The organism is Vibrio sp. Vb0888 (assembly GCF_033338835.1).
In the GTDB taxonomy this organism is placed as follows: Bacteria; Pseudomonadota; Gammaproteobacteria; order Enterobacterales; family Vibrionaceae; genus Vibrio; species Vibrio alginolyticus.
Window position 1 is genome coordinate 401,478 of the sequence record NZ_JAWOTL010000001.1, and the last position, 57,671, is coordinate 459,148.

At 45.1% G+C, this 57,671-nt stretch carries 54 protein-coding genes (2 of these 54 cut by a window edge); 20 read left to right on the forward strand and 34 right to left on the reverse strand.

Features of this window, described 5'->3' with window-relative positions; genetic code table 11:
• The 5 genes from R7P72_RS01775 to R7P72_RS01795 form a co-directional block, all read right to left on the reverse strand.
• Positions 1–67 carry the 5' end (the start) of an enoyl-CoA hydratase/isomerase family protein gene (locus tag R7P72_RS01775; RefSeq protein ID WP_005373222.1) on the reverse strand. The gene continues 1,064 nt to the left of window position 1, outside the view, so the window shows 67 of its 1,131 coding nt (coding positions 1–67); the start codon lies at positions 65–67; the stop codon falls past the left edge of the window.
• A gap of 10 nt (positions 68–77) precedes the next feature.
• Positions 78–854, reverse strand: a complete 777-nt coding sequence (locus R7P72_RS01780; RefSeq protein WP_005373224.1) for an enoyl-CoA hydratase — start codon at positions 852–854, stop codon at positions 78–80.
• Positions 855–903: 49 nt separating this feature from the next.
• Entirely contained in the window at positions 904–2,058 is a 1,155-nt protein-coding gene (locus tag R7P72_RS01785; RefSeq protein WP_005373226.1) for an acyl-CoA dehydrogenase family protein, read from the reverse strand.
• Positions 2,059–2,151: 93 nt separating this feature from the next.
• A complete protein-coding gene (locus R7P72_RS01790; RefSeq protein WP_005373229.1) occupies positions 2,152–3,645 on the reverse strand; it encodes a CoA-acylating methylmalonate-semialdehyde dehydrogenase in 1,494 nt (497 codons plus the stop codon).
• A 70-nt stretch (positions 3,646–3,715) separates the two neighbouring features.
• Positions 3,716–4,894, reverse strand: coding sequence for a thiolase family protein (locus R7P72_RS01795; RefSeq protein WP_005373232.1), 1,179 nt, complete (start codon positions 4,892–4,894; stop codon positions 3,716–3,718).
• 209 nt (positions 4,895–5,103) lie between these two features.
• Between R7P72_RS01795 and R7P72_RS01800 the strand changes: the two genes are divergently transcribed.
• From R7P72_RS01800 to R7P72_RS01830, 7 genes are all read left to right on the forward strand, one after another.
• Positions 5,104–5,490: a MerR family transcriptional regulator gene (locus tag R7P72_RS01800; protein WP_005373242.1), complete on the forward strand. Its 387-nt coding sequence runs from the start codon at positions 5,104–5,106 to the stop codon at positions 5,488–5,490.
• 45 nt (positions 5,491–5,535) lie between these two features.
• A complete protein-coding gene (locus R7P72_RS01805) occupies positions 5,536–6,705 on the forward strand; it encodes an isovaleryl-CoA dehydrogenase (RefSeq protein WP_005373245.1) in 1,170 nt (389 codons plus the stop codon).
• A gap of 115 nt (positions 6,706–6,820) precedes the next feature.
• On the forward strand, positions 6,821–8,428 hold the full coding sequence (locus tag R7P72_RS01810; protein ID WP_005373247.1) for a carboxyl transferase domain-containing protein: 1,608 nt from the start codon (positions 6,821–6,823) through the stop codon (positions 8,426–8,428).
• Between the two features lie 104 nt (positions 8,429–8,532).
• The gene (locus R7P72_RS01815) at positions 8,533–9,315 is read left to right on the forward strand and encodes an enoyl-CoA hydratase-related protein (protein ID WP_005373249.1); all 783 of its coding nucleotides are present in this window, start codon (positions 8,533–8,535) and stop codon (positions 9,313–9,315) included.
• Positions 9,308–11,356, forward strand: coding sequence for an acetyl/propionyl/methylcrotonyl-CoA carboxylase subunit alpha (locus R7P72_RS01820; protein WP_005373251.1), 2,049 nt, complete (start codon positions 9,308–9,310; stop codon positions 11,354–11,356). The genes R7P72_RS01815 and R7P72_RS01820 overlap by 8 nt, the downstream gene beginning before the upstream one ends.
• Complete coding sequence (locus R7P72_RS01825; protein ID WP_005373253.1) at positions 11,337–12,239, forward strand: hydroxymethylglutaryl-CoA lyase; 903 nt, start codon at positions 11,337–11,339, stop codon at positions 12,237–12,239. Before R7P72_RS01820 ends, R7P72_RS01825 begins: the two co-directional genes overlap by 20 nt.
• 173 nt (positions 12,240–12,412) lie before the next feature.
• Positions 12,413–12,733, forward strand: coding sequence for a DUF1840 domain-containing protein (locus R7P72_RS01830; RefSeq protein ID WP_005373256.1), 321 nt, complete (start codon positions 12,413–12,415; stop codon positions 12,731–12,733).
• Positions 12,734–12,831: 98 nt separating this feature from the next.
• Here R7P72_RS01830 and R7P72_RS01835 read toward each other — a convergent pair whose 3' ends face one another.
• Positions 12,832–13,698: a mechanosensitive ion channel family protein gene (locus R7P72_RS01835; protein ID WP_005373258.1), complete on the reverse strand. Its 867-nt coding sequence runs from the start codon at positions 13,696–13,698 to the stop codon at positions 12,832–12,834.
• Between the two features lie 337 nt (positions 13,699–14,035).
• Here R7P72_RS01835 and R7P72_RS01840 point away from each other — a divergent pair, with 337 nt between their 5' ends.
• Entirely contained in the window at positions 14,036–14,584 is a 549-nt protein-coding gene (locus R7P72_RS01840) for a sugar O-acetyltransferase (RefSeq protein WP_005373259.1), read from the forward strand.
• A 9-nt stretch (positions 14,585–14,593) separates the two neighbouring features.
• On the opposite strand, the gene R7P72_RS01845 is transcribed toward R7P72_RS01840, so the two are convergent.
• A complete protein-coding gene (locus R7P72_RS01845) occupies positions 14,594–16,027 on the reverse strand; it encodes a PLP-dependent aminotransferase family protein (protein ID WP_005373261.1) in 1,434 nt (477 codons plus the stop codon).
• A gap of 136 nt (positions 16,028–16,163) precedes the next feature.
• On the opposite strand from R7P72_RS01845, the gene R7P72_RS01850 reads away from it, so the two are divergent.
• The 3 genes from R7P72_RS01850 to R7P72_RS01860 are packed head-to-tail and all read left to right on the forward strand — an operon-like array spanning position 16,164 to position 18,713.
• The gene (locus tag R7P72_RS01850; protein WP_005373264.1) at positions 16,164–17,528 is read left to right on the forward strand and encodes a cytochrome ubiquinol oxidase subunit I; all 1,365 of its coding nucleotides are present in this window, start codon (positions 16,164–16,166) and stop codon (positions 17,526–17,528) included.
• Positions 17,529–17,556: 28 nt separating this feature from the next.
• Positions 17,557–18,564 (forward strand): cytochrome d ubiquinol oxidase subunit II, encoded by a 1,008-nt coding sequence (gene cydB / locus R7P72_RS01855; protein WP_005373265.1) that lies wholly within the window; start codon positions 17,557–17,559, stop codon positions 18,562–18,564.
• Between the two features lie 20 nt (positions 18,565–18,584).
• Positions 18,585–18,713 (forward strand): DUF2474 domain-containing protein, encoded by a 129-nt coding sequence (locus R7P72_RS01860; RefSeq protein WP_005373267.1) that lies wholly within the window; start codon positions 18,585–18,587, stop codon positions 18,711–18,713.
• Positions 18,714–18,782: 69 nt separating this feature from the next.
• On the opposite strand, the gene R7P72_RS01865 is transcribed toward R7P72_RS01860, so the two are convergent.
• Both R7P72_RS01865 and R7P72_RS01870 read right to left on the reverse strand, forming a co-directional pair.
• On the reverse strand, positions 18,783–19,538 hold the full coding sequence (locus R7P72_RS01865; protein ID WP_213907004.1) for a PhzF family phenazine biosynthesis protein: 756 nt from the start codon (positions 19,536–19,538) through the stop codon (positions 18,783–18,785).
• A gap of 178 nt (positions 19,539–19,716) precedes the next feature.
• Entirely contained in the window at positions 19,717–20,598 is an 882-nt protein-coding gene (locus R7P72_RS01870; RefSeq protein WP_005373271.1) for a LysR family transcriptional regulator, read from the reverse strand.
• 97 nt (positions 20,599–20,695) lie between these two features.
• Here R7P72_RS01870 and budA point away from each other — a divergent pair, with 97 nt between their 5' ends.
• The 3 genes from budA to R7P72_RS01885 are packed head-to-tail and all read left to right on the forward strand — an operon-like array spanning position 20,696 to position 23,969.
• The gene (budA, locus tag R7P72_RS01875) at positions 20,696–21,481 is read left to right on the forward strand and encodes an acetolactate decarboxylase (protein WP_005373273.1); all 786 of its coding nucleotides are present in this window, start codon (positions 20,696–20,698) and stop codon (positions 21,479–21,481) included.
• Between the two features lie 29 nt (positions 21,482–21,510).
• Entirely contained in the window at positions 21,511–23,214 is a 1,704-nt protein-coding gene (alsS, locus tag R7P72_RS01880; protein ID WP_005373275.1) for an acetolactate synthase AlsS, read from the forward strand.
• Entirely contained in the window at positions 23,211–23,969 is a 759-nt protein-coding gene (locus tag R7P72_RS01885) for an SDR family NAD(P)-dependent oxidoreductase (RefSeq protein ID WP_054574665.1), read from the forward strand. The genes alsS and R7P72_RS01885 overlap by 4 nt, the downstream gene beginning before the upstream one ends.
• Positions 23,970–24,257: 288 nt before the next feature.
• On the opposite strand, the gene R7P72_RS01890 is transcribed toward R7P72_RS01885, so the two are convergent.
• The 9 genes from R7P72_RS01890 to R7P72_RS01930 form a co-directional block, all read right to left on the reverse strand.
• On the reverse strand, positions 24,258–24,854 hold the full coding sequence (locus R7P72_RS01890) for a methyltransferase domain-containing protein (RefSeq protein ID WP_213907003.1): 597 nt from the start codon (positions 24,852–24,854) through the stop codon (positions 24,258–24,260).
• A gap of 137 nt (positions 24,855–24,991) precedes the next feature.
• On the reverse strand, positions 24,992–26,194 hold the full coding sequence (locus R7P72_RS01895; RefSeq protein WP_213907002.1) for a phenylacetate--CoA ligase family protein: 1,203 nt from the start codon (positions 26,192–26,194) through the stop codon (positions 24,992–24,994).
• Between the two features lie 9 nt (positions 26,195–26,203).
• Complete coding sequence (locus tag R7P72_RS01900; RefSeq protein ID WP_005373283.1) at positions 26,204–27,025, reverse strand: ABC transporter ATP-binding protein; 822 nt, start codon at positions 27,023–27,025, stop codon at positions 26,204–26,206.
• Positions 27,026–27,105: 80 nt separating this feature from the next.
• A complete protein-coding gene (locus R7P72_RS01905; RefSeq protein ID WP_005373285.1) occupies positions 27,106–28,350 on the reverse strand; it encodes an ABC transporter substrate-binding protein in 1,245 nt (414 codons plus the stop codon).
• Between the two features lie 35 nt (positions 28,351–28,385).
• Entirely contained in the window at positions 28,386–29,453 is a 1,068-nt protein-coding gene (locus tag R7P72_RS01910) for a branched-chain amino acid ABC transporter permease (protein WP_005382737.1), read from the reverse strand.
• Between the two features lie 11 nt (positions 29,454–29,464).
• On the reverse strand, positions 29,465–30,358 hold the full coding sequence (locus R7P72_RS01915) for a branched-chain amino acid ABC transporter permease (protein WP_005373295.1): 894 nt from the start codon (positions 30,356–30,358) through the stop codon (positions 29,465–29,467).
• The gene (locus R7P72_RS01920; RefSeq protein WP_054576076.1) at positions 30,358–32,310 is read right to left on the reverse strand and encodes a long-chain fatty acid--CoA ligase; all 1,953 of its coding nucleotides are present in this window, start codon (positions 32,308–32,310) and stop codon (positions 30,358–30,360) included. The genes R7P72_RS01915 and R7P72_RS01920 overlap by 1 nt, the downstream gene beginning before the upstream one ends.
• Positions 32,310–33,110, reverse strand: a complete 801-nt coding sequence (locus R7P72_RS01925; protein WP_005373297.1) for an ABC transporter ATP-binding protein — start codon at positions 33,108–33,110, stop codon at positions 32,310–32,312. Before R7P72_RS01925 ends, R7P72_RS01920 begins: the two co-directional genes overlap by 1 nt.
• A 242-nt stretch (positions 33,111–33,352) precedes the next feature.
• On the reverse strand, positions 33,353–34,990 hold the full coding sequence (locus R7P72_RS01930; protein ID WP_005373299.1) for an electron transfer flavoprotein-ubiquinone oxidoreductase: 1,638 nt from the start codon (positions 34,988–34,990) through the stop codon (positions 33,353–33,355).
• A gap of 155 nt (positions 34,991–35,145) precedes the next feature.
• Between R7P72_RS01930 and R7P72_RS01935 the strand changes: the two genes are divergently transcribed.
• The 3 genes from R7P72_RS01935 (at position 35,146) to R7P72_RS01945 (ending at position 38,939) form a co-directional block, all read left to right on the forward strand.
• A complete protein-coding gene (locus tag R7P72_RS01935) occupies positions 35,146–35,898 on the forward strand; it encodes an electron transfer flavoprotein subunit beta/FixA family protein (protein WP_005373300.1) in 753 nt (250 codons plus the stop codon).
• Positions 35,895–36,821, forward strand: a complete 927-nt coding sequence (locus R7P72_RS01940; protein ID WP_005373301.1) for an electron transfer flavoprotein subunit alpha/FixB family protein — start codon at positions 35,895–35,897, stop codon at positions 36,819–36,821. The genes R7P72_RS01935 and R7P72_RS01940 overlap by 4 nt, the downstream gene beginning before the upstream one ends.
• A gap of 87 nt (positions 36,822–36,908) precedes the next feature.
• Positions 36,909–38,939, forward strand: a complete 2,031-nt coding sequence (locus tag R7P72_RS01945; RefSeq protein ID WP_005373303.1) for an acetoacetate--CoA ligase — start codon at positions 36,909–36,911, stop codon at positions 38,937–38,939.
• 178 nt (positions 38,940–39,117) lie between these two features.
• Here the strand turns inward: R7P72_RS01945 and R7P72_RS01950 are convergent, their stop codons facing one another.
• Both R7P72_RS01950 and R7P72_RS01955 read right to left on the reverse strand, forming a co-directional pair.
• A complete protein-coding gene (locus tag R7P72_RS01950; protein WP_017633701.1) occupies positions 39,118–40,668 on the reverse strand; it encodes an alpha-glucoside-specific PTS transporter subunit IIBC in 1,551 nt (516 codons plus the stop codon).
• A 55-nt stretch (positions 40,669–40,723) separates the two neighbouring features.
• Positions 40,724–42,052, reverse strand: a complete 1,329-nt coding sequence (locus R7P72_RS01955; RefSeq protein ID WP_005373308.1) for a 6-phospho-alpha-glucosidase — start codon at positions 42,050–42,052, stop codon at positions 40,724–40,726.
• Between the two features lie 180 nt (positions 42,053–42,232).
• On the opposite strand from R7P72_RS01955, the gene R7P72_RS01960 reads away from it, so the two are divergent.
• The gene (locus R7P72_RS01960; protein ID WP_005373312.1) at positions 42,233–42,940 is read left to right on the forward strand and encodes a GntR family transcriptional regulator; all 708 of its coding nucleotides are present in this window, start codon (positions 42,233–42,235) and stop codon (positions 42,938–42,940) included.
• A gap of 19 nt (positions 42,941–42,959) precedes the next feature.
• On the opposite strand, the gene mnhG is transcribed toward R7P72_RS01960, so the two are convergent.
• The 9 genes from mnhG to R7P72_RS02005 all read right to left on the reverse strand — a co-directional run bounded on the left by mnhG (position 42,960) and on the right by R7P72_RS02005 (position 51,026).
• A complete protein-coding gene (mnhG, locus tag R7P72_RS01965) occupies positions 42,960–43,253 on the reverse strand; it encodes a monovalent cation/H(+) antiporter subunit G (protein ID WP_005373314.1) in 294 nt (97 codons plus the stop codon).
• On the reverse strand, positions 43,253–43,531 hold the full coding sequence (locus R7P72_RS01970) for a cation:proton antiporter (RefSeq protein WP_005373317.1): 279 nt from the start codon (positions 43,529–43,531) through the stop codon (positions 43,253–43,255). Before R7P72_RS01970 ends, mnhG begins: the two co-directional genes overlap by 1 nt.
• Positions 43,524–44,000, reverse strand: coding sequence for a Na+/H+ antiporter subunit E (locus tag R7P72_RS01975; RefSeq protein WP_005373320.1), 477 nt, complete (start codon positions 43,998–44,000; stop codon positions 43,524–43,526). Before R7P72_RS01975 ends, R7P72_RS01970 begins: the two co-directional genes overlap by 8 nt.
• Positions 43,997–45,493: a Na+/H+ antiporter subunit D gene (locus tag R7P72_RS01980; RefSeq protein ID WP_005373322.1), complete on the reverse strand. Its 1,497-nt coding sequence runs from the start codon at positions 45,491–45,493 to the stop codon at positions 43,997–43,999. The genes R7P72_RS01975 and R7P72_RS01980 overlap by 4 nt, the downstream gene beginning before the upstream one ends.
• The gene (locus R7P72_RS01985) at positions 45,490–45,843 is read right to left on the reverse strand and encodes a Na+/H+ antiporter subunit C (RefSeq protein ID WP_169572761.1); all 354 of its coding nucleotides are present in this window, start codon (positions 45,841–45,843) and stop codon (positions 45,490–45,492) included. Before R7P72_RS01985 ends, R7P72_RS01980 begins: the two co-directional genes overlap by 4 nt.
• A complete protein-coding gene (mbhE, locus tag R7P72_RS01990; protein ID WP_213907001.1) occupies positions 45,843–48,512 on the reverse strand; it encodes a hydrogen gas-evolving membrane-bound hydrogenase subunit E in 2,670 nt (889 codons plus the stop codon). The genes R7P72_RS01985 and mbhE overlap by 1 nt, the downstream gene beginning before the upstream one ends.
• Before the next feature lie 164 nt (positions 48,513–48,676).
• On the reverse strand, positions 48,677–48,868 hold the full coding sequence (locus R7P72_RS01995) for a hypothetical protein (protein ID WP_005373328.1): 192 nt from the start codon (positions 48,866–48,868) through the stop codon (positions 48,677–48,679).
• A gap of 109 nt (positions 48,869–48,977) precedes the next feature.
• The gene (locus R7P72_RS02000) at positions 48,978–49,913 is read right to left on the reverse strand and encodes a universal stress protein (RefSeq protein ID WP_258654890.1); all 936 of its coding nucleotides are present in this window, start codon (positions 49,911–49,913) and stop codon (positions 48,978–48,980) included.
• A 393-nt stretch (positions 49,914–50,306) separates the two neighbouring features.
• Positions 50,307–51,026: an SDR family oxidoreductase gene (locus R7P72_RS02005; RefSeq protein WP_005373333.1), complete on the reverse strand. Its 720-nt coding sequence runs from the start codon at positions 51,024–51,026 to the stop codon at positions 50,307–50,309.
• Between the two features lie 135 nt (positions 51,027–51,161).
• On the opposite strand from R7P72_RS02005, the gene R7P72_RS02010 reads away from it, so the two are divergent.
• The gene (locus R7P72_RS02010; protein WP_213906999.1) at positions 51,162–52,070 is read left to right on the forward strand and encodes a LysR family transcriptional regulator; all 909 of its coding nucleotides are present in this window, start codon (positions 51,162–51,164) and stop codon (positions 52,068–52,070) included.
• 90 nt (positions 52,071–52,160) lie between these two features.
• Here R7P72_RS02010 and R7P72_RS02015 read toward each other — a convergent pair whose 3' ends face one another.
• The gene (locus tag R7P72_RS02015; RefSeq protein WP_213906998.1) at positions 52,161–52,934 is read right to left on the reverse strand and encodes an AraC family transcriptional regulator; all 774 of its coding nucleotides are present in this window, start codon (positions 52,932–52,934) and stop codon (positions 52,161–52,163) included.
• A gap of 99 nt (positions 52,935–53,033) precedes the next feature.
• Here R7P72_RS02015 and R7P72_RS02020 point away from each other — a divergent pair, with 99 nt between their 5' ends.
• Complete coding sequence (locus R7P72_RS02020) at positions 53,034–54,170, forward strand: multidrug effflux MFS transporter (RefSeq protein WP_213906997.1); 1,137 nt, start codon at positions 53,034–53,036, stop codon at positions 54,168–54,170.
• Positions 54,171–54,284: 114 nt separating this feature from the next.
• On the opposite strand, the gene R7P72_RS02025 is transcribed toward R7P72_RS02020, so the two are convergent.
• The 4 genes from R7P72_RS02025 to R7P72_RS02040 form a co-directional block, all read right to left on the reverse strand.
• Positions 54,285–54,695, reverse strand: coding sequence for a hypothetical protein (locus R7P72_RS02025; protein ID WP_005373341.1), 411 nt, complete (start codon positions 54,693–54,695; stop codon positions 54,285–54,287).
• A 203-nt stretch (positions 54,696–54,898) separates the two neighbouring features.
• Positions 54,899–55,402, reverse strand: a complete 504-nt coding sequence (locus tag R7P72_RS02030; RefSeq protein ID WP_005373343.1) for a hypothetical protein — start codon at positions 55,400–55,402, stop codon at positions 54,899–54,901.
• Between the two features lie 31 nt (positions 55,403–55,433).
• The gene (locus R7P72_RS02035; protein ID WP_005373345.1) at positions 55,434–56,192 is read right to left on the reverse strand and encodes a hypothetical protein; all 759 of its coding nucleotides are present in this window, start codon (positions 56,190–56,192) and stop codon (positions 55,434–55,436) included.
• Positions 56,185–57,671, reverse strand: the 3' portion of a protein-coding gene (locus R7P72_RS02040) for a hypothetical protein (protein ID WP_213906996.1). It continues 670 nt past the right edge of the window; the window shows 1,487 of its 2,157 coding nt (coding positions 671–2,157); its start codon lies off the right edge, out of view; the stop codon is at positions 56,185–56,187. The genes R7P72_RS02035 and R7P72_RS02040 overlap by 8 nt, the downstream gene beginning before the upstream one ends.

Consider the following 57,671-nt stretch of genomic DNA (forward strand, 5'->3'; position numbering starts at 1 on the left):
GCTCTAGCACACCAATAATAGAGCCATCAGCGCACTTAAGTTTTGAAACATTTACTGTACCTGTCATTTGGCCTCCGCTAGCTGTTTGTCCATTGTGGCTTGCGCTTTTGCAAGAACGCATTCACACCCTCAGTCTGATCGTGTGTATTGAACAGCTGTAAAAACAGTTCACGCTCTAAAACCAATCCAGCTGCGTGAGTTTGGCTGCGTCGACCTTGAATTAGCGTTTTGCACGCAGACACAGATTTCGGTGATTGACCTGCAACACGCTGTGCTAGCTCCATAGCCGCTTCGAGTGCTTGACCTTTCGCCACCACCTCTTCGACTAACCCAATTTTTTCCGCTCGCTCGGCCGTCACACGCTCGCCACACAGGATCATACGCTTCGCCCAACCTTCACCTACCAACGCGGTCAGGTTTTGCGTCCCGCCCGCACACGGCAACAAGCCTACCGATGCTTCAGGAAGTGCCATTTGTACTTGTTCTTCTGCGATGCGAATGTCACACGCCATCGCCACTTCCAGACCGCCGCCCATCGCGTAACCATTAATCGCTGCGATAGAAACCCCATCGAATGCAGAAAGCGCTTCAAACGCTTCACCAAATGCGAACGCCATGTTTGCTGCTTGTGATTTATCACCCGATGCAAAGTTATTAAGATCTGCTCCAGCAGAAAAGAATTTCTCGCCTTCGCCTGTTAAAACCAACGCATAAATAGAGCGATCATTACTAAGTTCAATTGCCAACTCTTTTAGCTGATTCAAAGATTCAAGCGTCCAGGTGTTTGCTGGCGGGTTACTAATCGTGAGCTTGGCAATATGCGCTTCGCGCTCTAATTTGATTTGTGCCGTCATAATCTTTCAGTCCTTTTTAATTTCTTTAGGTAAGGCTGTGTCTCGCTGACTAAAGCAGCTCAACGCCTTCCGTTAGTAATCGTCTTGCGACGATCAGACGCATGATTTCGTTGGTACCTTCAAGAATTTGGTGAACACGAACGTCTCGGAAATGGCGCTCGACTGGATATTCTTTTATGTAGCCATAGCCACCGTGAATTTGCAGCGCCTGATCGCAGACTTTAAAGCCCACATCAGTAGCAAAGCGTTTTGCCATGGCACAGTACGCACTTTTTTCTGCGTGCTGGGCATCGAGTTTAGCGGCAGCGAGTCGCACCATTTGACGCGCAGCGACCAGCTCAGTCGCCATATCAGCAAGCTTGAACTGCAACGCTTGAAATTGCGCCAGTGAACGGCCGAACTGTTTGCGTTCGTTCATATATTGCTTGGCTTCGTTCAGTGCTTGTTGCGCAGTACCGACGGAACAAGTAGCGATATTGATTCGACCACCATCAAGGCCAAGCATGGCGAACTTAAAGCCTTCTCCCTCTTCACCCAACAGATAGTCAGCCGGAATGCGGACATTTTCGAAGGTAATCATGCGAGTTGGCTGGCAGTTCCAACCCATTTTGGCTTCTTTTTTACCGTAGCTAATGCCTTCGCAATCAGCAGGAACAACGAATGCAGAAACGCCACCCGCTCCTTCACCACACGAACGCGCCATCACGACCAATACATCTGTATCACCGGCACCCGAGATAAACACTTTTGCGCCATTGAGGACAAACTCATCGCCATCACGCACTGCGCTAGTCGTTAGAGAAGCGGCGTCAGAGCCGGCATTAGGTTCGGTTAAACAGTAGGAAGCGAGCTTTTCACCCGAAATTAGATCCGCGCTAAATTGCTGCGCCACTTCGGCTTTGGCAAAGCTGGTGATCATCCACGTCGCCATGTTGTGAATGGTCATAAACGCAGTAGTCGCGGTACAACCCATAGCCAACTGCTCGAAAATGATCGCCGCATCCAAACGAGATAACCCTAAGCCACCATGCTCTGGCGGCGTATAGATGCTCAGAAAACCAAGTTCACCTGCTTGACGCAGTACGTCTTTAGGGAAATGATGGTTTTCATCCCACTCGGCCGCATGAGGCGCTAACATTTGGTCTGCAAACTGCTTTGCTACTTCGGCAAACGCGAGTTGATCTTCGTTTAATTCAAAATCCATCTTGAAGTCCTAAGGTCTAATTCGTTGCATTTGTATCCGAGCCAAGCCCACTTAAACGGTGGCGCTTGGCTAGAGGTGTCGCTAATCCAGTAATTAGCTAAGTTGAATGGTCATGTTTGGACCGCTTGGAATGTCATCTTCAAACCAACGCGCGGTGACAGTTTTCGTCTCGGTGTAGAAGCGAACCGCTTGTTTACCGTAAGCATGCAGGTCGCCGTAGAAGCTGCCTTTCCACCCAGTAAACGAGAAGAACGGCAATGGCACCGGAATCGGTACGTTGATGCCTACGTTACCTACTTCGATATTGTGTTGATACTTTCTCGCGGCAGCGCCGTTCGCCGTGAAAATAGACGTACCATTACCAAAGCGGTTTGCATTGATCAGTTCAATCGCTTCATCTAGGTCATCCACTTCCATAGTTAACAGTACAGGCCCGAAAATTTCTTCCTGATAAATCGACATGTCTGTGGTCACGTTGGTAAACAGTGTTGGCCCCACCCAGTTACCGTTCGGGAAGCCAGGTACTTGGCAATCTGTCCCGTCCAGAACACAATTCGCGCCTGACGCTTTGCCTTCATTAATCAGATTCACCACTCGCTGCTTCGCTTGAGGGCTAATCAGTGGACCATAACCGGCGGTTTCATCATCCCACGCGCCAGGCTGAACCTGAGCTAACGCCTCTTTAAGCTCTGGAATCCATTCTTTGGTTTCGCCGACAAATACGGCAACCGAAATCGCCATACAGCGTTGGCCTGCAGCACCAACTGACGCGCCAACTAGGTTATTGATGACTTGCTGTTTGTTTGCATCCGGCATGATGACCATGTGGTTCTTAGCACCTGCAAATGACTGCACGCGTTTCAGGTTGTCTGTACCTGTTTTGTAGATGTACTCACCAACGGGCACAGAGCCAACAAAAGAGATCGCACGAACAACTGGATCAGTCAGAATGCGGTCGACTTGCTCTTTGGTCCCGTGAACAACTTGCAATACGCCTTTTGGTGCGCCAGCTTGTTCAAACAGCTCCGCCAGTTTCATTGCCGTTAGTGGCACTTGCTCTGACGGCTTCAAAATAAAGGTGTTGCCACAAGCGATCGCCATCGGGAACATCCACAATGGGATCATCGCAGGGAAGTTAAACGGTGTAATGCCAGCACAAACGCCGAGCGGTTGAATGTAAGAGTAACCATCAATATTGGTCGCGACGTTCTCAACCGTTTCGCCCATCATTGAGCTACAAATGTTTGCAGCTTGCTCTACCACTTCAATTCCGCGCCAAATGTCACCCTTTGCATCCGCGAGGGTTTTGCCTGTCTCACTTGAAAGCAGTATCGCCAACTCATCGTGTTGCTCTTTTAGCAGATGTTGGTAACGCAACATCAATCTAGCACGCTCCGGCGCTGCAACTTCTTTCCAGCGTTTGAACGTTTCTGTTGCGCTGGTAATCGCCGCATTCATTTCCGATTCCGTGGCACAAGGTACTTGTGCAATCACTTCGTTGGTTGCCGGGTTAGTTACATCTAGCCATTGTTTTGAATCGGAGATGGCAAATTCACCACCGATATACTGCTTTACTTGTTCTGTCATGATGACATCCTTGTATTTTTCAGCTTGTTACTGACTACTGTTATGTAAGTGAAACTTTGTTGAGAGTGATTTAGCAGATTTCAATCGCGATAGCGGTAGCTTCGCCGCCGCCAATACAAAGCGATGCAACGCCACGCTTACCACCAGTTTGTTTTAGCGCATGAATCAAAGTGACAAGGATTCGATTGCCACTTGCGCCTATTGGATGCCCCAGCGCACAAGCCCCTCCTCGAGGGTTCACTTTGCTCTCGTCCAGTTCGAGAGCTTTCACCGCGTATTGAGTCACGACAGCAAAAGCTTCATTGATTTCCCAAAGTTCCACGTCTGATTTGTCCCAGCCCGTTTTTTCCAGCAGCGATTCAATCGCGAAGACTGGTGCGATGGTGAACTCATCAGGCTGTCTTGCATGCGTGCTGTACGCGACAATTTTGGCTAGAGGCTGAAGGTTTTCCTGACGACCAAACTCACTATCGACTAAGATCATTGCCGACGCACCATCCGAAATGGAACTAGAGTTTGCTGCGGTTACGCCGCCATCTTTGGCAAACGCAGGGCGTAAGGTAGGAATTTTAGTGACGTCGAGTTTGCTCGGTTGCTCATCATCTACAACCAAGGTTTCGCCGCGCCGACTTTTTACGTTAACAGGCACGATCTCTTCTTTGAACAAACCTTGTTCGATTGCTTGCTGCGCACGAGTCACCGACTGCTGCGCCCAGGCATCCATACTTTCACGGCTAAACTGATACTTTTGCGCCGTCTGTTCTGCAAAGACACCCATCAGCTCGCCTTGGTAGGCATCCTGCAACCCGTCATAAAACATGTGATCAAGCACTTGCTCGTGACCTAAACGGAAACCATCACGCGCTTTCTTTAATAGATAAGGAGAAGACGACATGTTTTCCATGCCACCAGCGATGACAGCATGCGCATTGCCAGATTGAATAAGGTCATATGCCAGCATGACGGTTTTCATACCCGAACCACAAACTTTGTTCAGTGTCGTACAACCAATCGATTGTGGCATTTCAGCTTTAAGACTTGCTTGTCTTGCAGGCGCTTGCCCCACACCGGCGGTTAAAACGCATCCCATCAACACTTCGTCTATTTTGTGCACATCGAGTTGGCTTTCGGCTAGCGCCCCTTGAATGGCTTTCGCACCGAGTTCCGTGACATCTGTTGAAGCTAATGCACCTTGAAAAGAGCCGATAGGCGTTCGCTTAGCGGCAACAATCCATGTTTCATTTTTCATTCCATTAACCTTTTGTTGACGTTTACGTCATAACTATACTAACATTTACGTTAACGTCAAGTTTGAGATTATTGTTTGTTCGAGTGATTCTTTGATTTCGAGTAAATGCGAGTGATATCAAGGCTCAAGAGTGGATGTTGTTTGTTTACTTTAACGTTAACGAATTGTATATTCATGTGAATGTTATACGAAAGTCGTAAGGTTAAGGAATGAACACATTTAAGATCAGCGAGCTCGCGAAAGAGTTCGACATTACTACTCGAAGCATTCGCTTCTACGAAGATTTAGGTCTCCTAACTCCAGAACGTAAAGGCAACACTCGAATCTACAATGGTCGCGATCGAATTCGACTAAAACTGATTTTGCGAGGTAAGCGATTGGGCTTTTCTCTTGCAGATATCAAAGAGTTATTTGAACTCTACGATACCGATCAAAGTACTGAGCAGTTGAACTATATGATTCGGTTGATCGAAGAGAAGAAGGCAGCATTGCAACAGCAAGCAAACGACATTCAAGCGGTAATGATGGAGTTAAATGCTGCGCAGTTGCGATGCCAAAACACACTGAGATCCATGAAAGGCGAAAAAGTCACCTAACACCTCAACTCTGGGATGTAGGTGACGTAAAGGCAAGGACACGCAATGAAATCTACCTACTCTTCCCTGAACTTTGTTTATGACGAAAATACCGATTTGCTTCGCGAGCAAATCAATAGTTTTGCTGCAAGAGAAATTGCGCCGCTAGCGCAATCTATCGACCAAACTAACGACTTTCCAAACCATCTTTGGTCCAAATTAGGTGACATGGGTCTTTTAGGTGTGACCACCAGCGAAGAGTTTGGTGGTGCAGGCATGGGCTATCTCGCCCACGTTATCGCTATGGAAGAAATAAGCCGAGCATCCGCTTCGGTTGCGTTAAGTTACGGCGCTCACTCCAACCTTTGCGTCAACCAAATCCACCGTAACGGCACACAAGCGCAAAAAGAGAAATACCTACCTAAGCTCATCTCCGGTGAACATATCGGCGCCCTTGCTATGAGTGAACCCGGCGCCGGCTCTGATGTGGTCTCTATGCAGCTTAAAGCCGAACGTAAAGGCGATATTTTCCTATTAAATGGCAACAAAATGTGGATCACCAACGGCCCTGATGCACACACCTATGTTGTCTACGCAAAAACCGACCCAAGCCAGCACTCCAAAGGCATCACGGCGTTTATTGTGGAACGCGGATTCCCTGGATTTACTCAAGCACAAAAACTCGACAAGTTGGGCATGCGCGGCTCGAATACGTGTGAGCTGGTCTTCCAAAACTGCGAGGTCCCTGCGGAGAATATTCTCGGCGAAGAAAACCAAGGCGTGAAAGTATTGATGAGCGGCCTCGACTACGAACGTGTGGTGCTTGCAGGCGGCCCACTTGGCATCATGCAGGCGTGTATGGATATCGTTGTGCCTTACATTCACGACCGTAAACAGTTCGGTAAATCCATCGGTGAATTCCAGCTAGTTCAAGCAAAAATCGCGGATATGTACACACAAATGAATGCCGCTAAAGCGTATGTTTACGCCGTCGCTGCCGCTTGTGATCGCGGTGAAACCACACGTAAAGATTCTGCTGGCGCGATCCTCTACAGCGCAGAGCTGGCAACCAAGATGGCACTGGATGCGATTCAACTACTTGGCGGTAACGGCTACATCAACGAGTTTGATACGGGCCGTTTGTTGCGAGATGCCAAGCTGTATGAAATCGGTGCGGGCACGTCAGAAATTCGCCGCATGCTTATTGGTCGCGAATTGTTTAACGAAAGCGCCTAATCATCATACCTAGGCGGTTCGAACTCGAAACAACTTCCTTATTCAATCTAAATCTTATTCAACCTAAATAAAGACGGGTGGTGACACCCGTCTACCGAATGGAGATCGGCTATTTATGGCTTGTTTGACGACCAATATTAATACCCATTCAGAGCAGTATCAGGAAAACTACCGCTCTATGGCTTCACTTGTAGATCAACTTTATACCGTGACTGCCCAAATAGAAGATGGTGGCGGTGAGAAAGCCCGCGAGCATCAGCAGAAGAAAGGCAAACTTCCGGTACGTGAGCGCATTCTTGCCCTACTCGACCCTGGTTCGTCCTTTCTAGAAATTGGTCAATTTGCTGGCTGGGATGTGTATCCAGATTACGTTCCATGTGCTGGAGTGGTTGCAGGTGTGGGTGTGATTGACGGCACTGAGTGCATGATCGTCGCGAACGACGTGACGGTAAAAGGCGGCAGTTACTACCCACTCACCGTGAAAAAGCACTTAAGAGCACAAGAAATTGCAGAAAAATGCCAACTGCCGTGTGTTTACTTAGTCGACTCTGGCGGTGCTAACCTCCCCCGCCAAGATGAAGTCTTCCCAGATAAAGACCATTTTGGCCGTATTTTCTACAACCAAGCCCGTATGTCGGCCAAAGGCATTCCACAAATTGCGGTGGTCATGGGGCTATGTACCGCTGGCGGCGCTTATGTCCCTGCCATGTGCGACGTATCCATCATAGTCAAAGAACAAGGCACGATTTTTTTGGCAGGTCCACCTCTTGTAAAAGCAGCGACAGGTGAAGAAGTCAGTGCGGAAGATCTTGGTGGCGCAGACGTTCATTGTCGCACCTCTGGTGTGGCGGACTATTACGCAGAAAATGATCACCACGCGTTAGAGTTGGCAAGACAAGCCGTTTCTCAAATTAACCACTTGAAACCCGTTCAACTCAAGCAAAAAGCACCACAGGAACCACATTTTCCTGCCCAAGAGCTGTACGGCATCGTCGGGACCGATCTCAAAAAGCCGTTTGATGTTAAAGAGGTCATTGCCCGAATTGTTGATGATTCCCAGTTCGATGAATTTAAAGCCTTGTTCGGCGAAACCTTGGTCTGTGGCTTTGCCCATATTCACGGTATGCCGATTGGCATTGTCGCTAACAACGGCATTCTATTTTCGGAATCAGCACAAAAAGGCGCGCATTTTATTGAGCTGTGCGCACAACGCAAAATTCCTCTGCTCTTCTTGCAGAACATCACGGGCTTTATGGTCGGTCAGAAGTACGAAGCCGAAGGCATCGCCAAACATGGTGCGAAAATGGTAACTGCTGTTGCGTGTGCAGACGTGCCGAAGTTTACCGTGGTTATTGGTGGATCGTATGGCGCAGGAAACTACGGCATGTGTGGCCGCGCTTATGATCCAACCATGATGTGGATGTGGCCAAACGCGCGCATCTCCGTCATGGGTGGAGAGCAAGCGGCTGGCGTGATGGCGCAAGTGACCCGCGATATCAAAACTCGCAAAGGTGAAAGCTGGAGCGTAGAGGAAGAAGAAGCGTTCAAACGTCCAATTGCGGAGCAATATCAGACTCAAAGCCATGCATACTACGCCAGTGCACGCCTGTGGGACGACGGCATTATTGACCCTGCGAAAACCCGTGATGTTGTCGGCATTGCTCTGTCTGCTGCGCTTAATGCGCCAATACCAGACAGTAAATTTGGCATCTTCCGCATGTAGCCGGATGCAAGGCAAACCTTAACTCCTCGCGAATACCGATGTTTAAAAAGTAATGGTTAGCGAGCATTGAAATACAGACTGAAATGTCAGACAAAGGAAGTCACATGACCGGACTACTGCTTGAAAAAGACAGCAATGGCGTTGCTTGGTTGAGCCTCAATCGACCAGAGAAACACAACGCGTTTAATGATGAATTAATTGCTTCACTTATCGACACCTTGGAAAAACTTGAGAGAGACAACTCTCTACGTGCATTGGTACTAACGGCGCAAGGTAAACACTTTTCTGCGGGTGCGGATCTTGGCTGGATGCAGTCAATGGCCACCAAAACCGAGGGGGAAAATCTGCAAGATGCACAGCAGTTAGCGTTGCTCTTGCACAAACTGGATACCTTTAGCAAACCAACCATTGCTATGGTGCATGGCGCTGCATTTGGCGGCGCACTTGGGCTTATCTGCTGCTGCGATATCGCTATCGGTACACCTGAAAGCCGCTTCTGTTTGAGTGAAGTGAAACTCGGTTTGTTACCCGCGACAATCGGACCCTACGTCATTCGAGCGATTGGACAACGACAAAGCCGACGCTACTTTTTAACCGCGGAACTGATTGATGCCGAAACCGCACTATCGATGAGTATTCTTCATCAGATAGACTCTCAACCACGTGAAGCCGTCAATCGCACCATTGATCACCTGCTTAACAACGGTCCACAAGCCATGCAGGCAGCAAAAACGCTCTGCTTACGTTGTGACAATCAACCTATCGAGCATTCATTAATTGAATACACCAGCCAAGCTATTGCAACCGCCCGCGTGTCCGAAGAAGGACAAGAAGGACTGAGTGCATTTTTTGAAAAGCGCGCCGCCAATTGGAGGAATCATGTTTAAAAGAATACTGATCGCAAACCGCGGTGAAATTGCCTGCCGAATCATTAAAACCGCAAAAAGCATGGCTATAGAGACGGTTGCCGTCTATTCCGAAGCGGATCGCAGCAGCTTACATGTTAAACAAGCGGATTTCGCTGAATTCATTGGCCCCGCTCCTGCGAGTGAATCGTATCTCGATATCGATGCAATTATCGGCGCTGCGAAAAAATGGCAAGCCGATGCTATCCACCCTGGGTATGGTTTTCTTTCCGAGAACCCTAAACTGGCGAAAGCGTGCAGCGAAAATGGCATTGTTTTTATTGGCCCTCCCACCAGCGCAATTGAAGCAATGGGTTCGAAGTCGCAAGCCAAAGCCATCATGTCTGAGGCGAACGTGCCCTTGGTTCCCGGCTATCACGGCACAGACAACAGCGTAGAGCACTTATTAGCGGAAGCTGAAAAAATCGGTTACCCAGTGATGCTTAAAGCAACACAAGGTGGCGGCGGCAAAGGCATGCGAGTGGTCAACAGCGCAGCCGAAATGCCGCTGGCTATCGACGGAGCGCAGCGTGAAGCACTTTCAAGCTTTGGCGATAAGCAGCTTCTAATCGAAAAATGCATATTGCAGCCTCGCCACGTGGAAGTTCAGGTATTCGCAGACCAGCGTGGCAACTGTGTCTATCTTTCTGATCGCGATTGTTCCATTCAGCGTCGTCACCAAAAAGTAGTCGAAGAAGCACCAGCTCCCGGTCTTAGTGATGAACTGCGTAAACAAATGGGTGAAGCTGCGGTTCAGGCCGCTCAAGCGATCGACTATGTTGGCGCTGGCACGGTGGAGTTCTTACTCGATAGCCGAGGTCAATTCTACTTCATGGAGATGAATACCCGTCTGCAAGTTGAACACCCTGTCACTGAATTGATCACCGGCGTTGATTTGGTGGAGTGGCAATTCAAAGTCGCAGCTGGCGAGCATTTACCTATTTCGCAATCGGAAATCACCCACAACGGTCATTCAATTGAGCTGCGAATTTACGCAGAAGATACAGACAATGACTTTATGCCGTCGACTGGCCGCATTGATTACTTAAAAGAACCCGTATCAGACAGTAGTGTGCGCCTAGCGTGCGTACGCGTTGATAGTGGTGTTACCCAAGGCGATAGCATCAGCGAATATTACGATCCAATGATCAGCAAGCTGATCGTCTGGGGGCAAACTCGTGATATCGCTCTAAAGCAGATTAAGCAGGCGTTAACTCAATATCACGTACGTGGCGTAACGACAAACATTGGTTATCTGCACAGTATTATTTCGCAGCCAGCCTTTGCCGAGATTGAGCTCGATACAGGTTTCCTCGTAAGACATCAACAAGGCATAAATGAGCAGCAAGACGTCTCGGATTCAATCTGGCTTACATTGGCGGCGGTTGCTCGTTGGAATGATCTCATTTCAAAATCAGACAGCTCAACGTTACCCGCGCCAACCAAACGAGGTTTTAGACTGTCAGTTGACAACGTTTACCGATTTAACTTCACGGATGCCAATGCCAACCATCAGGCACGTTTGCAACAATCATCGCAAGATACAGGATCTCACTTCACTGTCCGATGCGGCGAGGATCTGCATCAGGTCATCCTGCTTGAAAGTGACAACCAGTTTATCGTCGATATTGATAATGTGCGTTACACCTTTAATGCACTTAGCGATGAACAAAGAACAACACTATTTTATCTTGGTCAGCAGCGCACGTTCGCTCATCAACCTAACTTTGACTCTGCAAAAGATGTAGATGATGAACTAAGTCCAACCGCACCACTCAACGGCATAATTTCAGCAGTTATGGTGGCTAAAGGTGACGAAGTGGCGGCGGGCGATCCGCTTTTGGTACTCGAAGCAATGAAAATGGAATACACCATCACGGCTCCGGTAGCAGCAAAAGTCGACGAATTGTTTTATCAGCACGGGGACCAAGTACAGCACGGTTCCATCCTGCTGAATTTGGCTTTGATATCGGATAACGTCAGTGAAGATAAGGAGCGCGAATATGCTACCAGCGAAGGTTAATATCGTCGAAGTCGGCGCTCGTGATGGTCTGCAAAATGAAACGTCAGTGACGCTGGTTGATAAAATCCGTTTGATTAACCAACTAAGCAGCAGTGGCTTAAAGCATATTGAGGCGGGATCTTTCGTCTCTCCAAGGTGGGTGCCTCAAATGGCCGATTCCGATCAGGTGTTTGCTGGTATCTCAAAAAAGCCTGAAGTGGTTTATAGCGCGCTCACACCAAATCTCGCAGGGTTAGAACGTGCGCTGGAAAGCGGTGTAAAGCGAATTGCGGTGTTTGGCTCCGCTTCAGAAACGTTCAGCCAGAAGAACATCAACTGCAGCATTACCGAAAGTCTCGCTCGATTTGAACCCGTTATCGAATTGGCGAACCAGCACAACATTCCTGTACGCGGGTACTTGTCTTGTACCATGGTGTGTCCATATGAGGGAGTAATAAAGCCAGAGCAAACTACCAAGGTCGCCAATACGTTGTTTGATATGGGATGTTATGAGATTTCGCTCGGTGATACTGTCGGTAAAGCAACGCCTAATCGCGTTATCGCCATGCTGGATTCGTTGTTAACGCTACTGCCAAAAGACGCGCTCGCAGTACATTTTCATGACACTTATGGACAAGCATTAGCCAATATCTACCAAGCCTTGTTAATGGGCATCAACACCATTGATAGCGCAGTAGCGGGGCTCGGCGGCTGCCCTTACGCGAAAGGAGCCAGTGGCAATGTTGCAACGGAAGATGTACTTTATCTGTGTGAGCAACTTGGGATTGAAACAGGCGTTGACCTTGGCGTCATCAATGAAGCGGGTTGGCAAATTTGCCGTGCGTTAGGAAAGTCTCCTGCTTCTAGGGTCGCATTAGCTCTGGGCGATCCGTATAGCTTGTAAATCATCAACAACCAATCAGGTAATGTATTTAAACGGGCATGCAGACGTACGTGCCCGTTTTTTATTGTTACTCATAAAAACCTTAACGCTCAACGGTCTTCATCACATTAATTAGTGCCTGATTTCAGCTACAATTTAGTTTCAAAGCGAACATATAAAACAGGATCAGGTAAATGCTCATAACATTTCGTTGTCGAAGCCACTCAAACGTCACAATGTTTGGTGATATTGCATTAGATATGCTCAAAATGATGGGTCACAGCGGCACGGTGCCGGGATCAATTTCCGCTCAAGATGTTCCTGACGCGTTATCAAGATTAACTTCTGCTCTATCTGCGAAAAATGCAGCTGAAGAAAACCTCCCTACTGATGTAGACGAAGAGGAAGAACAAGCAGAGCCCGCGGTAAGCCTAGGACGCAGAGCGTTTCCACTGATTGAGTTGCTAAAATCAGCAATCAAAGAAGAATGCGAAGTCATGTGGGACAACCAATAACGCCTTCAAACTGGTTTCTAGCGAGGTGAATCCGTGTTGTGACCGCCTCGCTATGGTTACTCGACACCAAGATAAGAACACCAATACCGCTTATCGCCCTATCCGTTTCTCTCCCTAGACAACTTGATTTGCCCATCAATGTGCACATCTCGTTGTGGAAACGCGATTTCAATGCCGTGCTTTTCGAAAGCTTCGTAGATTTCAAAACGCATGGCACTTGCGACCGAGCGAATACCGCCCTCAACCGTTGAGTTAATCCAAAAATAAGATTCGAAGATCAAAGCATTGTCACCAAAGTCTTGAAAAAACACATCTGGCGCTGGCGAACTCAGAACTTGCGCTTGCTGCGAAGTCACTTCCGCCATTAAGGCAGCAACCTGTTTGACATCGCTCCCATACGCGACGCCGACGACGACCGAGCCACGAACTAATCTGTCGCATAACGTCCAGTTGATCACCACGTTCTCAATCAACTGACTGTTGGGTATGAGCATATGAACACCATCGGTTCGTCTGATTCTCGTTGAACGTGTATTTATTTGCTCGACAGTGCCTTTGGCGCCCTCAACCTCTAAAAAGTCCCCAATTCGAATTGGCTTTTCACCAATCAAAATCCAGCCACTTATGAAGTTGTTAATGATGTTTTGCGCACCAAAACCGAAGCCGATAGCGATGGCACCAGACAGAAAGGCAAACGCGGTAATTGGCACATTGATCATCGAAAGTGTGGTCATAAAAATAATGGCGAGAGCGATGACAAATAATATCCGTTTAACCAAATGAATCACGTTTGGGTCTTTCCCCGATGAGGACATTCTTGACGTAACGGTTTTGATCAAAATTTTTGATAACCATAAAGCGACAATCACCCATGTCGGCACCATCAATATCGCCCATAACGTGATAGGTTGTTCGTTAAAGGTAAACAGCGTTGTTTCTAAAAATGAAATGACCCGTTCGAACATAAAGTGTTCACTCTTGATTCATCGTTGCCAGCAAGCCAGAGCGCATAAGTCTTAAATTTTTAGGTCAATCGATAGCGCAAGCGGCTCAACTAAGTTCTTCTTATTAACTATATTGTAATCTACGTAAAACGCTTCGAGTGGTTTCCCACTTTGGCTTCAACCGATTAAGCCATTTAGGGAGCACGTCTTTGTGAACTAAACGAGCCAATCAACCAACTGGATACGCAAGGCAAATCAGTGATAACTTTCTGATTTTTAAGCGTAAAATTTTCACTTCGAATCACTCTCACTTATTATTATGCACCTTATTGCAATTTATATTGATGGAATGATTGTTATGTCAGAACTGACTCGGATGCGCTCTGGAGAAACCTATAATTGTCTGGATGAAGAACTAAAGCTAATGCGCGCCAAAACTGCGCAGCTTGTCTTCCAGTTTAACCACGAACCAAACCCAGATATCCGTAGACAGCTATTGGCGGAAATGGGCGTCCAATTAAAAAATAGCGCCTGTATAGAGCCACCGCTACAACTTACCTACGGTTGTCACTTGTCCATCGGAGAAAACACCTACATCAACTGGGATGCCATTATTCTGGACAATGGACAGGTTGAGGTTGGCGCGAACGTCATGATTGGGCCTAGAGTGCAAATTTACACAGCCGCTCATTCACTCGATACGCAAAGACGCTTAGCCGGAGATGAGATCGCCAAACCGGTAAAAATCGGCAATAACGTTTGGATTGGTGGGGGCGCTATCATACTGCCAGGCGTGACCATTGGTGATGAGGCCGTCGTCGGCGCTGGCTCTGTCGTAACCAAAGACGTTGCGCCGGGCGATCGAGTTGTTGGAAATCCGGCGCGCTCCATTAAACCAAAAAACTGAAGAAAGTCGCTATTTCGCCAAATGATCGCGAATAATATTAGCGAGCAGATTGAGAGCATGAACATATTTGTCATTGAGCTCAAAAGAAGCGTTAAGACGAATACAGTGATCGTATTGTTCTGTCAGGCTGAACATCTTTCCCGGTGCGATGCTGATATTACCTTTTAGTGCTTCTCGATATATCGGCAAGGCATCAATATGCTTGGGGAGCTCTAACCAAATAAAGTACCCACCGCTTTGGCTTAACACTTTGACTGCTTCAGGTAACAGCTCACTAAGCAGAACCGTCATCTTACTTTTACGTTCAAACAGCTTTTTCCGTAACTGCTTCAAATGCGATTCATAATTGCGGCTTGTTAAATAGTGCACCAATGTCATTTGCACTGGTGCACTCGTCGCTAATGTACTCATTAGCTGTAACTTTTGTACCTCTAGCGCCCGCTTTCCCGCCGCAACCCAACCAATACGTAGCCCTGCGATTAATGATTTTGAAAACGAGGAGCACAACATGGTATTACCCGTGTCATCAAACATTCTTAGTGGGTAAACCGAGTCATTCTCGGCATGCAGTTCGCTGTACACATCATCTTCAATTACTGGCACGTTATATCGCTGTGTCAGTTCAATCAGCTTTTGTTTTTTCTCGTTGGAAAGCGTAAAACCCAGAGGATTCTGGAAGTTCGACATCAGCCAACATGCTTTCACATCGTGTGTTTGCAGCGCTCGTTCCAATGAGTCTAGGTCAATGCCCGTGACTGGGTCTGTTCTTACTGAGAGCGCTTTCAAACCTAACCGCTCTAAGGATTGCAAAGCGCCATAGAATGCAGGCGACTCCACAACCACCCAATCTCCCGGTCTTGTACAAGCTTGCAAACTGAGCGTTAACGCCTCCAGCGCGCCTGCCGTAATGACAATTTCATCGGGTGAAATTTCAATGCCTTTCGCAGCATAACGCTTCGCGATGATGGTGCGTAATTGTTCATTTCCCGGCGGTAAGTTATCAAAGGTGGTGGAAATCGGCATATTGCGAGCGGCTGCGCTCATCGCCCGATTCACGTGATAGCGTGGATACAAACTTGGGTCTGGATAGGCAAAGCCAAAATTGATCATGGATGGATTTTTGCTCGCCTGCAGAACATCAAAGATAAACTCATTGATGTCTACCTGCTCTGTCCACGAAACCGCGGCTGGCGCTTGGGGTTCATTTGAACTCTTAATATTGGGCGCGACTCGATAACCAGATCGCGGCTGTGACGTTACCCAGCCTTGAGATTCCAGAATTTGATACGCGTGCAACACCGTCATCAAGCTCAAACCCGAGTGTTCAGATTGGCGACGCAGCGAAGGCAGCTTGTCACCCGGATGCCATATCCCCGATTTTATCTGCCTTTTAAGCTGTTCCACTAACTCTTGATACTTCGCCAAACGCAAATCCCCTTCCATAAAGCCGAATTCAAAATAATAACACTTCAATATTTAATCTGTTATAGGTTTATAGTCACTGTCTGTACCTACTTCCCTCATTCCGCTCCTTTTAAAATAGCTCTCTCATAAAACTTAAAAGATCAAAGGAAGTTTAATGTTTGGCCTCGACGCATTTATGCTTGCACGGATACAGTTCGCCTTTACGGTATCCTTTCATATTATTTTCCCCGCTATCACCATAGGTTTGGCCACCTATCTCGCCGTGCTGGAAGGCTTATGGCTAAAAACACGTAATCCCGATTACCAAAAGCTCTATCACTTCTGGTCGAAAATTTTTGCGGTTAACTTTGGAATGGGTGTTGTATCTGGTCTTGTCATGGCCTATCAATTCGGCACCAACTGGAGTGGTTTCTCCGACTTCGCTGGTTCTATCACAGGCCCATTACTGACTTATGAAGTGTTAACGGCTTTCTTTCTCGAAGCCGGATTTCTTGGCGTAATGCTGTTTGGGTGGCGTCGCGTCGGCGAAAAGCTGCACTTTTTTGCAACCTCGATGGTGGCGTTAGGAACGATCATTTCGACGTTCTGGATTCTCGCCTCCAACAGTTGGATGCAAACGCCACAAGGCTATGAAATTGTCGACGGACGTGTGGTGCCAACCGACTGGTTTGCTATCGTTTTCAATCCTTCATTTCCTTATCGTTTGGCGCACATGAGCGTCGCGGCTTTCGTCAGTTCAGCACTCTTTGTAGGCGCGTCAGCCGCTTGGCATTTATTGAGAGGCAATCAATCGACTGCGGTAAAAACCATGTTTTCGATGTCGCTCGGGATCTTAGTGTTCCTTGCGCCACTCCAAGCCGTGATTGGCGATGTGCACGGGCTAAACACTCTGGAACACCAGCCCGCCAAAATCGCTGCCATCGAAGGACATTGGGATAACAGCGATGGCAAACCAACCCCATTGATATTGTTCGGCATGCCAAACATGGAACAAGAACGCACAGACTATGCCTTAGAAATTCCTGTTTTAGGAAGTTTGATCCTACGCCACAGTTTAACTGAGCCAATCCCGGCGCTGAAAGACTTCCCGAAAGAGGAACGACCGAACTCACCTATCGTCTTTTGGTCATTTCGAATCATGGTCGGGCTAGGACTTCTGATGATTTTTCAGAGCTTCTACAGCATATGGTTACGAAAAAAGAACACGCTTTATACTTCGCGTTGGTTCCTCAAGTTTTCATTGTTTATGGGGCCATCTGGTCTTATCGCAATACTCGCTGGCTGGTTTACGACAGAGGTTGGTCGGCAACCTTGGGTCGTGTATGGCGTACAAAAAACGCGTGATGCGGTTTCTGCACACGGAGACCTACAAATGAGCATCAGCCTGCTGTGTTTCCTTGTTGTATACAGCTTGGTATTTGGTTTTGGTTATTACTACATGATCCACCAAATCAAGAAAGGCCCCGATGCAATCGAACACGATGAGCACGACATGACGACCGTTTCAGGTCGCATTTAGAATTTGTCACAAAGTGAAGGTAGAAAATATGCATTTTGATTTATCCGTGATTTGGTTCGCGATCATCGTTTTTGCCACTTTGATGTACATCATCATGGACGGCTTCGATTTGGGTATTGGAGTACTGATGCCCTTCATCAAGGATGAAAAGCAAAAAGACGTCATGGTCAACAGTGTCGCACCTGTTTGGGACGGTAACGAAACTTGGATTGTACTTGGAGGCGCATCTCTATTTGGCGCTTTTCCGATGGCTTACGCTGTGATTATTGAAGCGCTAACCATCCCTTTAACGTTGATGTTGATTGCTTTGATCTTTCGTGGCGTCGCGTTTGAGTTTCGCTTTAAAGCATTGGAAAGCCACTTAAAGTTCTGGGATCGCTCTTTTATGGTCGGCTCGATTTTAACCACGTTTTTCCAAGGCATCGTTGTTGGCGCGGTAATTCAAGGCTTTGCGGTGGAAAACCGCGTCTTCGTAGGTAGCCAACTCGACTGGCTCAGCCCTTTTCCCATCTTTTGTGGTTTGGGTTTAGTCGCAACGTACGCGCTGCTTGGTAGCACATGGCTCATCATGAAGACGGAAGGTGAACTGCAAAACACGATGTACCGCTTCACTAACAAAACACTACTGGCAATGATCTCCGCATTAGTCATTGTGAGCGCTTGGACTCCACTTGCTTACCCTGCCATTGCGGAAAGATGGTTTTCTCTGCCTAATTTGTTCTACTTACTGCCCGTACCTGTCATTACTGGGCTGGTATGTTTGAAGATTGCCGACTCCGTTAAAAAGCGTAAAGAGCGCAGCCCTTTCGTGATGGCATTGGTGATCGTGATTCTCGGGTTCGCTGGGCTTGGCATCAGTATCTGGCCAAATATCATTCCTCCTAGCATATCAATATGGGAAGCAGCGGCTCCTGCAAGCAGTCAGCGCTTTATGCTCGTTGGAGCAGTGATCATCATCCCGATCATTCTGGCTTACACCTTTTGGAGTTACTACGTCTTCTCCGGAAAAGTAAAAGAAGGCGAAGCGTACCATTAACGAGTTGATAAGGAGTGAGTATGAAAATCAAAAATTGGTGCCGCCAATGGGCTTGGATGGTTGGAATTTGGGTCGTTAGCGTCGCTGCATTAGGGTTAGTGTCTATGTTATTTCGCGTCATGATGACCGCTGCCGGGTTAAAATCTTAGCTCGGCACTTTTAAGTCAATAAAAAATGGATGCCTCTAGATCTTGTGTAAGAGCTAGAGGCGTTTGCATTCAAGTCCGACTTTTCACGTGTGCAGACAATACGATCGTAGATTCTAAACCGCGAGCCACTTCAAAATAACCACCAGCACGAGATAGCTGACGAGCCGTCAATTTTTCTTTGCCTAGCTTTTCAAACCAATAAGGCGCCAATGAGCACTGAGCCGAACCTGTGGCAAGATCTTCTGAAATACCGATTTTAGGTGCAAAGTAACGCAGCACATAGCCACTATCAGAACTTTGAGCCGTCACGATGACCGCATGAAACTCATCAATTTTAATCAGCTCATCAAAGTTAGGTTGATAGAGAACAACATCATCTTCGGACTCGAGAACAACAACCAAATCACGCGTTGTAAAAGCATCTACGGGGCGATTGGAAAAACCTGAAATATCCAAGGGGATGGCATGAGGCTTGGCTTGCCAACTTGGCATCACGATCCTGTACATTCCATCCAGTCCAGTAACGGTAATATGGCCATACTGGCTTTTTAGAATGATCTCATTCTGATGATAGTTGGAAATGATTGCAGCGCCTGCGCCCAAACTTCCGTGTCCGCATAGGTTGATCTCTCCTTCTAGGCTAAACCAGCGAATGTGGTAGTCAGTGCCAGACCGAACCACAAATGATGTGACAGGTTGAGCGACCTGATGAGTGATTTGAAGTAATTCAGAATCACTCAGCCAGTGATTTAGTTCGACAACGCCACATGGGTTACCTTGAGCTAACTCATCACAAAATACATCATATATTTGTGCTTTAATCATCCATCACCCTTGCGGTTTAACCATGCATTAAATCAAGGTCCTCGTCATTATCATCTCGATAAAAACGAGAGTTCAGCTATCAAGTCAACTTGATGTAGGTAATATATACGACAACAGAGTCGCAATCTTCAGTAAGTTTTGTTCGTTGGGTACAATCGACAGGTTATATGACAAAGCTTTAAGCCTCAACATGACCGATGTGCATGGCTACTTTTAGCGCTTGTTTATTGAGATTAGATGCCTCCCAAGCAACGACAACACGACTGGTTAGGGGGATATCATCAATCTCGGCGACTGTCGCGGAATCATCGAGATGTTCAGCCAGTGAGCGCGGAACGAGAGCAATACCTAACCCAGCCTGCGCCATGGCAATCGTCGTACGAAGTTGCGGTGCTGCGAACTGTGGTTCGAGCCTTACTCCTGCGTCGGCAAAAAGTGTACTCATGCCATCAAACAGTGCGGGTCCAGTCTCTCGTGGAAACAGTAAAATTTTATGGCCTCTCAACTGTTTCATCTGGATACAGGGATATTTTGCCAGTTCGTGCCCCGCCGGAATCACCGCGACAAACGGGTCGTTAAACAACACCTTGTGCTCAAAAGGCTCACTGGCGTAACAGGGTAGCCGCATGATTGCGAGATCAAGTTGTTTGCTTTTTAACTGAGTGGCAAGCTCTGGCATTGACAGTTCCGCCGTCTGGAAGTGAACCCCATTCTCTTGAATTCGCCCCACCCTCTCTAATACCTTAATGCAAGTTGATGTTGACGTTGCGAACGCGATTTTAACCTGCGTATTTTCACCACGGGCAATCTGTCGAGCTTTTGCTTTAGCGCGTTCCACATCAGCAAGAATATTTACCGCATCCGTATAAAAGACTTGCCCTGCATGGGTCAGCTCTACTCCTCTAGACAAGCGCTTAAATAGGTCTACGCCAAGCTCGTGCTCTAACTTTTTGATTTGTTGACTTAAAGGAGGTTGCGCAATCCCTAGCTGTTCAGCTGCTCGGGTAAAGTGACGAGTCTCGGCGACCGCGACAAAATACTTCAGGTAGCGAAATTCCATATATTTTCCATATCAAAATAAATCTTTTTTATATTGGATTTAGCACCGTGTAGAAGTCAATCTAAATATACTCTTCATTGCATAACTGGTCTTACTCATGCGTGGATTTTATAACCCTCTATGTGCTTGTTCGCTTGAAGTAGCGAAAGAATTTTCTGAATACCATCACGTTACCGGAGATGGTGAGATTTATCAGACTTCGTTAATGAGTGCTTTGATCGCTGGTGTTTACGAAGGCTCGACAACCATAGAAGAACTGCTAAAACATGGGGATTTTGGTTTAGGTACGTTCAATGAATTGGATGGTGAGTTGATTGCGTTTGATAAGGAAGTTTTTCAACTCAAGTCGGATGGCTCCGCAAACCCGGCAGACCTGGCGCAAAAAACGCCCTTTGCTGTCATGACTTTTTTTAAGCCTGATATCGAGCTGCCACTAACATCGCGCATGTCACGTCATGAAGTCCATAGCCTCATAGACGACATGGTTCCAAGCGATAACCTATTTTGCGCAGTGCGCATTGATGGCGTTTTCGATTCAGTTCGTACTCGTACCGTACCTAAACAAACACGCCCTTATCGACCAATGCTTGAAGTGGTCAAAGAGCAACCAACATTCCGCTTCACGCATAAGCAAGGCGTGGTCGCCGGCTTTCGCAGTCCTAAATATACGACTGGCATCAATGTGCCCGGCTATCACGAACACTTTATTACTGATGACCGCCAAGGAGGTGGTCATATTCAGGATTACAGCATTTCGTCAGGGTTCCTCCAGATTGGCAAAGTCTCGCGGCTAGTGATTGATACCCCGGTATCGACAGACTTTCTCAACGCCAATTTGGCTCCGGAAGATATAAATACCGCTATAGAAAAGGCGGAAAAGTAACAAAGTCAGGCAAATAATAAGGACAACAAATGCAATCCAAATCTTCAAATAAGAATGGAGCTCAGTTGATCGCTCAACAGCTAGAGTCTCTCGGCATTAAGTACATATTCGGTATTCCCGGTGCAAAAATCGATCGACTGTTCGATGCGATTGAAGACACTAACATCCAAATGATTCCGGTACGCCACGAGGCTAACGGCGCATTTATGGCGGGCGTTATGGGAAGACTAACCGGCAAAGCAGGCGTCACCATGGTTACGTCAGGTCCAGGCTGTGGAAATCTAGTTACGGGGGTGGCAACAGCAAACTCCGAAGGCGATCCGCTGATTGCTATCGGTGGTGCAGTGAAACGAACTGACCAGCAAAAACAAACACACCAGAGCATGGATACCGTCAGTATTTTTCGCTCTATAACCAAGTTCAGTGCTGAAGTGCAGCATGTGGACGCCGCAAGCGAGATCATGGCGAACGCGTTTCGTATCGCAGAGTCAGGTCGTCCTGGGGCTTGCTTTTTGAGTCTCCCCCAAGATGTTTTATCCGAGCAAACCCAAACGGACATTATTGTCCCCTCGCCTTACACACAGCCTGGTTGCGCAGACATCGCAGCAATCGAAGAAGCGGTCAGTCGAATCAGTAAAGCAAAGCGCTGTGTGGTTTTACTTGGCCTTCACGCGAGCCGCAGTCAAAACGCTGCTGCTATCGCCCGATTTCTTCAAAATACGCAGCTACCCGTTGTCGGCACTTACCAGGCCGCCGGCACGGTAGACATCAATTACTATCATCACTTTGCTGGGCGTGTCGGTTTGTTTAATAACCAACCTGGCGATGTTTTACTGCGGGACGCCGATTTAATTCTCACCATCGGCTTTAGCCCAATAGAGTATGACCCTGAGCTTTGGAACAGCCACCGCAACCCAGTGATTCACCTCGATATTGAACCAGCAGAATACCAACTTAATTATCAACCTTGTGTTGAAATCGTCGGAAACATTGCGCAGTCATTAGACAAAATGGGCAGCTATATCTCTGAATATGCTCGCCTTTCCCCAACGGCACTTTCAGTACTGGAAGAGGTAGCACTGCAACGGCAAGTGATCAAGACCTATCCCAATGTCTATAACAAGCAAGGGTTTCATCCACTGGCGCTAATTAAAGCCATGCAATCTATCATCACACCAGATACCACGCTATGCCTTGATATGGGGAGCTTCCACATCTGGATCGCTCGTTACTTAAGCTGTTTTCGAGCTCGCCAAATGCTGGTGTCTAACGGCCAACAAACGATGGGCGTTGCACTGCCATGGGCCATTGGTGCCAGCCTACTAAAACCTGGTAGCAAAGTGGTATCGATATCGGGAGACGGCGGTTTTATGCAATCGAGCATGGAGTTAGAAACCGCGGTTAGACTGAACTGCAATATCGTCCATATTGTGTGGGTTGATAACGCCTACAACATGGTAGAAATGCAAGAGATCAACAAATATCAGCGCTGCTCTGGTGTGAAATTTGGACCAATTGATTTCAAGGCGTACGCCGAATCATTTGGCGCGAAAGGCTTCGCAGTGACTAGTCAACACGAATTGCTACCGACATTGAATAAAGCCATGGACGTTGAAGGACCAGCAGTGGTGGCTATCCCCGTAGATTACAGCGACAACGACAAACTGATGTTGCCGCGCACAGAGAAAAATCAAGATCCCGTTTTTGTAAGTTTCGAAGGAGAAATCGCATGAGAGGATTAAAAAATAAAGTCGCACTCGTCACTGGTTCTGCCAATGGTATTGGTTTGGCCATCGCAAAACGTTTGTATGAAGAAGGCGCAAACGTCGCTCTTGCCGATTGGAATGAAGAGCAGTTGGCAAACGCCGTTGAGGGCTTTGATAAACAGCGTGTGTCTGCGCATTCTATTGATGTTTCTGACCCAGAAAAAGTCGCAGCACTGATTTCTGATGTTGTTACCCGTTTCGGTAAACTGGATATTTTAGTAAACAATGCTGGCGTACATGTCCCTGGTTCCGTGATTGAAGGTAGTGTGGAAGACTGGAAGAAGATCTCTGGTGTAAACATTGATGGTGTTGTTTATTGCGCGAAGTTTGCTTTGCCTGAACTCTTAAAAACGAAAGGTTGTATGGTAAATACCGCGTCCGTTTCCGGTTTGGGTGGTGACTGGGGTGCCGCATTCTATTGCGCGAGTAAAGGCGCAGTGGTGAACCTTACCCGAGCGATGGCATTGGACCATGGTGCGGAGGGCGTAAGAATTAACGCCGTATGCCCAAGCTTAGTAAAAACCAACATGACGAACGGCTGGCCGCAGGAAATCCGCGATAAATTCAATGAGCGCATTGCGCTCGGCCGAGCCGCCGAACCTGAAGAAATTGCGTCCGTCGTGACTTTCTTGGCAAGTGATGACGCATCTTTCATTAATGGCGTAAACCTACCTGTAGACGGCGGCGCCACCGCATCAGATGGTCAACCTAAAATAGTATAAGCATGAAATAGACAGATCAGTAAGAGACGTTCTACTACCTTTCGGATCGATGCTGATCTGTCGCTTTACGCTCTGAGCACATAACCCGTGCCAGCAATAAACTCAACCACTCAACCGCTGTTAGAGATATCTCAACAACTTAAACCAGCAACGAGAAATTAATGTTTCACACAAACCGACAAACTATGTGAGCATTCCATCAGACATAGAGTGAAGACTTATGTATCAGCGATTCACAAAGAACCAGACAGTTTCCGCGAATACTTTCTAAAGAAGTCTCAGTGACGACTAACACTTCTGCCACACCATCCATTGCTCTCTGCCTTTAAAAACCTCAACACTGTTTGCCACCACTGAGGACTTCACAAGTTCAAACGTGGGCTCTAGAAAAGATGCCAGTTCCCCACTTCGCAAACAAAATGGAGGGAAGCGAGAGTGGTAATCATCATCTATAACGAAATAACCAATTAACAAACCGTCTCTTGGCAGCAATTTATCCACCATAGAGAAATATTCTGACCACATGTCTCTCGGTAGTGCTGCGAGAAAGGCCCGCTCGTAAATGACATCAAACGAGTGAGAAAAATCGGCATTAAATACATCACCCAATACGACTTTATCTTTGTAGTTACCTAACGTTGATTGCGCCATTTTTACCGCTTCTTGGCTGTAATCCATCGCGATCACGTCATGCCCATATTGAATAAAAGTGCTCAGTTCATAAGCGGCACCACACCCAGGAATAAACACTGACTGGCCTACATGAAGTGAATTGTCGAGATAATCCTTGAGTTCTTGAGGTGTCGATTGGGCATCCCAAGGCATAGTGCCTCGGATAAACAAATCATCCCAGAATTGTGTGTTAATCATTGGTGCCTGTTTCATTTACCCGCTCCCTGATTGCGGTAGTAAAAAATAAAGGGATACGCAGCGCAATGTGGTATCCCTTTTCTAGCCTTTTGTCTGTACGTTGTTAGTTTTTTATGACAACCACTTTCTACTGCACTTATGCCACCAATGAGTTAACTGCGAAGATCATTGATTAACGGCTGCTCCACTTGGTTCGGTACAAACTGGACATTGCCTTTCAGTTTGGTGACAGACTGAAGTGTCGCTTGAATGTCCTCTGCCGAGACATGAACATCATGACAGCAGAAAGTAATGGCATCGTTGAAGCCATCGCGCTCAATTTTCAAGGAGCCTTTAATATCGTGGCGACGACAGACTTCTTGGATCTGATGCGGATAAACAAACAGCCCTTTTACTTTCACCGCGGAGTCTGCTCGTCCCATCCAGCCCTTAATTCGTGCATTCGTGCGTGAAGAATCAGAACTAATCTCTAGATATGCCGATAAATCTCCCGTTGCGTAGCGAATCAGCGGGAACTTCTCATCAAGCGACGTTACAACGACTTCACCGACTTCTCCCGGTTGTACAGGAACACCATCAGGATCAACGATTTCAACAATAATATCTTCGGCAATCACTAATCCTTGTTCACCAGACACTTGATAAGCAATCAAGCCAAGCTCTGCACTTGCGTAGGCTTGAAAGACTGCAATGCCTTTTTCCTCAAACATCTGTTGCATGTCTGCTGTAACCGCTTCACCAGAGACCAGAGCTTTCTCAAAGCTAGGCTGCTCATCGTATTTCTCTTGGTACTTTTGTAGCAACGTCAGCAAATACGAAGGTGTACCAGTGTAACCATTAGGTTGAAGCTGTTTAATTGCCTCTATTTGCGCTTCGGTATTGCCTACTCCAGCCGGAAATACCGCACAGCCACAAGCCCTTGCGCCACCATCCATAATAAATCCGCCAGGAGAGAAATGGTAAGAGAGCGTGTTATGCACTAAATCACCCGCACAGAACCCAGCAGCGTGAAACGCGCGCCCCATACGCCAGAAATCGGCCTCATCCGTTTGAGCCTCATATAAAGGCCCAGGAGACTGAAAAACACGCGCCATTTGACCAATGGCAACGCTATTTAAGCCACCAAACGGCGGTTTAAGTTGCTGCTGATTTGGTACATTGAACTTACGTGTAATCGGGAACTGAGCAAGCCCTTCACGATTGTTTGCCAATGTAGGCTCTAACTCAGAAAAATGCGCTGCGTAATGTTCGCTATTGGCTTTCGAATTCTCAATCAGCGCTGGCAAACGTTGAAACAGCGACTCTTCTCGCGCCTGTAGAGACAACGATTCTTTCGCATCAAATAGTTCGTTCATCCTTGCTCCTTACAACCAACGCTTACGACGTTTGTAAGATTTCAGATTCTTAAAGCTCTTGCGATCTTCATCGCCTCCGCCAAGGTAGAATTCTTTTACGTCTTCATTGTTTAACAGTTCGTGCTTGCTGCCATCTAGTACGATTTTGCCTGATTCCATGATGTAACCGTAATCGGCCGCTTGAAGAGCGAAGTTGGCATTCTGTTCAACCAAAAGCATGGTAATGCCTTGCTCTTTGTTGATCTTGTTAATAATGCTGAATACTTCTTTAACTAGCAGCGGAGAAAGCCCCATAGACGGTTCGTCCAACAAAATCATCTTCGGTCGAGCCATTAACGCTCGGCCAATCGCTAACATTTGTTGCTCACCGCCAGACAAATAGCCCGCCAGGCCAGTGCGCTCTTTGAGTCGCGGGAAATAGTCAAACACCATTTCGATGTCTTGTTCAACTTCGTTGTCAGTGCGTGTATAAGCGCCTAAGCGAAGATTTTCTATTACCGTCATATCTTCAACAATTCGGCGCCCTTCCATAACTTGGAAGATGCCCGAACGGACGATCTCTTCCGGGCTTTTGTTGTCTATACGCTCGCCCATGAAGTTGATTTCGCCGCGCGTCACTTCACCATCTTCGGTTTTCAATAAACCAGAAATGGCTTTCAACGTTGTGGATTTACCCGCACCGTTGGCGCCCAGTAAGGTCACAATCTGCCCTTTTGGAACTTCTAAACTCACACCGCGAAGTACTAGTATTACTTCGTCGTAGACGACTTCAATGTTGTTCACTGAAAGCAGTATTTCTGCCGGTTCGATATTCGTTGCTAATTCAGCCATCAAGCTACTCCTTGCTAGGGTGAGAGTGTTCTCTCACCCATCCTTATTTTCAGTAAGCTTTGTTATTAATAAGTCGTAGATTAGTAACCTAGCCAATCGTCACGACGTGACAATGTCACCTGAGATACTTTCTTAATATCAACTGCGCCGCCATCGTTGTTGCCCATAAAGACGTTCACGGTTGTTGTGCCTCGGTGATCTTCCGGTTTCCAGTTCGCAGGGACACAAACACCTTCTAAGCCTTGTGGTACCCAGTTGTCATGGACATACATGCCCTTCTTGATGTTTTCACCTGTGATACCACCGTTGTCTTTCGCCCACTCCATCGCTTCTTTCATATAGAACGCAGAACAAATACCGCGAATGTAATGGTGAGTTCTGAATTCGCCCGGCTCTGATTCAGACTGCTTAGAAATCTCACGAACCAGCTTCATGCCTTCGTTATCGTCTCCCCAAAACGCCGTCATACCTGGGAAAACGTAATCTTTAAGGCCATCGCCTGCTGCTTCAAGCACTGGCTTGTCGCCGCCCCAAATGTTTGCCATGTACTGGAACTCTGTCCCAACCGTGTTACAAGACTTCACTAGTGAGATAACCGAGCTACCGATATTGGCAATGTAACCGTAGTTGGTGCCTGACTCTTTCAGCGACAAACATTGCGCTTTGAAGTCCCCTGGTTTTAGTGACACAACGACTGGGTTTTGCACATCAAAACCAAGCTCTTTGGCGTACTCTGCACACGCTTCTTTTGGCGCATTCGGGAATGGATGGTTATCGCCAATGTGCGTAAATTTCGGCGCACCTTGATTGCCCTTAGATTCCCAATCTTCTTTCGCCCACTTAACTAGCGCACGGCACGCATCTGAGTACGACGCACCATAAAAGAAATTATAAGGCGCTGGTTTCGCGGTTTTTGGGTTTTTGCCAGTTGGGTCAGTTAAGTGACCAGAGTAAGAAGCAGAGAACACCGGCACTTTGTCTTTGGTAACAAACGAAATAAGTGCTTCGGTATCCGCCGTACCCCAGCCTTGCAGCGCAACCATGTCTTTACGCGCCACCCAACGTTTATAGTTAGAAATCGCCACTGGTACTTTGTACGCCATGTCTACTGTTTCAAATTCGAGCTCGGTACCGTTAATGCCACCGTTTTGGTTAATCCAACGCAATGCGTCTCGCACGCCAGAACCATAAGGCTTGCTCACATAGGCCGTTGGTCCAGAAAAATCGACTAATTGTCCGACAAACACAGAATCTTTTGCCCAAGTTGCGGTAGTAAACAGTGCAGATGACAGCACCAACGTTGTCGCTAAATGTCCTTTGTTCATAACTCGTTGTCCTTGTTATTGAGGTATATTCCACGTTAATATGAGAACGGATAGTGTTTCCAATATGCTCGAATCTGTTGCCAGCGATGCGATAATCCTTGAGGTTCGAAAATGAGGAACAGCATGATGACTAAACCAATCGCCATTTCTTTGAAGTAAGCCAGACCATCAGTGAAAGCGGTGGTATCACCAAACGCTGAAAGCCCCGTTACGCCAAACTCTAAAACTTCAGGCAGCAGTACGATAAATATCGTCCCCATCAGCGTACCTTTGACTGAGCCTAAGCCACCAATGATGATCATTGCCAAGAACTGGATAGACATCATGATGGTGAAGCCTTCTGCTGATACAAACCCTAGATAATGTCCGTAGAGTGCACCCCCGATGCCCGCATAGAATGCACACACTCCAAATGAGAGCAGACGATACTTGGTTAGGTTGATGCCCATGATCTCTGCTGATAGATAGTGATCTCGTACTGAGACAAACGCGCGACCGTCACGAGAACGGATTAAGTTTGATGCCCACATATACATGAAGATCAGCGCAAACAGAGCGATATAGAAGAAGCTTTCGTCAGTCGTAAACTCAAAGCCAAACAAATTAATTGGGTTCGCGCTTGCACCGTATGAGCCGCCACTGAACCAATCTGCGCGAGCAAAGAAGTCCTCTAGAATAAACTGCGCCGCCAACGTTGCGATAGCTAGGTATAAACCTTTAATTCGAGCCGCTGGCAGACCAAACAGCATCCCCACAATCATGGTTAAGTAACCCGCAAGCGGAATCGCAAACACGACTGGAATGTTAAACTGGTTATTTAACCAAGCCGATGCAAAGGCGCCAAAACCAAAGAACGCACCGTGACCTAGCGAGATTTGTCCGGTAAAACCAACCAGAATGTTTAAGCCCAATGCCGCGATACCGAGGTATGCAATCTGAATAAACAGGTTTAGGAAGTAAATATCCAAGACCAGCGGTGCTGCCAGCATGGCGATGACACCTGCAATCGCAAGGCTTCTGATGGTTTTGGTTTCAAAAATTGGCGTATCGCTTTTATATGTGGTTCGAAAATCCCCACATGGGCGCATGCTAAGTTGAGCCATGTTATTTCTCCTTAAATACGCTCAATATCTTTGGTACCAAACAGGCCATATGGCTTGAAGGCAAGAATGATTAACAGCACATAGAATGGTGCGATGTTGTATAAGTTACCCACTTGCAGGTATTGGCTATCAAAAAACTCAGCCAAGTTTTCTAGCACCCCGATGGTAATACCACCGACAATTGCGCCGACTACCGAATCTAAGCCACCTAAAATAACGGCTGGGAAAACTTTGATACCAATAATGGATAGCGCGTCAGATACGCCGTTAACGATACCGATAACAATCCCTGCGGTTGCAGATACCATTGCCGAAATGGCCCAACTGATGGCGAACACTTTCTTGATGGAAATGCCAAGACTCTGGGCTACTTGCTGGTTAAATGCCGTTGCGCGCATTGCCAGACCCATTTTGCTGAATTTGAAGAACCAGTAGAACGCGCCCATGATGAGCATTGAGAAGATCAAGCTCAGAATGTAAGCAAACTCAACATTCAAACCTCCGATATTCACCACGTTGGTTTCGAACACTTGCGGGTACGACACAGCAGAGACACCGAATATCCACTTCATCAGCGCTTGGAAAAACATCGATAGACCAATGGTCACCATGATCACAGAGATAATCGGTTCACCAATCAACGGTCTGAGCACAATGGTTTGCACGGCGATACCAAAAATCATCATGAACGCGAGCGTGAGTAAAAAGCCGATAAAAAACGGTAACTGTAGGTGTACCAATGCCGCCCAACATACCCATGCGCCAATCAACAAGAACTCACCCTGAGCAAAGTTGACCACCTGGGTCGATTTGTAAATCAATACAAAGCACATGGCGACAACGCCATACAACATGCCAACGATCACGCCATTAATGACGAGTTGCAGTAATAAATCCGTATTCACTATGCGATCCTCCGTTGTTCGCTATCCACTAGTGTTGGCTCATGCTCGATAAGCGTTTCAATAACTAGCGACGTTTGAATGCGTGTTTTAGTGCCATCTTGATAAGTGATCACTGTATCGACATCGACTTTTGGATCGTCGCTGTAGATGGTTTCGATGATGTCTCCGTATTTCTCTGCAACCACACCACGGCGTACTTTACGTGTACGAGTTAGCTCTCCATCGTCGGCATCCAGCTCTTTGTAAAGTAGAATGAATTTGCTGATCTTCTGTGCATCCGGTAGGGATTCGTTCACTTTTTGAACTTCTTCACGAATCGCTTGGTACACTTCTGGTTGAGCAGATAAGTTGGTGTAGTTGGTAAATGCCAAGCCGCGTTGCTCTGCCCACTTCGCGACGATCGCATAGCGAATACAGATGATGGCAGACAGCCAAGGTCGACCTTTACCTACCACCACGGCTTCTGCAATAAACGGTGAAAACTTGAGTTTGTTTTCGATAAACTGTGGCGAATAACGGTCGCCATGGCTGGTTTCCGACATATCTTTCAGACGATCAATCACGACCAAGTGACCGGAATCTTTAAAATAGCCCGCATCGCCTGTGTGCATCCAACCATCTTGAACATCTTCATCATATGCTGCTTGGTTGTTTAAGTAGCCAGTAAACATGCCTGTACTTTTCGCGATGATTTCACCAACGCCATTGCTGTCCGGGTTGATGACTTTCACATCTGCATTATCAAACGCAACACCAACGGAATCGTAATCCACATCATCCGCTTGGTGCACGGTGTATGCGCCACACATTTCGGTCTGACCATAAAGCTGCTTAAGTGGTACACCAATAGCTTGTAGGTAACGGAAAGTGTCAGGCCCCATCGCCGCGCCGCCCGTTGCAGCAGATGTTAGGTTCGAAAAGCCTAAACGGTCTCGCAAAGCACGCAAAAGAATCCATTCGGCGAGTTTAGAACGTTTGCCCTGCTCTAACGCTTTGTTGGCTAAGCTCATGCCCAGTTTGTACATCTTTTGCTTAAACGGTGTCGAATCCATCATTCGTGCAGACACGTCTGCCACAATGTTTTCCCACACACGTGGCGCTAACAGCACAAAGTTTGGACCGATTTCACGCAAGTCGGACATCATGGTTTCTTGTTCTTCCACAAAGTTAACGATTTGACGAGAAATCAACGCCTGACCAACCACGTAAACCTGCTCCATAATCCAAGGTAAAGGCAGAACAGAAACGTAGTTGTCGCCTGGGGAACGAGGGTCTGCACGCAAGTAAGCCGCACAGTGATCCAAGAACGTGCCACTGTGTAGCTGAGCCAATTTTGGTTTAGAAGTCGTACCCGACGTTGTACATAGAATTGAAAGATCGCTGCCTTTGGTTTCAACAACCATATTGAGATATTTGTCTGGGTCCGCTTTATCAATCAGCTGACCTTTTTTGTAGACCTGTTCAACATCAATCAATCTTGGATCATCGTATTTACGCATTCCACGAGGATCGCAGTAAATAATGTATTCAACGCTAGGAATTTCATCACCAAGCTCAAGCAGCTTGTCGCATTGCTCTTCATCTTCGGCAATCACGACTTTTGCTTTGGCATAGTTGATAAGGTACGCCACCTCTTCGTGCATAGAATCTTGATAGATGCCCAGCGAGAAACCTTTGATCGCATGTGCCGCTAACTCGCCCCATACCCATTCCGGGCGGTTATCACCTAGCAAACCAACGACATCTTGCTCACCAATACCCAAATCTTGTAGTGCCAATGCCATCCACTTGACGCGGTTTTCATAATCCTTCCAAGTGAACTCTCGCCATATACCAAACTCCTTTTCACGCATTGCGACTTGTTCGGGCCAGTTCTTGGCATTGTGTTGCAACACTTTTGGAAAGGTATCTAAGCGGGTTATATCTGCCCAATCATTATGTTGCTGTGCCATTATGCACTCTCCTCTAATGTCGGTAGCTCTTCGCCTAAGTACGCTTGTTTCACATGTGGGTTGGCCATCACTTCTTCAGGCTCACCTGTAGCAATGTGTTTCCCGAAATCCAAAACCAAAACGCGATTAGAGATGTCCATGACCACGCCCATGTCGTGCTCAATCATGATGATCGTGATATCTAATTCTTCATTCAGATCCATGATGTAACGTGCCATGTCTTCCTTTTCTTCCAAGTTCATACCTGCCATTGGTTCATCAAGCAGCAGTAACTTAGGTTTTAAGGCAATGGCACGAGCAAGCTCTACACGCTTACGTAAGCCGTAAGATAGCGTGCCTGCAGTCGCTTTTCGGATGTGCTGGATTTCTAGAAAATCGATCACGTCTTCCACATATTTGCGGTGCGCCATCTCCTCTTTCTGCGCATTGGAGAACCAATAGAGTGGCCCCGTGACGAAGTTGTTTTTCAGTAGGTGGTGTCGGCCAACCATGATGTTGTCCAGTACCGACATATGAGAAAAGAGCGCTAAGTTTTGGAAGGTTCTTCCCAGCCCTAACTCAGCTCGTTGGCTTGGTGTACGTTTAGTTACGTCATCTCCAGCGAAGATTACAGAGCCTTTGTTTGGTGTGTATCGACCAGAGATACAATTGAGCATTGAGGTTTTACCTGCACCGTTTGGACCAATGATTGAAAAGATTTCCTTTTCATTCACATGGAAGCTCACGTCAGTTAGAGCTTTAACCCCACCAAAAGCCAATGAAATATCGTTTACCTGCAACAGAGGCGATTCCGATACCATAGTTGATCTCCCTTTCGTTATTTTAAGTGCGTTCCATTGAGCACTATTTGATCAAACCTAACTTTGATACTGGTAACCGCTTTTACACCTATGCATCAACTTTGTATTCAGTTTACGTAAACGTCAATTTAAAATCAGAATAGTGCCTGAAAGATTAAGTTGCAATCGAGTTCATCGAGAAAGATTTGAACTAACGCAAACTTTAAGTAAATAAATTGTTAATAAAAATTATTCTCAAACGCTTACATATTTGGATAGTTCGGACCACCACCACCTTCTGGCGGAGTCCAGGTAATATTTTGACTTGGATCTTTGATGTCGCAGGTCTTACAGTGGATACAGTTGGCCGCATTTATTTGCAGCTCTGGCTGCTGCTCCCCCTGTACGATTTCATACACGCCAGCCGGACAATAGCGCTGTGCTGGCTCTGCATATAATTCAAGGTTCTGCTCAATAGGGATCCGCTGGTTCTCCAGTCGTAAGTGGCATGGTTGATCTTCCTCATGGAAGATATTGGATAGATAAACAGAAGAGAGGCGATCGAAACTTAACACGCCATCAGGCTTCGGATAGACAATTTCATTGCTGCTTTCCGCCAATAACAGAGACTGATGATCAGGCTTATCACAGCGGATATGCCACTTAGCTTTGCCTTTTAATACGTTATGTTCCAGCAGCGCTAAACCACCGCCCAGCCACGATCCAAAGCGGTGAATGCCACTTGAGAAGTTACGTGCTTGATAAAGCTCTTCATACAGCCAAGACTGTTTGAAATGCTTTTGATAATCAGCAGTAACTGACTGACTCTCAAGGGCTTCACATACTGCTTCAGCGGCAAGCATGCCAGATTTTATTGCCGTGTGTGTGCCTTTGATTTTAGCGCCGTTAAGTGTTCCTGCATCGCATCCAATTAATAAACCACCAGCAAATTGCTGAGTGGGAAGCGAATGAAAGCCACCCTTGGTGATCGCCCTTGCGCCATAGCTAATACGCTTCCCATTTTTGAGGTATTGCTCAATCAACGGGTGGTGTTTAAAACGTTGAAACTCATCAAATGGACTCAAGTGCGGATTCTTATAATTCAAGTCAACAATCAACCCGACGGCAACTTGGTTTCCCTCTAAATGGTAGAGATAACTGCCACCTGTAGCTTCATTTGATAGCGGCCAACCTAATCCGTGCACTACTAAACCTTGCTGATGCTGCTCTGATGGGATTTCCCACAGCTCTTTAAAACCGATAGCGTAATGTTGAGGCGTTTTCTCTTCAGCAAGATTAAATCGGTTAATCAACTGCTTACCAATATGCCCCCGTGCGCCTTCAGCAAATAAAGTAAACTTCGCTCGCAGTTCAATACCAGGTTCGAAATTTCCTTTTTGTTCACCATTTTTGTCTAACCCCATATCGCCCGTGATCACGCCACAAACACGACTATCTTCATCGATGATCGCTTGACTGGCGGTAAAACCTGGGTAGATCTCCACCCCCAAGTTCTCAGCCTGCAACGCCATCCATCGGCATAGACTGCCCAAACTTATGATGTAATTACCTTTGTTATGTAACGTATTAGGCACCGCCCAAGAAGGCAGTTCATGACCATTGATGTCATTGCCTAGATAGTAGGTTTTATCTTGGTTTACTTTGGTATTGAGCGGAGCGCCTTTCTCTTGCCAGTCGGGAAAAAGCTCATCCAAACTTCGCGTTTCAAACACCGCACCCGATAAAATATGCGCTCCAACTTCAGAGCCTTTTTCTACCACGCAAACAGAGAGGTCTTGTTCTTTTTCTGCTGCTAATTGTTTGATTCGGCATGCCGCAGACAAGCCTGCGGGACCTGCGCCTACAATCAGAACATCAAATTCCATGCAGTCTCTTTCCATGATTGCATTCCTTTTTCTTTGCATGTTGCCAACTTGTTAATCAACAATATATTTAAAGTTGACGCAAACGTAAAGGTAAATTAACATCATTTTAAAGACGTCATCACATCGTCTTCACTGTAAACACATAGTCTTCACTGTAAAAGGAATCTAACGTGAAAATACTAGTGCCAATCAAAAGGGTCATTGATCCCTACGTTAAAGTTCGCGTGAAAGCGGACCATAGCGATGTTGAAACCAATAACGTCAAGATGACGATTAATCCATTTTGCGAAATAGCCGTTGAAGAAGCCGTACGACTAAAGGAGCAAGGTATTGCAGATGAAGTCATCGTTGTCAGTGCCGGCGGTAGCCAGTGTCAGGAGCAACTACGTACTGCGCTTGCGTTAGGTGCCGATCGCGCTATTCATATCGATACTGAAGACAAAATAGAGCCATTGGTCGTCGCTAAGCTGCTCAAAGCTCTGGTTGAGCAAGAACAAGCACAGCTTGTGATTACGGGTAAACAATCCATTGATACGGACAACAACCAAGTGGCTCAGATGCTGGCCGCCCTACTTGACTGGCCTCAAGCAACTTTCGCTTCCGACGTGAAGATAGAAGATCAAAAAGTTCAGGTCGTGAGAGAAGTGGACGGCGGCTTGATGACGGTCGCGATGAACTTACCTGCGGTGATCAGTACTGACTTACGCCTGAATGAACCGCGTTTTGCCTCTTTGCCTAATATCATGAAAGCTAAGCGCAAGCCGTTAGATACCATCACACCTGACAGTCTGGGTGTTGAAGTGGTATTTAGCCAAACCATTCAAGAAATCACACCGCCAGCGCAAAGAAAAGGTGGCATCAAGGTTGAATCTGTCTCAGAGCTTCTCGATAAGCTGCGTAACGAAGCGAAGGTGATTTCATGAAGAACTTAATCATAGCAGAGCATGACAATAACCAATTGCATGCTGACACACTCAAAGTGGTTAATGCAGCAAAACAAGTCAGCCAAGACAATGTTTTGATCGTAGTGGGCCACCAGTGTGAAGAAGTCGCTCAACAAGCTTGTCGCGTTGATGGTATATCAAACGTAATTTGTGTCGATGATGAGCAACTTAAGCATCAATTTGCCGAGAGTATCGCACCTATTGTAGTGAGTGTTGCTGAAGGTTTTGACGCAATCTGGGCTAGCTCATCATCAAAAGGGAAAGATCTTGCACCGCGAGTAGCAGCGAAGTTCGGCGTTGGGCAAATTTCCGATATTGTCCAAGTTATCGATGAAAACACTTTTATCCGCCCTATTTACGCAGGAAACGCATTTGCCAAAGTGACCACCAGCGACAAGGTTCGCGTCATCACCGTGCGCGCGTCTGCGTTTGAGCCGGTTACTTGTCACAACCAAGCTGATATTAAGCATCAGCAGGTCACTATCTCAGCTCCAATGGTTGAATTGGTTTCTGTCGATAAAACCGTGTCAGAACGTCCTGAATTAAGCGCGGCAGAGGTGGTTGTGTCAGGTGGACGCGGGGTCGGTAGCAAAGAGAACTTCGCGTTGATCGAACAAGTTGCCGATAAACTAGGTGCTGCCATTGGCGCTTCTCGCGCGGCAGTTGATGCCGGGTTTGTTGCCAACGACTTACAAGTGGGTCAAACCGGTAAAATCGTTGCACCTAAGCTTTATATAGCGGTTGGGATTTCCGGTGCCATCCAGCATCTTGCAGGAATGAAGGAATCCAAAGTGATTGTCGCGATCAACAAAGATCCAGAATCTCCTATCTTTGAAGTTGCCGACTATGGATTGGTTGGTGATTTATTTGAGGTACTACCTCAGCTTGCCGAACAACTTTAAACGATCAGATAAGGGGCGAACACCGCTATGTTCGCCCCTTTATTTTGTTTTTGGTCATATTCAAAAGAATTGAAATTAGAGGGACCTATGCCAAATTCTGCACCTATTTGGTCACCATCTGCTGAGCGCGTCAGCAATAGCAACTTATTACGGTTCATCGAAAAGGTTAATAAAGACAAAGCCGAAGGTACCGTAATCAACAATTACACGTCTCTACACCAGTGGTCCATTGAGCACAATGATGAATTTTGGCGACATACTTGGCAGTTTTGCAACGTAATCGGAGATATAGGTTCGCAAATCAAGAGCCTTGGCAGTCCCAAATGGACACAAACAGGTTCTAATCATCACCATGTAAATAGAGACACAGTATGGTTTGCTGACGCCACGCTGAACTACGCAGAGAACCTCCTATCTCAGGCTGAGCAATCACCAGAGCGTGAGTTTATTGTTTTTAGCAATGAAAGCGGTGAACACCGACAACTCACCGGTAAACAGTTGCTTGAACAAGTTTCTGCCATTCAACAATGGCTACTCAATTGTGGTGTCGGTAAAGGCGATGTCGTTGCGGGTTATTTGCCCTACCTTCCTGAAACCGTTATAGCCATGTTGGCTACTACAAGCCTTGGCGCTATTTGGACTTCAACCTCTCCTGATTTTGGTATCGATAGCGTCGTAGAGCGTTTTGGTCAGGTTAAGCCGAAAGTTCTTTTTTGCTGTGATGGCTACCAGTTCGGAGGCAAAGCTTTCGATATGACGGACAAGAACACCACTCTTAGTAGTAAGTTAAGCAGTGCCTCCGAAGAGACTACTATTAGCGTATGCCAAATCGAATATTTACAAAACGCTAAGAGAGCTACCACTTCTGACTTTGTCTCTTGGTCCGATATTACTCACCACTTTTCTCCACAATCAATTCAATATCAACCAATGCTGTTTAATGACCCGTTATTCATTTTGTATTCTTCTGGTACAACAGGTCAACCTAAGTGTATTGTCCATTCCGCAGGCGGTACCTTGCTCAATCACCTCAAAGAACATCAACTGCATTGCGACATCAAATCGCAAGACAAGGTTTTCTACTACACAACATGTGGTTGGATGATGTGGAACTGGCATGTTTCCGCTCTTGCGAGTGGAGCAACCTTAGTGATTTACGACGGTAGTCCGGTTTATCCTGATCACTCCGTCTTATGGCGATTAGCAGAAGAACATAACGTGTCGCTGTTTGGTACTTCAGCGAAATACTTAGAAGCACTGGAACAGGCAAACTGCTCTCCAAAACTAGAACATAACCTGAAGTCACTCAAAACTCTTTGCTCAACTGGTTCGGTGCTTTACCCAGAACAATTTAGTTATGTCTATCAGCACATCAAGCAGGACTTGCATCTCGCTTCTATCGCTGGCGGCACGGATATTTGCGGATGCTTTGTACTGGGAAACCCTATCTCACCAGTTTACAAAGGTGAATGCCAAGGCGCAGGGCTGGGAATCGACGCACGTGTTCTAGAGGATGATGGACATACTATTACGCAAAAACGCGGCGAACTGACTTGTAATAACTCGCTACCTAACTTCCCTATTGGCTTCTGGCACGACAACGGCGAACTTTATCACAACGCTTATTGGAGCAAGTTTACCGATATCTGGCACCATGGCGACGATGTGATGCAAACCGAACATGGCGGCTTTATTTTTTATGGCCGTAGTGACGCAACCTTAAATCCAGGCGGCGTACGCATCGGTACCGCTGAAATCTATCAGAAAGTGAACGCGTTACCCGAGGTTGAAGACTCCATCGCTGTCGGCAAGTTAAACCAGCAGTCTGAAGAAATCTGGTTACTAGTAAAACTCGCTCACAACGTCGAGTTAACCCAACAACTCACCGATTCAATTCGCCAAACATTGAAAACAAAATGTTCACCGCGCCATGTCCCACGACAAATTTTTGCTATCAGTGATATTCCTAAAACGCGCTCAGGCAAATTGGTTGAGCTAGCAGTGAAACAATTGGTAAACGGACAAGCTGTAAAAAACATTGGTGCTATTGCTAACCCAGAAGTGCTGGAAGAAATTAAAACGCTTTTCAACATAGAAAGTGGCGCCACTGTCACTTAGAGACTCAACAAGTCTTCCAACAATACAGACGGGTATAACCTAACTGTATTTTTAGCTCGCTCAATAACTCCTCCCCACTTTCGTGGAAACTGCGCGAAATATGCTTCATGTACACAAAAAAGGTGAGATAATTCTATCTCACCTTTGAGCCATATGAGCTGGAGCATTAGTTTGGGGGTTAAGCTTTTATCAGTTGGCTCATATCTTCGCGAACTTGTGGCACCGTTAAACCAACGATGATTTGAAGGCTCTCTTGATTTCTAACAATATTCACCGCTCCGTGCTGTGTGAAAAATGCGTTCTCCTTTACAAGAGAGACATCTTTAACTTTAACACGCAAACGCGTCGCGCAATTAGTTAACAATTCAATGTTTTCTTTTCCACCCAGACCTTCAATAAAGGCACTAGCTTGTGACGGACTTGCGCTACTGTTATGGACCGCTTTCGCTTCTTTGTAGTCAGCTTTGGAATACAACTTACTATCTGCACCTTCACGTCCCGGAGTAAGTATGTTGTATTTTAAAATAAGCGCGCGAAACGTAACAAAGTAAACACCAGTAAACATGAGACCAATAATAATCTGAATCACGTATGTTCCTGCATGGTTACCAGCCAAAGGCAACCAGTTTTGGAAAATGAAGTCTATCAAGCCAGTCTGAAAGTTACCGGAAACACCAAACATAAAGGCGATCGTTGCCATTGTCGCAGATAACAACGCATGCAAAGCAAACAGCGCAGGTGCGATAAATAAGAATGTAAACTCTATTGGTTCGGTTATCCCTGTAAGAATTGCTGTGATTGCGGCTCCGAGCACTAACCCCATCACCATCTTTTTATTTTCTTTTTTCGCAACTGAATAGAGTGCTAGTGCGATACCCGTACAACCAAACACTTTACCCATTCCCGTCAACATCAAACCACCCTGAGGAAATTGTGTCGTTAAACTTTCCGAGCTCTGGGCGAATGTCTGTATATTTTGAATCCAATAGGCAACCGTTCCGCCATCGACTGCAACTGGCCCATAAAAAACGGGACCATATACGAAATGATGCAACCCCGTTGGTATCATGATTCGCTCTAAAAACGTAAATAGCCATACCCCTAACGATCCAGCAGAAACCAAAAATGATTGCAGATTGTTAATACCATGCTGAATACTTGGCCAAGTCAAACAAGTTAGAATTGCCATCACGACCATAATGGGGAAACTAATGATCACAACCAATGGCGTTCCGCCAAATACAGCCGCCCAATCCGGTAGCTTTTTATCAAAGAATCGGTTGTGAACCCAAACAGAGAGACTTGCAATTAAAATGGCACCTAGTAAGTTGGTATCAAGCGTTAGAATGCCACCAACTTCAGTCAAACCTCGCTCACCTTCCGTATAGTTCACGCCCAGTTCTGGTCCCCAAAATTGAAGGATTCCACCAATAACGTAGTTAAACGTAATGTAGGAAACGAGTGTTGCAAGTACAGCGCGACCAGATGCTTTTTTAGCTAAAGCGATAGGTAACCCAACGGCAAAAATAAGTGCCATATTTTTAAATACAGCGAGAGATGCCTGTAAAATGATCGTCGAGACTTTAACCCAAGCACTCCCCTCTAGTGCCCAAGGAAACACTTCTTGATTTAACAGCACAACAGAGAAACCCAATAACATGCCCGCTGCTGGAAATAATAGAACGGGAACAAACATCGCGGCTCCGAACCTTTGAATAATGTCTTTCATATAAACCTCTTGTTTCATTCACGGAGCCTACAAGTAGGCCCCGAACGTCCAGTTGTTATTGAAAAAATTGAGGAAGGTAGGCTTTATTTTCTTCTAGTAATTGTTTTGTTATTTCTTTAGCTTTTGGCACATTAACCACGGTACGGTTAAGTGTGAGTGCATTAATCAGCTTTTGCTGACTTCCTTCGTACCAAGCATCCACAACTAATTTCTCGTAACCAAGTTGGCTCTCAATCATGGCTTTTTGGAAGGTTGGGATTTTTCCTACAGTAAAAGCTTTCGGTCCATCACTAGTTAGCGCAGCTGGAACTTCTACCATGGCGTCATTTTGTAAATTTGTAATAGCACCATTATTCGGTACGATGACGAGATACACATCGCTCAAGTTGTAGGCAAGCGAAGCCGCAACTCTCACCATGTATCGACCATGGATATCGGCATGCAGTGTTTCGTGCTTCGTGGTGCCCGCTTCAATTATTCTTGCGTTCAATTCGAACACTCGTTTCTCACGGCCGTTAATTACCTGCCTTGCGCGGGTATTGTTGATATCCTCTTTCGCCACCATTTTTTCAGGGTACAAATAGTACTGAAGATACGTATTCGGCAAAAACTCTGGATTATCAGCAAGCATTGTTCTCATGTTTTTGAATGTGGCTTGCCACGATGGGTCATCCGCTATTTCCGCATCAACCGCACTGATCCCTTCTTTTAGGATGATATTTTTAATTTTGTCCGTTAAGTCTTCACCCTGTTTGTTACGAATTTTGGTAAACCAGCCATAGTGATTAAGCCCAAAATATTCAGGAACGAAGTCCCAAATTTCACATCCTAACAATTGCGCATAGCTGACCATAATCGCTGCTGGCATATCACAGATATTTAGAATTCGCTTATCATGCGGAAATTCACGATTTAAAGCTTCAGCGACAATTGCCGCCGGGTTGGTGTAATTAAGAATCCACGCATCTGGACACGTTTGTCGGATCTCGTTCACTAGCTGGATCATGTCGCCGATAGAGCGAAGTCCATATGCCATTCCTCCCGCGCCACATGTCTCTTGCCCAACACAAGAGTTGGATAGCGGGATTTGTTCATCGCGCTCGCGCATGGCCAACCCACCAGTGCGGATCTGGATAAAGAAAAAGTCCGAATCTGCGAATGCGACAGATTTATCCGTTGTATAAACAAACTCTTCAACTTCTGGATAGTGTTCTCGCAATAGAATTTCAGTAGCTAATGCATTCGATTCTTGGCGTTTCTCATCTATGTCGTAAAACACGACTTTTGCGAGTGGAAAGTTATCTTTTTCGGCAATAAGGCTGTTCATCATACCAAGTGTGTATGTACTGCCAGCACCAACAATCGTTAATTTTTGACGTTTCATTTCGCTACCTCAAATGTTTATCCTGAAAATGTATAAAATAAGTATTAATACTTTTATGATACATTTAAAGTGTAAGCACAAAGATACGAGATAAAAATCACACAAAGATCCTAAGGAAAAGTATTAACTACATCTCAGATCACATTCTTGCTATCATGATCCAAGACTTAGCGAGGTATTATGAAACCCAAATACATAGACATTGCGGAACGATTAGAAAAAAAGATCAAAGATGGGGAACTACAACCTAAATCGATGCTTCCAAAAGAGAGTGATTTGCAAGAAGAGTTTTCCGTAAGCCGCGTAACCATCAGAAAAAGCTTACAAATTCTGGTCGACAATAATTTAATTAGTCGGACAAGAGGTAGTGGAACTTATGTAAACGATCTAAAAGCCCAACATGATGCCTTACATTTGCTGGGTTTTATCGAGGAAGTCAGTAAACAGGGGAAAACGCCTAGCTCTCAAGTCATAAAGTTCGAACTTAAAAAACCGAATGAACAGGTTGCTAAGCAGTTAAATCTCTCGCCCAATGATGATACATATGAAATACATAGACTCAGATGTATTAATGATGAGCCTGAAATTTACGAAGTCACTCATATGCCAGCAGTGTTATTTCCAGACTTGAGCATAGCCATAATGAATGGTTCTAAATATGAGTACATTGAAAATAGCAAAGGATTGAAAATTGCGAAAAGCAGTCAGTCTGTCAAACCGTATTTGTTAGATGCAGAGACGGCCTCATACCTGAATGAATCAGAAGCTTCCCCTATTCTAAAAGTTGAGTCCACTGGTTACCTAGAAGATGGTCGTGCATTTGAATATACCGTCAATTACTTCCGACTTCATCAATACAGCTTCGAGTTTATTTCAACTAGGACGTAGTACTATTCGACGCTAATGGTTAATCATTGCGCCAAATCTTATATCCGACCTCTCGCATTGCTCTGCCGAGCAGGTGGGAGGCGACTGGCGCAGTGAGAACGATAAACAACATCGTACCGATAACCCGAGAGATCACGGTAACTTCAGGGAGTGAGAAAGCGACCGCTAATAACAAGCAGCTCACTCCGACAGTTCCAGCTTTGGTCGCTGCATGCATTCGGGTATACAAATCAGGAAGCCTCAGGACACCTAGACTTGCAACCAAGGTCAACAATGTTCCTAAGCATAAAAATAGTCCAATCAACACGTCCATTATTCTTTCTCCTTTCTTTTAACGATCAAACGTGCAAATGCGATCGTGCCGAGAAATGCGACCAAACCTAATGTAATGGCGATGTCTAACAGAGCGTCCTCACCGCTGTCTAAGGTGTAAACCGTAATAAATCCGATAGTGATAAATGAAATCAGATCTAACGCCACAACTCGATCAGCTAGCGTTGGTCCTAGAATTAAACGAGCAAAAGCCATAACAAAGCTGAGTAGTAGCCCAGAATAGGCAAAAGTGACCGTTATTTGCAGCCAACTATCCACGCGTCACCTCCAAAATTCGATGCTCTAACCCATCTTTAATTCCGCGAATAACCTCTTCATGTTCAGGTGCAAACATGGCATGAACGATAAGATACTTTTTATCAGCCGTAACATCCAAACTAAGCGTACCCGGTGTTAAAGAAACCATGTTCGCCAGTAATGTGATTTCTAGGTCAGAATCGACCTCCAGAGGGACATAAACGATATCAGGCTGACTCAAATGAGTAGGTGTCACGACGTCCCACACCACTTTCGCAACCGATATAACCATTTCATAAGCGAAGTACACCAATAACTTCAATGCAGATGCAAAACGTTGAAAATAGCTCGTTTTCAATCCAAATGGTTGACTCAACCTTAAAGCAAAAAAGCCGACCGTAAATCCGACAACAAAATTCAGACTCGAATAGCTGCCATTAAGCATCATCCACGCTAACGCTAAGAAAAAATTGAGGAATAGATAGATCATGTATTTCCTCCTAACACCACTCTGATGTATTCAGTCGGATTTAACAGTTGTTCTGCAGCTTGAACGGAAAATTGATAAAAAGGCTCCGCCACTAAGCCAATGATTAGCGTCAACGTTGTCAATACAATAATTGGAACGCAGTACAACCAATGTACTTTGGCCTGCAGAGTCTGTTCTGGCTTCTCTCTAAATGGCTTTTTCCAAAATGCCTCACTCCAAATTTTCGTCATCGAGTAGACGGTAAGCAACCCCACCAATAACGCGGTACCTGCTAACCAGTAATATTCAGCCTGTATGCTCGACTTGATGACCAATAGCTTTCCCCAGAAACCCGATAGCGGTGGAAAACCGGCCAGAGAAAACGCAGGGACAAGAAACAAGAACGCTAACCAAGGCATAGCTTTGTATACCCCACCCAAATGTTCAAGTTGACTAGAGCCATATTTGCGCTCGATGAATCCACCTATTAAGAACAAATTCGCTTTTACAATGATGTGATGAACAATGTAGAAAATGGCACCGGCTAAAGCTAAGGGAGTGTAAATAGCCAACCCCATGATCATATAGCCTATTTGGCTAATAATATGAAAAGAAAGAATTTTCTTAATGTCGAATTGGCTAGCCGCTCCTAAAACGCCCGTTAACATGGTTAGCCCTGCGACCCAAATTAACGTCGGTTGCCAACCACTCTCGGCGAGCGGAAATACCAAGGTAAAGACTCTTATCAACGCGTATACACCGACTTTAGTAAGCAACGCGGCAAACAGTGCCACCACACCGCTTGGTAACGTGTGATAAGAAGCTGGCAACCAAGCAAATAAAGGAAAGAGTGCCGCTTTAATAGAAAAGGCAAACAAAAATAGCGCGGACAGCATCATGTTGATGCTCAATTCATTTTCCCCTACTTTGGTGTAGAGATCGGCCAAGTTCAAGGTGCCCGTTGCGCCATACAACAAGCCGATAGCAAGCAAAAATACCAGCGTCGAAATCAGGTTCAACATCACGTACTTTACTGCACCATCAACTTGAGTTTTCGTTGCATCTAACACCATTAAACCAAATGATGAAATGAGCATGACCTCAAACCAAACATACAGATTAAAAATATCTCCAGTCAGGAAAGCGCCATAAACGCCAGCAAGCAACATGTGCATTAACGCATGGTAATTGCTATAGGAGGGCTTTCGGTGAAGGTCCGCCATCGCGTAGAAAACACATATCGCACCAATCACCGCCGTGATCATCACCATAGCAACGCTGAGGTAATCTGCGACAAACACGATACCAAATGGCGCACTCCACTGACCAAAAGCAACGGCTTGAATACCATTACTTATGATGTTTTCTGTGAGAAAGCCCGCAACGAAAAGGTTCGAAATCGCACTTACACCGCTCAACCACTCAACACTTTTTGTTGAGCGACGGACGAAGAAGATAGTCAACGCCGTACTCAGCGAGAGAACAACCGGTAACGTAAGCAAAATCGAACTCATTGACCCTCCTCAGAACGTTGCATTTCATCGACGTTTGCAGTTCCAGTGTCTTTATAAGCTCGATAGAACAGCATTAAAGCAAAAATAAGTAGTCCAAAACCGATGACTATCGCAGTTAAGATAAGCGCTTGAGGTAAAGGATTTGCCGCGCTATCTGGTGGTAAAAGAGCATTATCGCCAATCAATGGCGGCTCTCCGGGCGTCAGCCTCCCAGCGGTAAAAATAGCAAGGTTAACCGCACTACTGAGTAACATGATGCCGAACAAAAGGCGCAAGATATGCTTTTCAAGCATTAAATAAACACCTGTTGCGACAAATACTCCAACGACAACACTCCAGACTATTTCCATCACTCTAGCTCCTCATTAATACGAAGCAGCATACCCATCACGCCACCTATAACGGCAAGGTAAACACCAACATCAAAAACCAATGGCGTCCCTAGGGGTATAACATCCTTCCACCACAGTCCGGTCAAAAACGGTTTATCAAACGCAAAGCTCAAAGCACCAGAAACTAAGCTCAATGCGATGCCAGATAACGCAATGAGAAACGGTTTGAAATACAACCTAGAACGAACGTATTTCGGTGATTCCGCGAACATGAGAAGTGATAAACCAATAACGGCAATCAACGCACCAATAAAGCCACCACCCGGTTCATTATGACCACGTAACAACAGATACACTGAAAATACGAGCATGAGTGCCGAAACAATGTGTGCCGTGGTTGCAAAAATTAATGATTGGATACGATTTTGCTTTTTCGCTCTTGTCTTAAGCAAACTCACTGCCGCAATCCCAGCAATAACAACGACGACAACTTCTCCCAATGTATCAAATGCGCGAAAGTCGACCAGAATAACGTTAACAATGTTTCGCCCATGTCCACCCGGGACACTGTTTTCTGCAAAGAAATCTGACACCGAAGAGTCCATCGGCTGAGACGTGATTCCTAACAAAAGTAAAGTAACCGAAACACCTATCACACCTGCTATGCAAATATTCGCTACTTTACGTTTTATTGAATGCTTGGGCACGGTGGCTAGACGCGGCATATGACGCATTAACAATGCAAGAAAGACCACCATTAATGTTTCCACTAACAGTAAAGTCTTCGCAACGTCCGGGGCGCTATAAATCATAAAAACAAGCGTGGTCATGAAGCCAATCATACCAAGCGCAGAAATCGCAAGAAGTCTTGCGTGGGACAACGTACATACGAGCGCAGCACCAATCAACAATAAGGCAATACCAATCTCATAGAAAGTGACACTTGAAAGTTCGCCAACCAAAGGCAGAGGAATAAGCGCTACCTGACTCAGTAACGCAACGGCAAGTACCGTGAAAAATAATAGGACATAGCGACTCAATTTCTTTTGCTGTAACCGCGCCGTTTGCCACTTCGCCACTGTCATCATGCCATCTAATAGTCGTTCAAAAATATTCTCCGCTTTGGGGACGAATAGATGTAACCGCTGAAAAAATGCAGACACAGCTGGATAAACACGGTACACCACATACCCCAACGCTAGCGTAATAACGCTTAACACTAACGGTACATTCACGCCATGCCATAGTGATGTCTCTTTAAGAGCTGCTGTGGGCAGAATGTCAGCAGAGCCCGGAAAAATAATATTGCGATCTAACCAATTTAAACCGAATAACGGGACCAGGAGACTGCCAAGTGCCAAGAGCAAAGGCGAGATCCACATGGCTTTTTTTGTCTCAACTGGTTTAGTTTCAATCGGCACGAGATCACGGCGAGCAAAGAATGGTCTCGCAATAAGCATAATGGTTAGCGCGACCATCAGTATATTCACGATTAATAGTACAAAGGCGATCCAGTTATTGAGCTCTACTGCGGACTTGTACATGTATTCTTTGCTCAAAAAGCCTAACAACGGCGGGAACCCCGCTTTAGACAATGCAGCCAAACTCCCCGCAACCATGCTGATGACGAGAACTGACTTCAGACCGTACAATTGATCAATATCTCGTGTTCCTGTCGCTTTGTCGATATTACCCACCACCATAAACAGCGCAGCTTTATAGAAAGAGTGAGCGAGAATAAACATCAATACTGCACTAACAGCCAAATCTGTGCCCATACCTAGTAATAATGTTAATTTACCCAAAGCAACATTCGTGCTGTAGGCTAGCATCAGCTTCAAGTCAGTTTGTTTTAATGCGACAAATGTGCACCAAATGGCCGTGATACTCCCAGTGATGACTAAAGCATAAAACCAGATCTCGCTGTGGGCATAAACTGGCGATAAACGTGCTAATAGGTAAATGCCTGCCTTTACCATTGTTGCCGAGTGTAAATACGCACTGACCGGAGTGGGAGCTGCCATCGCGTTAGGTAGCCAAAAATGAAACGGGAATTGCGCAGATTTAGTAAATGCACCGAGTAGTATGAGCACTAGAGATGGGATAAACCATTCATGCTGCGCAATAGTGTCTGCCTGCTCGATAATGGTATTTAGCTCATAACTCCCAGCCATTGCTCCCAGCAAGATAAGACCAGCTAGCAACGCTAGTCCACCAGCACCGGTAACAATCAGCGACTGCAAGGCGTTTTTCCGAGACGTTTTATTTTCGTGATTAAACCCGATCAGTAAGTAAGAAGTGATGGTGGTGAGTTCCCAGAAAACAAATAACAACAGAATGTTATCGCTCATCACAATCCCTAGCATGGCAAGCATGAATAGGGTTAGATACAAATGAAAGGAAAACCGGCTATCACTTTCTCGTAAATAAGCCAAAGCGTAGATTTGAATCAGTGCGCCAATCCCACTGATCAGTCCCGCAAAAAGAAATGAAAGACCATCTAATCTAAAGCTAAGGTTGATATCGAGGCTTGGTATCCATTCCGCATTCCAGCTCACGCCTACAGGAGTATAGATATAGAAGAGAAAAGAGAAGATTAAAACTGGCAGCGCAGGGAAAATCAGTAAGACCAACTGATTATCTAGGTTTTTCGGCAGGTTTTCTTTACCCGTTATGTTATTCAACATCGCAGCCCATTCGTTATTATAAGAAGATACGCCCTATCCGGCGTAAATGACAAACTCCACTGTATTGTTTTAGCCCAAGCGCTTCAAAAACGATCATGAAACCAAGGGAAAAGTAGCAAACAGTAATCACTGAGTGCTACTTAGAGGAACGCCGATACAAACCGCTATTTGCTGTCTGCTACGGCATAAGAACGTAGGTCACTACTTACGTGTTCTTGGCTGAATGTATATGGATTATCGTCATCAGCTAACTCGAATGCATCGTAGGTGCAGTCACCGATATCATTTCTCGGACAAACATAAACATTCGAACGTTCTATCATTTCTGTGTGGCATTTCGGGCATAGGTTTTTCATGTCACTCTCCTCTGATAACTTATTGATACATTGATAATTCCATGTTCTAGAGATCCATCTCCCTCCTTTACCTAAAACATCACTTAAACCCAACTTTGTTACACCCCAATTACTGAATCGGTGAGACAAAACCATCGGGCTTAAGAGCGACCAAACTACAGTTAATCGATTGCAAAATATTTTCAGCCGTATTACCAATGACATAGCCAGATATACCAGTTCTCGCTAAGGTTCCCATTACCAGCACGTCTACCTCAATACTCTCTACGTAATCTGGAATCTTTTCGTCGGGTTTTCCATGCAGGTGGTGAATCACAATTTCACCTGTAATCCCAGACTCCTCCAACAGCTTTTGCAGAGCTTGTTTATGATCGGCTTTTGCTTTGTCGAGTTCATGTTTCAACTCAGCATCATCGACTTGAATCCAAGCGTTACCATTTAGGTAGTTTTCTAAGTAATACTCCCAGCAAGAAATCACGTGTAAACGACTATCGCAGGTGTCGGCAATCGAACGCGATAATTCGAGTAAACGCACGGCTAATGAGTGCTGTTCATCGCTTGCCGTTAATGGGTCGATAGCCACAGCAACACGGCGCTTATCTCTTGGCTTATCAATTGGTCGGTGCAACCAAAGCGGACAAGGGCATTTTCGTAACAGAGTCATATCAATAGCTTTGAAACCCTCAGCACCTTCACCGAGCGGTTCAGCTTCTTTGATGATGAGATCTTTGTTATCAGCTAATGCTTCTTGAATAATACAGACAGCGGGCTTTTCACTGCTTTTCACAGTAAGAGGAAATGCGAGATCCTCTTCAGAGAGTCCCAGCTTCTGTCTGTATTCGTGAATACTTTGTTTGAGGGAGTCTTGCAGCGATTGCTCATAACTTTGCTGATACTGGATCATGTCTGTTGGGAAATCAGGACACGCTATTAGCCCTGAGACAGGCACTTTGTTGCTAGATGCAATCCTCATCGCTTGTTCGAGGGCGTCACTATGGCCTGGCAATCCTTGTGTTGCAAAAAGTATGTTTGCGAATCGTTTCATACACACCTCCTTGTTTGGTTAAATATTAACCACCCACAAAGTATAATACCTAACGGATAATTGTAACGGCTTGTGACGTTGATGAAATCAATTCTCATTAAGAGACGGATATTGCTTCATTTTGTTTTACGTCACACTCTCCTTTCTTCACAACTATCGCCTTCGACCTAAATAAATTCCGCTACCTAAAGTTGAGACCAAATAAAAACCCAAATTACTCAAAGTTTTTTCTCACCTTGAGTAACTTGGGTATAAGCAATAACACACTTAGTGTCCGGATTTAAATGGATGACCTAAATTTTCACGCAACTTAGTTTAAAGATGCCATCTCAATCACGAATCGATATGCAAAGTTTTACGGCTTTAGTGACCTAAAATCGCCGTAACTCGATGTTAAGGTTGTTGTTTTGTCGGTGCCAAAGCAATTTCACGAACACATACACCTTGCGGTTGCTGATAAGCAAACAGCACTGCTCGTGCAATGTCGTCTGCTGCCAACACGCCGCCCATATCCACCTTCCAGGCGTCATAACCATCTTTAATATCTTGAGACGTTGTATGTGAAAGTAATTCCGTTTCCACTGCACCAGGTGCAATCGTCGTAACGCGAACATTCGATGATGCAACTTCTTCACGTACGTTTTCAGAAATAGCATGAACCGCAAATTTGGTACCGCAATAAGCAGCATGATCAGGGAATGTTTTCTTGCCCGCAATAGAGCTGATGTTAATGATCGTACCACTGTTACGTGCTTTCATAGGTGCTAGGACGGACTGCATGCCATTGAGCAAGCCAATTACGTTCACATCAAACATGCGCTTCCACTCCGATGCTTCCTGAGTATCTATCTGACCTAGAAGCATAACGCCTGCGTTATTTACAAGTGCATCTACCGGACCATACAACGCTTCAGCTTTCTCAATTGCAGCCTCAAAAGAAGCTTTGTCGGTCACATCTACCTTTTCACAAAGCGTATTTGGTAAGTTTAATGCTTCCAAACGTTCTACACGTCTTGCTAACAAAAGAAGAGCATGGCCCTGTTCACTGAAGTGACGTGCAATCGCTTCACCAATGCCTGAACTAGCGCCTGTAATAACAATTAACTTTTTCATTTTGAATCCTTAATCGAACGGTTTACATCAGTGGCGGTAAGTTTAAGAAAACTTTGTTTGTTGATATATACCGACCTAGTTGAAACACTGTTGTTATACTGCAACAATACTTTTTTGAATTATGAAGAAGTCATCATGCAAACACACATCAACCTTGCGGATATTCGCTCTTTCGTCCTAATCGCTCAACTAGGAAACTTCACGAAAGCAGCAGAGCAACTTGGCGTTTCTCGCTCACACGTTTCACGTCAAATAACAAATCTGGAGCAACAGATTGGTGTCACTGTGCTACAAAGGACCACTCGAACACTGAACCTCACCGAAGCAGGCAAGGTTCTGTATAAACAGTGTGAAACTGCCCTTCACAATATTGATCAAGCTGTTATGGCAGTGGTTGATGATGTAGAAGACTTAAGAGGTGACATTCGTATCAACTGTGTGGGGGGCTATTTAGGAGAAGACGTTGTCGCAGATATCGTTGCTCAGTTTCTAATCCAACACCCACAAGTGAGCATTAACTTAGATTTTAGTAGCCATCGTGTCGATTTAATCGCGGATGAATTCGATATCGCTTTTCGAATGGGAAAGTTAGACGACTCCAACTTTATCGCTCGCAAACTGATCGATGTGGAAATGGGGACATACGCAAGCCCAAACTATTTAGAAACATATGGCTATCCTTCGCATCCAAAGGACTTAGAAAAACACGTTTGTTTGACAGGTAGTGTGACACGGTGGGCATTTGAGAACACGAATACAAAGCAGTCAACGGAACACCAGATACGTGGACAGTTACGATGTAAGAGTGGCAGAGTAATGATAAAAGCAGCCTTGGCGGGAAATGGCATCATCCGTGTGCCAGCACTTTATTGTCAACAAGAACTCCAGACAGGCAAGCTAAAAGAAGTGTTTACCAATTGGAGCATTCCGAGTGTGGAATTTTCACTCCTTTATCATCACGACCGACATCAACCAAAACGCATCCGAGCCTTTGTTGATTTTACCACGCAATACTTTCGCAAACTGCAGAGTAAAGACAAGTAACCTGCACGTTGGTACCTGTCTATGTATGCTTTATAGGCTGAGCCTGTGAACCTGGGGGTTGTTCTAGAAAGAGTGTGAGCATTTTGACTCTTAAGGCTTGGTTTTCATAAACGTCAGAGGTGTTTGTCCAGTTTGCTTTTTGAAAAATGCAATAAAAGCACTGTCTGACGAAAACTCCAGCCAATCGGCAACTGCGCTGACTGGCATGCCCGTTGATAACAATTCAACTGCTTTTAAAAGCCTCCACTGTTGCCGCCAATCTTGATAGTTCATTCCCGTTTCCGACTTAAATAATCGTGTTACCGTCTTGGTGCTTGCCCCAACTTTGCTTGCAAGAGTAGTAAGCGAAGGAGCTAGAAATGAAGGTTCAACCAACTCTCGACGAAACGTTGTTAAGCGCCGATGTGATGGCAAAGGCAACTGAAACGAATAACGTTTCGTAGCATAAAACTCCTCCCAAAAAAGCGCCGTCGTATTTACCATCTCGCTGCTAGGCTTATCCCACTCCCAAAATGACATTTTATCAATAAGAGCTTGGAGTAAATTATTCACTTCTATCATCGTGATCTTACTCGGACAGGCAAACTCCTCACAATCAAAATACAAAGATCGGTACGCCACCACATTCGTCATTAGTGCGCGATGCGGCGTATTAGGTGGGATCCAAACCGCCTTTGTCGGTGGCAAAATACAAATCGAGTCTTCCAGAGCAAAACTCATACAACCTTGAGGTGCGTACAATAACTGCCCTTTCTTGTGCATATGCATACCTGAGTCGTGCTTGCCAATATCCGCAGCAATTCCCACTACATAATTAGTAATCTTGTCTGCATCAAATTGTGTTTTTTCGTTAATATGCGCCATTTTGTCCGAATATTGATGTATTTGGTTTTTATGTTGTTATTAGATCAATCATAGCCTCATTTATACTGCCCGCCAACTTCATTAACGATGGGTAACAATATGAATACTAAGCCCTCTTTATGGCTCATGCTGGTTATGTTGATGTTTCCGCAAATTGTAGAAACCATCTATAGCCCAGCGTTGAGCTCAATCGCTCTATCATTTGATGTAAACCACGCACAAGCAGCCCAAACATTGTCGATTTACTTCCTAGCTTTTGCCATTGGCGTTGTAGTTTGGGGAGTTCTCGCAGATAAACTGGGAAGAAGGCCCACCATGCTTATTGGGCTCTTTATCTATGGCTGCACATCTTTACTCGCAACTCAAACCGAAAGCTTTGCTGTTGTCATGGCCGCGCGAGCCCTAAGCGCATTTGGTATCGCGGTAGGATCCGTTGTCACACAGACCATGCTTCGTGACGCGTTTGACGGTCAAGAACTGAGTAAAGTCTTTAGCTTAATGGGGATGGGTATATCAATCAGCCCGGTAGTTGGCATGCTATTAGGCGGGCAGCTTACAGCGCTTGGTGGATACCGTTATGTGTTTTTTGCCTTGTTTTTAATCGCGTTAGTATTGCTCGCTTATAACGTTATTAAGCTTCCTGAAACACAGAAGGAACAGACACCAGTACGGTTGCATCAACTTAGCTGGGAAATGGTAAGAGACGCGCGAATTTGGCGCTCAGGATTATTGGTTGCTTTGTATAACATTGCTCTATTTTCTTATTACCAGCTTGGCGCATTTACTTTCTCAGCACTTGGGTATAACTCCGAACAATTTGGATACAGTGGCATGGTACTGGGGTTAGGCACTCTGCTTGGGAGTTATTTAAACAAATCCCTAGTGTCTAAAAATGTTCGAAAAAGCCAACTACTTTGGCTCTCAGCAGTATTGCTTAGTTTGGGATCAGTCGGTGTGTTGATTCTGAGCCAATCAATCTGGTTTGTTGCTCCAATGGTGTTAGTCGTCATGTCTTATGGGATTGCGATACCCAATATACTCAGTGACGCACTCGTTGATTATAAACAACAGGTAGGTAGCGCAGGCGCTTTATTTGGGCTCATGTACTACATCATGATCGGGACGGGATTAGCGATGGCTGGAACAGCACAAAACTTAGGTGTCGTTCTATTAGCATGTAGCTGTTTAGCGATTTTATTAGCGTTTTCTAAAAGGCAAGTTCATACCAACTTGTGACCAGATACTACGCATTGCTTGCCTAATCTTCCGAAGATTGGTCTACATCTTTTCTAACGGTTAACTAAAACGTAAATAAAAAGCGCCTGTCGGCGCTTTAATTATCCATAGATCTTATTGCCATGTTGGCTCGCCAAACTCTTCACAACGTTGCTTGTCGTAATTTTCAATGCGCCCGCGTTTACCTACAAACTGAACCTGAACAACCATTCCAGCTTCAACATATTCACTGAAATAATCGCAAGAAACACGAAAACTAGTATCGCGTATAACAATTGGTACCCATTCATAGCCGCCGCTGCGTGGTAAGTAAGACTTGAAGGTAATGACCCCGTCATCTGAAACGTTGATTTCTTCATCATATTCATTCAACTTATAAAAACGTTGTCCATCAAACTCTGTCTTTGCTTTTTCAATTATTTCCTTCGTTGCTGTCGATTGCATCGGCGTATTTGAGACCAGTTGACACCCAACAACAGATGTCAATACGGACAAAGCCAAAGCGAGTTTAGTTATTTTATTCATTTACCTAACCACTGTTGAATTATTCAACACTTACCATTTTAAAAGGAGGGAGACCATACTTTATTTTAAAGAAAATAAAAAGCGCCTTTCGGCGCTTTTTATCTGAACATTTCTTATCCAAACGTCTCGAGTAGATTTTCTAGAAAAGCTAACTTTTTATTACAATGAATTTTATTTAGGCTCTCACCGGAATCTATTGCTATTTAACCCCAAGCTTCAAACTCATTAGGCTTTACGTGTTTTATTTTTAATCTAACGTTGGGATCCAGAGCTGTTTCAGTTCCCAATTCACAGTAGTACTCAACAGCATTTTCATCTTCAATCATGTCAACGAAGCTAGCAACGACACTCAACCGTCCACCACCTCTAGTCAATGAAAAGTACGCATTCTTGTTTTCATTTACTTCAAATTTCAAAGGAATGAATTCAGGTTCTTCAAGAGAAATATCTATCCATTTATAGTTATCTAAACTCTTCCCCTTTCGTGGGGCATAAACTGTTTTCAACCCATTTTCGTCAACAACGAAGTACATCGAATTCTCAGCTTGATTAAAGCAAGCTTTCAAACTGCCACCTTTATTTTCTAAATCACACGTAAATATGACAGAATTTTGGTTGCAGCTTGCACTTACAAAATTTGAAAACGACACAATAAATGAAAACCCGACCATCACAATTGATTTATAAATTTCATTGAATTTAAGCATTTCAACTACATTAAAAATAAAAACAATATATTCACTTTATATTAAAATAGTCTTCATCAGGGAATTTTTCGTTGGTTTTGTTAGTACTATACTTTCCATTATATGGATTAATCGTCAGTTCTTCACCATTATTATCAAACTTAAACTGCCTTCCATCAAACTCTCCCTTTATCCTTAAACTTACTCTACCTTCAATAATCTCAACATATTCATATCTTGATGAAAAACTATTCCAGCAAACATCTCGCCTATGTTCGTCATAATTAGCAGAAAAAACTATTGTAGAAGAACAATAATTCTCTTCTCCATTTCTATTCCAATACAAAATCCTATCTTTAGGTATATTCATATTAAAATTATCTCTCTGGAAAATGTAAGACAACACGCCAGTATAATTATTATTAGCGTTTTTTATTATTTTACCATTATCTCTGTCCAATAATGTATGATCGATAATATCAAAACCATAATCGTAAATGTCATAACTAAGGTTCAAACTACCAATCTCTTTTGGAACTTCTTTTTTTTCTGTGTCAAAAATAAAGTATGCTTCGCTATTTATATTACCATTAGTCAAGTCAACCAAATAAAGCTCTTCATTCAATTTAATTAAATCGCTTGTGCCACATGAGTCAAAAAAGCTAAAATCATATGAAGTTCCATTTGCTTTTAGAGAATATTGACAAAAAGGCCCCTCAGCCTCTGTGAATTTTTGCTCTTGCGTAATACTGCTTTCTGCAAAAGAATATGTTGATAAAAAGATTAAACTAAATGTAATCATTTTATTCATTTATCATTAACTCCAGCTTGTGATGTACACTCTTACTTCTTTTATAGTAATTTTTATTGATCATTGAACTATCCTTAAGATAAAACTTACTAAAGTCATAGTTATCGGATATTGAATTACAATTAATCAACTTTGAAAGTTTTAATAAGTTATTTTTTCTCTCTAACAAATGATTGTAACCACCATTTACTGAGATCGTTACACGAAATAGATCATTCTTGGTAGCGAATGGACGAATATCTCCCCAAGCACTACCTTTTACCCAAAACCACCCTGAAGAATCTACTGCCGTGTGTAAATCTTTAGCAACGCTTTCTATCATTTCTTTTGTAAGATCTTTAGTATTCACACCAAAGTATTTAGCATAGTTTTCTATATGTGTTATCTGTAATAAACCACGTCCATGATAGAATGCACCACCTCTGTACTTATTCCATTTCTCTGGATATTTCCCGTTATAATAGTACTCTTCCGTCGTTTTGAAAAAATCACTTTCTTGAAATGCTTGAGACAGAAAGTGGATTTTATTCAAACAATCATCGATTTCATACGTCCTAAACATGTCATTCAAGCTATTTAATAACTCATCTAAAGAAACATTTCTCATACTGTCATAATGAGAGTTCTCAAAAATAGTTTCTTTTCCACCTAAGACTTCAAGTAAAAAACTCTTGGAAATATCACGATTACAGAAACATTTACTTTGGGTGTGATTTCCTACAAAAGGCCAATAATGCCAAAGGCTCTTATCATCGCTTAGTTGCAAATCACCATGTAAATCTTGCATCCATGAAAACTTATCTGCTCTTTCCAGTTCGAATTGCGAGAAAAGATCAAAGCTATCCATCACTTGATCGCGCCATGGGGAGTTACGGTAGTCCTCTATAGTCACAAAACCAGCGGAGCACTTAATATCTAGAGCTTCCTTTGCGGTCTGATGGATTGATTCATAAAGACTTTGTGACGACTCTGTATGCCAATCTGTAGGATGTTTCACAATAAATCGCTCAAAGTGTTTACGCTTACCGTCTAAGTATACTTTGGCATCGCGAGCAGTGAACGAGGAGAAGTCCGTTACTTGATCTTCTGTCACAGATTCAAGTAATTGCTGAATAAACGAATTACTCATATCAACGGCACCGCTACTATCGGCCCCATCGAGAACAACAAGTGGATTTTCTTCCGCATTTTTGGGAGAAATCTGTTTTTTGAAAAATTCGGGCGGCTCCTCAAAAGAGAACATCTCGATATGCACACGATTATCTTCTTTCTTAGTTCCAATTGCATCGTTACTGTACTCATGCAGTCCCATGTAACCGATATCTTCCCCAGCTGAAACCTTTATCCCCTCTCTAAATAGGAGTGGGAGTAAAGAAACCACACTACCGTCCCTAATCATTGCCGCCTTGTCCGACATCCATTTAGGTTCTGAAACTGGTTCTGATAGGACAGCAGAGGAATCTTCTAAAATGTCAAAGT

What these genes read in the sequence shown, in the direction of transcription:
- R7P72_RS01780 (WP_005373224.1), bottom strand. Translation starts at nt 854, where the DNA reads ATGACGGCACAAATCAAATTAGAGCGCGAAGCGCATATTGCCAAGCTC.
- R7P72_RS01785 (WP_005373226.1), bottom strand. Translation starts at nt 2,058, where the DNA reads ATGGATTTTGAATTAAACGAAGATCAACTCGCGTTTGCCGAAGTAGCA.
- R7P72_RS01790 (WP_005373229.1), bottom strand. Translation starts at nt 3,645, where the DNA reads ATGACAGAACAAGTAAAGCAGTATATCGGTGGTGAATTTGCCATCTCC.
- R7P72_RS01795 (WP_005373232.1), bottom strand. Translation starts at nt 4,894, where the DNA reads ATGAAAAATGAAACATGGATTGTTGCCGCTAAGCGAACGCCTATCGGC.
- R7P72_RS01800 (WP_005373242.1), top strand. Translation starts at nt 5,104, where the DNA reads ATGAACACATTTAAGATCAGCGAGCTCGCGAAAGAGTTCGACATTACT.
- R7P72_RS01805 (WP_005373245.1), top strand. Translation starts at nt 5,536, where the DNA reads ATGAAATCTACCTACTCTTCCCTGAACTTTGTTTATGACGAAAATACC.
- R7P72_RS01810 (WP_005373247.1), top strand. Translation starts at nt 6,821, where the DNA reads ATGGCTTGTTTGACGACCAATATTAATACCCATTCAGAGCAGTATCAG.
- R7P72_RS01815 (WP_005373249.1), top strand. Translation starts at nt 8,533, where the DNA reads ATGACCGGACTACTGCTTGAAAAAGACAGCAATGGCGTTGCTTGGTTG.
- R7P72_RS01820 (WP_005373251.1), top strand. Translation starts at nt 9,308, where the DNA reads ATGTTTAAAAGAATACTGATCGCAAACCGCGGTGAAATTGCCTGCCGA.
- R7P72_RS01825 (WP_005373253.1), top strand. Translation starts at nt 11,337, where the DNA reads ATGCTACCAGCGAAGGTTAATATCGTCGAAGTCGGCGCTCGTGATGGT.
- R7P72_RS01830 (WP_005373256.1), top strand. Translation starts at nt 12,413, where the DNA reads ATGCTCATAACATTTCGTTGTCGAAGCCACTCAAACGTCACAATGTTT.
- R7P72_RS01835 (WP_005373258.1), bottom strand. Translation starts at nt 13,698, where the DNA reads ATGTTCGAACGGGTCATTTCATTTTTAGAAACAACGCTGTTTACCTTT.
- R7P72_RS01840 (WP_005373259.1), top strand. Translation starts at nt 14,036, where the DNA reads ATGTCAGAACTGACTCGGATGCGCTCTGGAGAAACCTATAATTGTCTG.
- R7P72_RS01845 (WP_005373261.1), bottom strand. Translation starts at nt 16,027, where the DNA reads ATGGAAGGGGATTTGCGTTTGGCGAAGTATCAAGAGTTAGTGGAACAG.
- R7P72_RS01850 (WP_005373264.1), top strand. Translation starts at nt 16,164, where the DNA reads ATGTTTGGCCTCGACGCATTTATGCTTGCACGGATACAGTTCGCCTTT.
- cydB (WP_005373265.1), top strand. Translation starts at nt 17,557, where the DNA reads ATGCATTTTGATTTATCCGTGATTTGGTTCGCGATCATCGTTTTTGCC.
- R7P72_RS01860 (WP_005373267.1), top strand. Translation starts at nt 18,585, where the DNA reads ATGAAAATCAAAAATTGGTGCCGCCAATGGGCTTGGATGGTTGGAATT.
- R7P72_RS01865 (WP_213907004.1), bottom strand. Translation starts at nt 19,538, where the DNA reads ATGATTAAAGCACAAATATATGATGTATTTTGTGATGAGTTAGCTCAA.
- R7P72_RS01870 (WP_005373271.1), bottom strand. Translation starts at nt 20,598, where the DNA reads ATGGAATTTCGCTACCTGAAGTATTTTGTCGCGGTCGCCGAGACTCGT.
- budA (WP_005373273.1), top strand. Translation starts at nt 20,696, where the DNA reads ATGCGTGGATTTTATAACCCTCTATGTGCTTGTTCGCTTGAAGTAGCG.
- alsS (WP_005373275.1), top strand. Translation starts at nt 21,511, where the DNA reads ATGCAATCCAAATCTTCAAATAAGAATGGAGCTCAGTTGATCGCTCAA.
- R7P72_RS01885 (WP_054574665.1), top strand. Translation starts at nt 23,211, where the DNA reads ATGAGAGGATTAAAAAATAAAGTCGCACTCGTCACTGGTTCTGCCAAT.
- R7P72_RS01890 (WP_213907003.1), bottom strand. Translation starts at nt 24,854, where the DNA reads ATGAAACAGGCACCAATGATTAACACACAATTCTGGGATGATTTGTTT.
- R7P72_RS01895 (WP_213907002.1), bottom strand. Translation starts at nt 26,194, where the DNA reads ATGAACGAACTATTTGATGCGAAAGAATCGTTGTCTCTACAGGCGCGA.
- R7P72_RS01900 (WP_005373283.1), bottom strand. Translation starts at nt 27,025, where the DNA reads ATGGCTGAATTAGCAACGAATATCGAACCGGCAGAAATACTGCTTTCA.
- R7P72_RS01905 (WP_005373285.1), bottom strand. Translation starts at nt 28,350, where the DNA reads ATGAACAAAGGACATTTAGCGACAACGTTGGTGCTGTCATCTGCACTG.
- R7P72_RS01910 (WP_005382737.1), bottom strand. Translation starts at nt 29,453, where the DNA reads ATGGCTCAACTTAGCATGCGCCCATGTGGGGATTTTCGAACCACATAT.
- R7P72_RS01920 (WP_054576076.1), bottom strand. Translation starts at nt 32,310, where the DNA reads ATGGCACAGCAACATAATGATTGGGCAGATATAACCCGCTTAGATACC.
- R7P72_RS01925 (WP_005373297.1), bottom strand. Translation starts at nt 33,110, where the DNA reads ATGGTATCGGAATCGCCTCTGTTGCAGGTAAACGATATTTCATTGGCT.
- R7P72_RS01930 (WP_005373299.1), bottom strand. Translation starts at nt 34,990, where the DNA reads ATGGAAAGAGACTGCATGGAATTTGATGTTCTGATTGTAGGCGCAGGT.
- R7P72_RS01940 (WP_005373301.1), top strand. Translation starts at nt 35,895, where the DNA reads ATGAAGAACTTAATCATAGCAGAGCATGACAATAACCAATTGCATGCT.
- R7P72_RS01945 (WP_005373303.1), top strand. Translation starts at nt 36,909, where the DNA reads ATGCCAAATTCTGCACCTATTTGGTCACCATCTGCTGAGCGCGTCAGC.
- R7P72_RS01950 (WP_017633701.1), bottom strand. Translation starts at nt 40,668, where the DNA reads ATGAAAGACATTATTCAAAGGTTCGGAGCCGCGATGTTTGTTCCCGTT.
- R7P72_RS01955 (WP_005373308.1), bottom strand. Translation starts at nt 42,052, where the DNA reads ATGAAACGTCAAAAATTAACGATTGTTGGTGCTGGCAGTACATACACA.
- R7P72_RS01960 (WP_005373312.1), top strand. Translation starts at nt 42,233, where the DNA reads ATGAAACCCAAATACATAGACATTGCGGAACGATTAGAAAAAAAGATC.
- mnhG (WP_005373314.1), bottom strand. Translation starts at nt 43,253, where the DNA reads ATGGACGTGTTGATTGGACTATTTTTATGCTTAGGAACATTGTTGACC.
- R7P72_RS01975 (WP_005373320.1), bottom strand. Translation starts at nt 44,000, where the DNA reads ATGATCTATCTATTCCTCAATTTTTTCTTAGCGTTAGCGTGGATGATG.
- R7P72_RS01980 (WP_005373322.1), bottom strand. Translation starts at nt 45,493, where the DNA reads ATGAGTTCGATTTTGCTTACGTTACCGGTTGTTCTCTCGCTGAGTACG.
- R7P72_RS01985 (WP_169572761.1), bottom strand. Translation starts at nt 45,843, where the DNA reads ATGGAAATAGTCTGGAGTGTTGTCGTTGGAGTATTTGTCGCAACAGGT.
- mbhE (WP_213907001.1), bottom strand. Translation starts at nt 48,512, where the DNA reads ATGTTGAATAACATAACGGGTAAAGAAAACCTGCCGAAAAACCTAGAT.
- R7P72_RS01995 (WP_005373328.1), bottom strand. Translation starts at nt 48,868, where the DNA reads ATGAAAAACCTATGCCCGAAATGCCACACAGAAATGATAGAACGTTCG.
- R7P72_RS02000 (WP_258654890.1), bottom strand. Translation starts at nt 49,913, where the DNA reads ATGAAACGATTCGCAAACATACTTTTTGCAACACAAGGATTGCCAGGC.
- R7P72_RS02005 (WP_005373333.1), bottom strand. Translation starts at nt 51,026, where the DNA reads ATGAAAAAGTTAATTGTTATTACAGGCGCTAGTTCAGGCATTGGTGAA.
- R7P72_RS02010 (WP_213906999.1), top strand. Translation starts at nt 51,162, where the DNA reads ATGCAAACACACATCAACCTTGCGGATATTCGCTCTTTCGTCCTAATC.
- R7P72_RS02015 (WP_213906998.1), bottom strand. Translation starts at nt 52,934, where the DNA reads ATGGCGCATATTAACGAAAAAACACAATTTGATGCAGACAAGATTACT.
- R7P72_RS02020 (WP_213906997.1), top strand. Translation starts at nt 53,034, where the DNA reads ATGAATACTAAGCCCTCTTTATGGCTCATGCTGGTTATGTTGATGTTT.
- R7P72_RS02025 (WP_005373341.1), bottom strand. Translation starts at nt 54,695, where the DNA reads ATGAATAAAATAACTAAACTCGCTTTGGCTTTGTCCGTATTGACATCT.
- R7P72_RS02030 (WP_005373343.1), bottom strand. Translation starts at nt 55,402, where the DNA reads ATGCTTAAATTCAATGAAATTTATAAATCAATTGTGATGGTCGGGTTT.
- R7P72_RS02035 (WP_005373345.1), bottom strand. Translation starts at nt 56,192, where the DNA reads ATGAATAAAATGATTACATTTAGTTTAATCTTTTTATCAACATATTCT.